This window comes from Pantoea conspicua, assembly GCF_002095315.1.
GTDB classification, from domain to species: domain Bacteria; phylum Pseudomonadota; class Gammaproteobacteria; order Enterobacterales; family Enterobacteriaceae; genus Pantoea; species Pantoea conspicua.
Map to the genome: position 1 here is coordinate 1 of NZ_MLFN01000007.1, position 57,671 is coordinate 57,671.

The window sequence follows — 57,671 nt, forward strand, 5'->3', positions numbered from 1 at the left end:
GGGGATGCGGACGCGGGCGTCACAATCTGTTCAGACATAATGTTCTCTGGCCTCGTTGTTACACGTTATGGCGCTGTTCAGGAATAGGTAAAAAATTGCGCCTTCATTAAGCGGAGTCAATGAAGGCGCAATATTGTACAACATCTGCGGCCTGATAACAGGCGGGAGTCGCCTCCCTCAGGCAGATTTTTGTAAAGTCAGCCGGTGGTTTATCGCCAGGCGATTAACGGGTACGCGGGCAGATTTCGTTTTCGCCGAAGAAGTAAGCGATTTCACGGGCAGCAGATTCTGCAGAATCTGAACCGTGGGTCGCGTTCTCGGTGAAGCTGTCAGCGTAGTCAGCACGCAGCGTGCCAGCCAGCGCGTTTGCCGGGTTAGTAGCACCCATCAGGTCACGGTGACGCTGAACGGCGTTTTCACCTTCCAGCACAGAAACCACAACCGGGCCAGAGGTCATAAATTCAACCAGACCGTCGAAGAATGGCTTGCCCTGATGCTCAGCGTAAAAACCTTCAGCCTGCTCTTTGCTCAGCTGCAGCATTTTTGCGCCAACGATTTTGAAGCCTGCGCTTTCAAAACGGTTGTAGATGGCACCGATCACGTTTTTAGCGACGGCGTTTGGCTTGATGATAGAAAAAGTACGTTCGATTGCCATGATGACCTCTGTCTTGACGTCCTGAAGAAACCGGAGGCGCACGCCCCGGCTAAGAAACGGCGCCGATTATAGGGGCAGAGTCTGGCGTTGCCTATCAGAGATCCGCAATTTATTGAAAAATCTTGATCTGAATCGGAGCAAAGCGGCCGCAACTCTGATTTAGCGCAGAAAAGCATCACAGCCGGCTGAAGGTGACGGAGGCGAGCTGGCCCGCTTCATCCATCACCACCAGCTGATACTCCCCCGGATGATCAAGATGCAGCGACAGATTATCCGCGGCGTTTTGCGTCATCAGAGGCTCACCATTCAGGAACCACCAGCGCTGTGCGCCCTGCCCTCCCTGAACCGCCACCGGGATGACCAGCGAGCCATTGCCTGGCAGCAGTTTGACGATTTGTCCCTCAATCACGCCGGTGACGATCAGCGGTGCGCTACTGCCCTGCTGTAACGGCGGACAATGCGTATCGGCAGGCGGTAAGCGTTGCGCCCGCCGTTCGTGAGGCGGCAGCCAGGCTTCCAGCGGCAGCGGCCAGACCAGCCGCTCGTGACGAGTGGCGTTGGGGCAATCTGCTGCCACGCGCAACCCCTGTGCATTCTGCCAGTAGCCGATGTGCAACCCGCTGAGGCTCTCCTGGCCGGGAGCCAGCAGGGTTGGCGGCAGCGTGTTCGCGGCGACCCAGCTTTGCCGTCGCTGACGGCAATTCTCGTCTCCGGCGGGTAACGGCTGACCGCCAGGCCAGCAAATGGTCGCCACCGTCACCGAGGCCGGGCGTGGGTCGACCGGCACGTCACGTCTGCCGAGGCGACTCATCAGCACGCTGTTAATCTGATTCATGACTGGCACGGCAGAGGCAAAACCGAACTGCCCGGCAACCGGGGTGGCATCCGGTCGCCCGACCCAGACGCCAATCAGATAACGGGGATTGATGCCCACCGACCAGGCATCGCGATAACCGTAACTGGTGCCGGTTTTCCAGGCCAGAGGCACCACATCGGGCACACCGCCATTACCGGCAGGCTGCGCTTCGCCAGCCAGGATACGCCGGATGATCCACGCCGACTCAGGCGACAGCAGCCGCCGCTGCTGCAAAGGCTGATCGGGCATCCAGCGCAGCTGACCGGCATTGCCGTGACGGGCAAAGGCGCTGTAGGCTGCCACGATCTCATCCATGCGCGCCCCGGTGCCGCCAAGAATTAACGAAAGATTAGGTTCCGCGCCGGGCGGAAAACGTAAGTTCAGGCCCACATTGCGCAGACGTGCCGCAACATTTTTTGGCCCCAGCGCCTCCAGTAGCTGTACGGCAGGCAGATTCAGGGATCGCACCAGCGCCTCGCTGGCGCTGACCGGCCCGTGAAACCCGGTGTCAAAATTGCCTGGCCGGTAATCGCCAAAACGACGCGGCACATCCTGCAGCAGTGATTCGGCATGAATCAGACCCTCATCCAGCGCCATGCCGTAAATAAAGGGTTTTAACACCGAGCCTGGCGAGCGCACGCTGGCGATCATATCTACATGACCAAAACGGCTGTCATCGGTAAAGTCAGCCGAGCCGACATAACCCCGAACCGCCATGGTGGTGTGATCCACCACCAGCATCGCCAGCGAGGTGCGCGGCGGGAGCTGGTTTTTAACATTCAGCGCCAGACTTTCCAGATCGCGCTGCAGAGAAGGGTCCAGCGTGGAGACAATCTTATCGCTGCGGCTGAGCGACAGCAGCCGCCGGGCCAGCAATGGTGCCATCTGCGGCATCTGCCGCGGCGGCAGCCACACCGGCTCCTGACGAATCTCAGCCACCTGTTCAGCTGACCAGATGCGGTATTCGGCCAGCCGATCCAGCACTTTATTGCGTGCGGCTTCCGCCCGCTCCGGCCAGCGATCAGGCCGCAGACGGCTGGGTGCCTGCGGTAAAACGGCCAGTAACGCCGCCTCACCCGGCGTCAGCTGCGAGGGTGCTTTTCCCAGCCAGCTCCAGCTGGCCGCCCCTACGCCTTCCAGCGTGCCGCCAAAGGGAGCACGGTTAAGGTAGAGCGTCAGGATGTCACGTTTAGAAAGATGCCACTCCAGTTGCAGCGCGCGCCACGCCTGAATCAGCTTGCCCCGTAGCGTTCGGGTCGCGGGTCAATAAGGCGTGCCACCTGCATGGTCAGGGTGCTGCCGCCGGAAATCACGCTCTGATGGCGCAGATCCTGCCAGGCGGCGCGCAGCAGAGCCAGCGGATTGATGCCGGGGTGATACCAGAACCAGCGATCTTCATAGGTCAGCAGCGCCTGCAAATAGGCCGGAGCCACCTCCTCTGGCGTCACCGGATAGCGCCAGATCCCTTTGCTGTCAGCAAAGCGCCACAATGGTGTACCGTCGCTGGCAACAATCACCCGCGCAGGCTGCACCTGTTTAAGCGGCAGCGGGAAAAGCCGATCCAGCCCCCATATCGCCAGCCACAGCGCCAGAAAAAAAAGCGGCAGCGCGAGCCACCGCTTTTTGATGCTGCTGACATTAACCACGCGTCGCGTCACTTACTGAATTTGCAACTGTGACGGCGTGCTGCCGGTGGCGCGCCACTCCGGCACATACATCGACTCGACCTGCGGTGGTGGCATCAGATAGCGACCCGGAGTGACCGCCCGCGCCAGGTAGACCAGCGTCGCGGGACGATAAGTATCCACCGCCAGTGCCGCCACAAAGCGATCGTCACGGAACTCAATGTGTCTGATGTCTGCCTGCTGCATGTCACCCATGCTCTCCTTCAGCGCATCCGCACTGTCGCCGAGGCTGGCGCTGCTATCCGCCAGGTTCTGGTTTTCCAGTTCCAGACCGGCAGGCAGCAGATCCACCACCAGCGCATCGGTGATGCTGCGCGTCGACGAAACGGTCAGACGCACCACCAGCAACTCGCCGCTGCGCAGATTGCTGAGATCGGCGGCTTTGCCATCCAGCGTAAAGTATTCACGTTTTATCCCGAGCACATTGCTCTCCGGCTGTGGCGCGGCCAGCGGATAACCGGTGACATCCAGACGACCATACAGCGGCGCACTGCCCGGATTACTGATGGCTAAGCCCTGCAACAGTCGTTCAGCCGCCAGCCCTTTATTCAGTGGCGCATCGCCCTGCAGAGGCTGTGCATAGCCCGACAGCTGCGCCTGCCAGCTTCCGGCCTGCGCACGCTGCAGAGTATGAGCCGCTAAATAGAGCGCGTTATTCTCCTGAGTAGAGAACCAGCGTTTGCCCTTGACCTCTTTTGACAGCGACAGCAGCAGACTATTCTGCAGATCAGGCTGCAGCTTATTTTCTGCTAACAAGGCAATTATCATCCCCTGATCGCGCACCGTGCTGCCATAGTCGCCATACCACTCTTTATCTGAGCGCGTCAGACTGGCACCCTGCATAATCGCCTGCTGTGACCGCTGCCCGTCACCCATCAGCTTCAGTGCCACGCCAAGCTGCATCAGCGCCAGGCCGGAGCGGGATTTGTCACGCTTTTCATACAATGCGCGTAGCGCACCCAGCGGCGCACGCTGCTGACGCGCCAGCACCAGTCCGGCGTAAGCCTGAACGCTGAACTGCAGGGCTGCGTTATTATCACTGCTGCCACCGCTGATCTGCGTCGGATCCTGCAGATAGCGCAGCAGTCGGGCGTTAGCGCGATCAACCACGTTATCCGGCAGCGCATAGCCCGCCTCGCTGGCACGCAGCAGGAAGTCCGTCACGTAAGGCGTCAGCCAGAACTCCTCTTCACTCTGTTTGTCCCACAGTCCGAAGCTGCCGTTGGCCCGCTGCATGCCCGCCAGACGGGCAATGCCGGTGTCGACGGTGGCCCGACGCGCCTCATCACTGCTGGTTTTATCCCCATCGCGGTCAGCTCAGCATGGCTGGTGTAGAGCGACGGCCAGAGGCCGCTGGTGGTCTGTTCCAGACAGCCGTAGGGATAGGCATAAAGCGCACTGATATAGCTGGCGATGTTCAGCGGCGGACGATTGCTCAGCGTCAGCTGTCCACTCAGGGTCTGAGCATCCAGACCAGTAAACGCCGCTGCCGCGACCTGCCAGGGCTGATCGGGATTGATGACGGCATCAAAGTTCAGCGTCCGGGCCGGATAAGGTGGCCGGACGCCGATTTTCCACTGCTGTTTGCTGGGCTTCACCTGCTCACCCGGCAGATTAAGACCGGAAATCTGCACGGTGACCTCGCCATCACCAAAGCCGGTTTTCGCCGTGACCGGAATCTGCACTGTGGTCCGTGCGCCTTTGGCCAGCGTCACGCTCTGGCTGGCAGCACCGGCCAGCTCCACTAAACCACTGCTGCTCAGATCCACTTTCAGAGTTTGCGGCAACTCCGTCAGGTTAGTGATATCCAGCGCCAGTGACGCCGTATCGCCGCTGGCCAGGAAGCGCGGGGTGGCCAGTTCGCTGATCAGCGGCGCCGCGACCATCAGTTTGCGTTCGGCTGCGCCGAAGCTGTCGTCGCTCCAGGCCTGGGTCATCAGCCGGAGTTCGCCGTTAAAGGCCGGGACTGGCAGCGTGATTGTGCCGTTGCCCTCTTTATCCAGCGTCACCGCCTGTAACTGCTGTGCCACAATATTGACGTGCGTTACCGGCTTTTTACCGCCGCGCGTCATCGATTCATCTTCGCCATCGCCACCAAAACGCAGTGCCGCCAGACGGCCACCGCCTTCGATCAGCTGACCAAAGACGTCGTACTGATCAACGTTGTAGCGTTTACGGCCAAAGAACGCCTGCCACGGATCGGGCGTTTTAAATCCGTCACGCTCAATACGCCGCTGTCTACCGCTGACAGCAGCACATTAATTTTTCAGGCAGCGGGCCACCGTCACGACTGGCGTGAACCCTGACCGTCAGGTTCTGCTCGGGACGGATTTTATCGGGTGCATCCAGCGTCAGGTTCAGGCGGCGCGCCTCTGTCGCCATCGGAAGATGCAACAGCCCCACCGCGCGTTTTGGCGTTGCGCCACTGACCTTATCGCCGTCACGCACCACAATGGCGCTGAAGTAGAGATCGTGACGCCGCCAGCTCTCAGCAACAGGAACATCCACCGTGGTGCCGCCCTGCGGAACGGTCAGTGGCTGCCACCAGAGGGTACCGCTGCTCGACTCCACCATCAGGTAGCCCTTACCGGCAGCCGGTGACTCAACCTGCAGATGCACGGTATCGCCCGGCTGGTAAGCGGCTTTGTCCAGCTTCAGTCTGACCTGATCCGGGCGCAATGCACCCGTGCCATTGGTATTATCCTGCCAGTCATAACCCGCCTGGAACCGCACGCTGCTGACGATCTTCTCGCCCGCCTGCACTTCGAGCCGGTAGTGGCCCCACTCGACCGGGAAGCTGACTTTAGTGCTGCCATCAGCCGGGACAGAGATGGCGCGTTCATCTTCCTGCAGATCCTTGTCGCTATACTGCGACTGCCAGCCTTCGCTGTCAGAGAAGCTCCAGTAATAATCATGACGTTCACGGATCAGGCGAACATCCAGCTTCTCTGCCGCCAGTTTTTGCCCTGACTGTTGGCATAGACAATGTCGAATTCGGCCAGGCTCTGTTCCGGCACGGTCGGCTCATCGTGATAGCTGTCACTGCGGTAGTCATAAACCGCCTTGTTACCAAACAGCGGCCGGATACCCGGCAGCGCTTCAGCGGGCCAGATGGCCTGGGTGGCACGACGGGTGACCGGACGTCCGCCGGTCTCCAGCAGGCTGGCCTGCAGGATCAGGTTGAGCGGGGAGTGCAGCTGATCCCACTGATTCTCTACCGTGAGCTGCGCTTTACCGCTGGCATCGAGCTTGAGATCCACCTCATCCAGCGTGCGCTTTAACCCCTCTTCGGTGATATCACCAAACTGGTAGCCCGGCAAGGCAGTCACCGCCTCGCGTGCCGGTCGCAGATAGAGTTGACCCTGTAGCGTGTTACCCGCGGCAGGTGCGCCATAGAGATAGCGCCCCTCAATACCGAACTCAACACTGGCATCAGCGGCCTGTGGCTGAGGGTCGTTTTTCAGGGTTAACGCCATGCGCTCCGGCAGAAAATCTTCGACGTGGAAATGCCACTGGCGCTTGAGGTTATCGCCGGTATTGAGCCGCAGCATCCAGTCACCGGTCATGGCGGTGGCGGGCAGCGGCAGTCGCTGCTGGTAGAATCCGGCGTCAGGCTGCCAGACAAAAGTCTGCATCACCTGACCGTCGGGCTGCACCAGCTCCGCTTTGATCGGCTGCGCGGGTAACGGGCGTCCGTCAGCATCACGAAGTAGCGCATTCACGATCACTGTTTCGCCGGGACGATAGATATCGCGCGGACCAAAAACAAACAGCTGTTTGTCATAGCCCTGCGGCCCGGCGACCGGGAACTCAGCCAGATCCAGCGCCGGACGCGCCAGGTCGATCATCGAGGTTTGCTCACCCTGCACTGCCAGCAGAAGCTTGCCTTTTTCATCCGCTTTCAGGCGCAGATGACCGCTACTGTCACTGGTGCCGCTTTGCAGCACCTGCCCTTTCTCATCCAGTAACCTGACGCTGACACCGGAAAGCGGCTGACCGTTTGCCAGACTTTGGGCGAACAGTTCGAATTGGGTCGGGAAGCTATGCAGTGACAGGCCAATATCGCTCAGAGTAAAAAGCGTGGCGGGCTGGCTGTAGCGATAAGTACCCGCTTGCTTCATCACCGCCAGATAGACACCCGGCTGCTGAAGAGCGGTAATGTCGCGCATCGGCAGTTGCACTTTTTCACGCGTGTTACGCGCCGGGTTGAGTTCAAAACGTCCGGTATAGACCAGCTGGCTGCTTTTCAGCAGCTCCTGGGACTGCCAGCTGGAGAGGTTGTTGCCGTAGTTCCACTGCGAGAGGAATTCCGCCAGACCCGCATTTTTTATCCGGAAAAAATCCACATCAACCTGATCGACATTCAGGGCCAGTACCGGTAACCCCTGGGTGAGGCGCAACGGCAGCAGTGAGCCACGGCTGGCAAAGCCCACCATCGGTTCAATATCTCGGGTGGTCACTTTTTTGCTGATGCCGGCGGGCAGCGTCTCACCGCTGGCGGCGCGTAATCCCGGTTCCACCGTCACGGTAAACTGACGTGACGGCTCCGGATGGCGAAAGCGCAGCGCTTTGCGGTTCTCTGACAGCTCCCAGGCGCCGTCAACCTGGCCCCGTTTATCGTCGATCAGCCTGACTTTTTGTGTCAGATCCTGCTTATCATCCAGCGGCTGATTGAAGGTTAATACCAGCGCGGCTGCGCCATCGAGCTGAAGCTCAGAGAGGTCGAGCAGCGCAAGCGGTTTGCTGACCTGATGGGTGGCCGCGGTTTCCGCCGCGCTGACCGATAAAACCGGAATAGCCGCAGGTGCCAGCAGCGAGCCGCCGATCAGCAAGCTGAACAGCAATGGGTTAATGCGTTTTTTCATGGTAAATCCTTCACCGTGTCCCAGAGGAAGTGTTTTGTAACGCTGCGCAATTTCATATCAATGCTCGCATTTAATCAACGCTTCTCTTGAGATGGCGCCCGCATTGCCCGACACTAACAGCACAGATTACTGAGATGAGGTTGTTATGACGACGCCACTGTTTGTGTCCGCCGACTGGTTACAGGAACATTACAACGATGAGACGCTGCAGGTGCTGGACACCCGTATGCTGCCGGTCGGTCAGGAAACGCTCCGGGATGTGAATGGCGAATATCTGGCGGGCCATCTGCCCGATGCGCCTTTCTTCAATATTGAAGAACTGTCGGATCACACCAGCCCTTATCCACACATGCTGCCGCGCGCCGAGCGTTTTGCCGTGGCGATGCGTGAGCTGGGTATCAGTAACGACAAGCATCTGGTGGTGTACGACGAAGGTAATCTGTTCTCAGCGCCACGCGCCTGGTGGATGCTGCGCCTCTTTGGCGTGGCGCAGGTCTCGATTCTGGCAGGCGGTCTGCAGGGCTGGAAAGCGGCCGGTTATCCGGTTGCAACCGGTCCGGTCTCGCTGCCCGAAGGCGAATTTGAAGCCAGTGCGGATGAAAGCCAGATCCGCCGGCTAAACGATGTCCTGCTGATCAGCCATGAAGGCGGCGCACAGATTGTCGATGCACGTGCGGCCAATCGTTTCAACGCCGAAGTGGATGAGCCACGCCCGGGTCTGCTACGCGGTCACATTCCGAATAGCCTGAATGTGCCGTGGAACAGCCTGGTGGTCAATGGCGAACTGAAACCGCTGGCTGAGCTGCGCGATCTGTTCACCCGCGCCGGGGTTGATCCGGAAAAACCGGTGGTGGCGAGCTGTGGTTCGGGCGTGACGGCGGCGGTGGTGATTCTGGCGCTGACCGCGCTGGGCGCACGTCAGACGGCGATTTACGACGGTTCCTGGAGTGAATGGGGCAGCCGCGACGACCTGCCGATTGCGAAGTAAAAAAAGAGCGGCCATTGCGCCGCTCTTTTTTCATCAGAGTATCCGTTCGCTGCCTTTAAAGTCACGCAGGAAACTGCCCCAGCGGCGCTCATAGAACGGCGTAATGTGGGCGGTAAAGAAGTGGCTGATGCCGCGATCCTCCACCGTCACTTCGCACAGATCCACCGGCGCATCGTCCGGCAGCGTATCCATCGCTACGCTGCCCGCCGCCTGAATGATCGCCTCAATATCGCTGTCCGCTTCAATACCAATCAGCAGGTTCGGCGCTTCATCGGCCCGCTCACGGATGCTGGCGATAAACGCACGACGCACCTGTTTATATTTGCTGAACAGCTGGGTCAGCGAGTCAACCATCTGCGCGGGCGGTTCAGCTACTTCAGACAACAGCAGCGACTGCCCGCCTTCCAGCACCGTTTGCTGACTCAGGGCGCTGCCCTCTTCCGCCAGCAGATGGGTGATTTCGGCAGGCGAGAACTCTTTGCCGGTCGGTAATTTAGGATTGAGAAACAGCGTTTCGCCGCGGGTCATTTCAAATAGCGTGCGCACCGGCAGACGCAGATAAGCCTGCTCAGTGCTGACCGCGTCGCTCATCGCCTGTTCTGAACTGAAAAACGGAATGATGCTGCTGCCATCCTCTTTTTCCCAGTGCTGCAGATCCACCGGCGTGCTGGCATCAAGTTGCTGCGCCGTGCTTTCGCCCGGCACCCAGACGTCCGATTCCAGCAGCAGTTGAAAAAATTCGGGCCGGTGAGCAGGCTCGGTAGCCGCCAGCTTCAGCACCTCTTCAAGACGGTTCATATTCACTCTCTAAAAATGCGGCGGCATACGCCACCGCGGAATAACGCTTATTTCAGTAACAGGTTGGCAAGGGTACGTACGCCGAGGCCGGTGGCACCTGCCGCCCACTGATCGACCGCACTTTTGCGGTAGGTCGCTGAACAATCGATGTGCAGCCAGCCCTGCTGGTAGTTGCTGACGAAATAAGAGAGGAACGCCGCCGCGCTGCTGGCACCGGCCGCATGTGCCGGGCTGGCGATATTATTGAGATCGGCAAAGTTAGACGGCAGATGGCTGCGATGGAACTCAGCCAGCGGCAGACGCCAGAACGGCTCGTTCTCACTGACCGCGCTGCCCATCAGCGACTGCGCCAGTACCTCATCAAAGGTAAACAGCGCGTGGTAATCATTGCCCAGTGCGGTTTTGGCGGCACCGGTCAGGGTAGCGGCATCGATCAGCAGCGTCGGTTGTTGCTCGCTGGCGTCGATTAAGCCGTCAGCCAGTACCAGACGGCCCTCGGCATCGGTGTTCATGACTTCCACCGATTTGCCGTTGCGATAGCGAATGATATCGCCCAGTTTGAAGGCGTTGCTGCTGACCATATTATCGGCGCAGCAGAGGTAAAGTTTGACGCGTTTGTTCAGACCGCGCGAGATGGCCATCGCCAGCGCACCGGTCACGGTGGCTGCGCCGCCCATATCGGACTTCATCGAATCCATGAAGCTGCTCTGCTTCATGCTGTAGCCACCGGTGTCGAAGGTAATACCTTTACCAACCAGGCAGGCGTAAACCGGCGCGCTGTCGTCACCGGTTGGATTGAAGTCCAGCGCCAGCAGCACCGGCGGACGGCTGGAGCCGCGTCCCACCGTATGCAGGCCCATATACCCCTGTACCCGCAGATCCTCACCTTTGGTGATGCGATAGCTGACGGCACTGCCGCCCACTTCGCTGATCAGATCGATAGCGGTGTGCGCCAGCTGTTCCGGCCCCAGCTCTTCGGCCGGCAGGTTGATGGTGTTGCGTACCCAGTCGATAATTTTCAGACGACGATCAAACTCCGCCTGCTCATGCTCGCCCAGCGTCGGCCACTCAACCTGACGCTGCCCTTTCGGACCGCGGTAGCCTTGCCAGAACGCCCAGCACTGCTCAAGATGCCAGCCTTCACCGGCCAGCGCCACGTGGCGGATGCCCTGGCTATCCAGTTTGCGGCCGGCACGCTGAATGGTCATCAGCGCATCGGCGCCGGTCAGGTGCAGCGTCATCCCGCTGTCGTTGCTGCTCAGGATGGCTTTTTCGCCCCAGCGCGCATCGGCGGGCTGGCTGCTAAGAGTGATGTTCATCGGTTGTGTGGTCATCGCGAAGCTCCATAGACGTTATTCGTTTCATCCAGCCCGATTGTTAAAGCGGATTTAATAAGATGTTACATGCAAGATGCAGACAGTCCTGATAACAGATTCCGTCAGAGGATGCCAGCGTAGCGCAAATAATGGCGCCGTTTCCAGAATCAGCCCGGTAAGATGCCGGTTACATCAGGGCGCGCAGACGCGTTACTGATTTCTGCACCAGCGCAATGGCGTAATCGATCTCTTCTTCGGTGGTAAAACGGCCGAGCGAAAACCGCAGCGAACTGTGCGCCAGCTCTTCACTGACACCCAGCGCCCGCAGCACATAAGAGGGCTCCAGGCTGGCCGACGTACAGGCCGAACCGGAGGAGAGCGCCAGATCTTTCAGCGCCATGATCAGCGATTCACCCTCAACATCGGCGAAACTGAGGTTAAGGATATTGGCCGCGCTGCGTTGCAGGTCGCCGTTAAGCGTCACGCCCGGCAGCGTACTGATACCCTGCCACAGCCGGTCGCGCAGGCTGTGCAGGCGCGCCATCTCAGTTTCACGCTCTTGTGCCGCAATCTGGTAGGCCTCGCCCATCCCGACAATCTGGTGTACCGGCAGCGTACCCGAACGCATGCCCCGCTCATGCCCACCGCCGTGGATCTGGGCGGCAATCTGCACGCGCGGTTTGCGACGTACATAGAGCGCACCGATCCCTTTCGGACCATAAAGTTTGTGGGCAGAAAAGGACATTAAATCGACCGGTAACAGGCTGAGATTGATCGGCAGTTTGCCGACGCTTTGGGTGGCATCCACATGAAACAGAATGTCGCGTTCGCGGCACAACTCACCAAACGCGGCGATATCCTGAATCACCCCGATTTCATTATTGACGTGCATGATCGAGACTAAAATGGTGTCGTCGCGCAGGGCGTCACGCAGCATCTCAGGGCTGATAATGCCACTGGCGGCCGGTTTCAGGTAAGTCACATCAAAGCCTTCCTGCGCCAGCTGCTGGCAGCTGTCGAGCACCGCTTTGTGTTCAGTCTGGCTGGTGATGATATGTTTGCCGCGCGCCTGATGAGCGTGGGCTGCGCCTTTAATCGCAAGATTGTCAGATTCGGTAGCGCCCGAGGTGAAAACGATTTCACGCGGATCGGCATTGACCAGTTCGGCCACCTGATTGCGCGCCACATCGACCGCTTCTTCAGATTGCCAGCCAAAACGGTGAGAACGGGAGGCTGGATTACCGAACGTGCCATCCAGCGTCAGAAACTGCATCATTTTGCTGGCCACACGCGGATCGGCCGGCGTGGTGGCGGCATAATCCAGATAAATCGGTAATTTCATTGCGCTACAGCTCCGTATAAAAAATCATACGTCTTTATAGCAGATTCGGCCCTGCCCGCGTTAGCAGTTAGGGCCGCAACAGCGGGGATTACGAGGCGCGCAGATTGACGTTGATTTCCTGAACGCGTGGGCTCTGGAAGCGACGATTGTCATTGGCGTTCTGACGATCGGCCACGTCAAGGATCTCCTGATTATTCACCAGCTCAGCCAGTGTAATGTTGTTCAGGAAGTCACTGATACGCACACTCAGATCGCGCCACAGGACGTGGGTCAGGCAACGCTCGCCGCCCTGGCAGCCTTCTTTACCCTGGCATTTGGTGGCGTCAACCGACTCATCAACTGCGGTGATCACTTCACCGACCGCGATGGCATTTGACTCTTTACCTAACAGATAACCGCCGCCCGGACCGCGTACGCTGGAGACTAAGCCATTTTTACGCAATCGGGAGAATAACTGCTCGAGATACGACAGCGAAATGCCCTGACGTTCAGAAATATCAGCCAGCGGAACCGGACCTTCATGGGAGTGAAGGGCAACGTCCAGCATAGCAGTTACGGCATAACGTCCTTTAGATGTCAGTCTCATAGCGTACGACCTCAATAGCGTCCGGTTATCGGAGGATTTGCAAAAGATGCTGGCAAGTCTGACATTCCCGAGTAATTTGGTCAACTATTTAACCAGGTAAAACACTCAAGTATTTAACCTGGTATTTTACTCAACTATTATCTTCTTCTTTCTTCTCGTTTTTTCGCTTTTCAAACGACGAAAGCATCCCGCGAAGGATGTTTAGTTCATCGCGTTCCGGGCGGGCACGGGTATAGAGACGACGCAGTTTACTCATCACCTGACCCGGATTGGCTTCGCGGATAAAGCCGCTGTTCAGCATCATTTGCTCCATATGCTGATAGAAGCGCTCAAGGTCATCCACCAGTGGATAGGGCGATTCCGCATACTGCGGTTGCGGGCTGGCCTGTTCCTGCGCCTGCAGCCAGGCCATTCGCACTTCATAGGCGATAATCTGTACCGCCATTGCCAGGTTCAGCGAGCTGTATTCCGGGTTGGCCTGAATGGCAACATGGTAATGGCACTTTTGCAGCTCTTCATTGGTCAGGCCGACGCGCTCACGACCAAACACCAGCGCCACCGGCGCCTGCTGGCCCTCTTCCACACTTTTCACGCCGCATTCGCGCGCATCCAGCATCGGCCACGGCAGCGAACGGGAACGGGCGCTGGTGCCGACCACCAGGCTACAGCCCGCGATAGCTTCGTCCAGCGAATCGACGATTTTAGCGTCGCCAATCACATCGCTGGCACCGGCGGCGAGGGAAATCGCCTGTGAATCGGGTTTCACCAGTGGGTTAACCAGATAAAGGTTGGTCAGGCCCATGGTTTTCATGGCGCGGGCGACGGAGCCCATGTTGCCGGTGTGAGAGGTTTCAACCAGCACGATACGGATATTTTGCAGCATTATTGAGGATACTCAGCAACGGGTCAGTAAAATCAGTGGTGTGAATGCTAACATAAAGCAGGACATTTACCGAACACACTGCTATACTCCGCGCCGTTTTCCCCGTTCTTTAACATCCAGCGAGAGATACCGATGCATCCAATGCTCAACATTGCCGTGCGCGCAGCGCGCAAGGCCGGAAATTTAATTGCCAAGAATTATGAAACCCCGGACGCTGTCGAAGCCAGCCAGAAAGGCAGCAACGACTTCGTAACGAATGTTGACCGTGAAGCAGAACGCCTGATTATCGAAGTGATTCGTAAATCTTACCCGAAACATACCATCATCACCGAAGAAAGCGGTGAACTGGCGGGTGAGGATCAGGACATTCAATGGGTTATCGATCCGCTGGATGGCACCACCAACTTCATCAAACGCCTGCCCCACTTTGCTGTTTCCATCGCCGTGCGCATTAAAGGCCGCACTGAAGTGGCGGTGGTTTACGATCCAATGCGTAATGAACTGTTCAGTGCCGTACGCGGCCAGGGCGCTCAGCTCAACGGATACCGTCTGCGCGGTAGCATCGCTCGCGACCTGGATGGCACCATTCTGGCGACGGGCTTCCCGTTCAAGCTGAAGCAGCATGCGCCTGCCTATATGAACATCCTCACCAAATTGTTTACCCAGTGCGCCGATTTCCGTCGTACCGGTTCAGCCGCGCTGGATCTGGCGTATGTTGCTGCCGGTCGCGTTGATGGCTATTTTGAGATTGGCCTGAAGCCGTGGGATTTTGCGGCCGGTGAACTGCTGGTGCGTGAAGCGGGTGGCCTGGTCACTGACTTCACCGGTAACCACGGTTATCTGCATTCCGGTAACATCGTTGCTGGTAACCCACGAGTGGTGAAAGCGATGCTGTCAAACATGCGTGAAGAGCTGAGCGAAGCGTTAAAGCGCTAAGTGACAGCAGAGAAAAAGGCGGCTTATTAGCCGCCTTTTTTATTGCCTGATGTTAGCGTGAATTAACGACGTTCGTGTGACAACACCTGACGAGGCTGGGTACGACGACCCACCATGCCCATCACGCCGGCCAGCACCGCTTCGATAATCAACAGAATCAGCGCATACCAACTGGCTTTCGCCGTGGCTGCAGCAGCTTTCTCTGCGGCTTCACGTGCTTTCTGCTCTGCCTGCTGCTTCAGTTCCTGATATTTCTGTACCGCCTGCTGATAACTCTGTTCAGTCTGCGCAACGATCTGATCCACTTCCTGATCGCTTTTACCGGTACGCGCTTTAATAATATTTTTCAGCGCATCACGATCGGCAGCCTGCAATGTATCTGAATGACGATCCATCACCCCTTTTAGCCAGTTAGTCAGATCGGTATCCGCCGTCTGAGGATGGTTAACGGTATTGTTAGCCTGGTTCTCGGCATTCTGCGCTTCGTTATTTGCATCCTGTTTTAAATTCTCAGGCTGTAATTCCGGCTTGCCAGTCTGGCGCAGGGTAGTTTCCAGCTCACTCTGCAGATCATTTAAATTAATATTGCTTTCCTGCAATTTATCTTTCGCCATTTGGGTAACCGATGGCGCAGCAGCGGAAATACCGCTACCTAATGCCTGAAAACCGGAACCGACAATATTCATCGCGCCGCCCAATACGCTACTTGCCAGCGCAATCGCCAGATAAATAGTGAAAATTGTACTCAGGCCAAACATCAGTAAGCCGTGCAGTGCGCCTTCGCGCTGTGCCAGACGACCCGCAACGTAGCTACCGGCCGCCATTGCCACCAGCATTTCAATTGCCGTCCAGACCAGTGCGCCGGTACCCAGACCGTCTAATGGATTTTGCTCCTTCATCGGATCAACAGTGGTCGCGCCAATAGCGGTTCCCAGCAGGGTCAATATGATATGAACAATCAACGCGCAAATTACCCCGCAAAAACCGCGCTCCAGGAAATACGTTTTAGCGGTAATCCCGATGGCCCGGTTGCCAGCGTTTCGGTATAGCCATTATTAATACGGGTATCAGCCATGAAATATTCTCCTCGCAACAGACAGAAAGGTGCTTTGGTTTTTTTCATCCCGGCACAGAATGCCGTTTTGGTAATAACAGCGTAGACAGTGAAGAGTCATTTTACCACCGTCGCAGTGCGAGAAAAAAATAAAAATCTGAAATTAAAGAAGTTAGCGAAGATGTGCTAGCAGCGGCAATTTAATTCCCGCTGCGTTTTAACATCATAAAGGCCGAATACCGCCGCTAAAGGCAGGTTGTGCTGATTGCCATAGTGCGATGCCGGCCATAATTAAAATCAGGCTGCCAGCCAGGGCCAGCAAAGGTAACAGCAGATGCGCCTGTCCGCGCTGACGGGATTGTGTCAGCCGCTGTGCCACCATTCGGGCGCGCTGCACCAGCAAACCAATGGCCGAGATCGTCAGCGCGGTACCCAACGCCATCACGGCGGCTGATAACACGCCCCAGGCATACACACCGATCACTTTGGCAAATAGCAGCATCATGATCGCGCCGGAGCAGGGACGGAGCCCCATTGATACCACCACCAGCCACTGGGTTTTCGCGCTTACCGCATCGTTCATTTGCTGTGGCGACGGCAGATGTGCATGACCGCATCCACAGTGCGCATCATGCTGATGCTCAGGATGGAGCGCCCGAATGACGATGGCCGGGCGCGGGCGCAACGCCTGCCACAGCGATCGCAGCGCGCGATAACCGGTCCAGATCCCCAGTCCGATCACCAGCAGATAACTGCCCTTCTCAAGCCAGAAACTACTGAGATGCAGCTGGCGCGATGAGGTCTGCAGCAGCACCAGCATCACCGTGACCAGCGCGATAGCCACCGACCCCTGTAACAGCGAGGCGAGCAGCGTCAGTCTGATGCTGGTTTTCACTCTGGCCGGATGGGTGGCCAGGAAAGTGGTAATCACCACTTTGCCGTGACCCGGTCCCAGCGCATGCAGCACGCCATACAACAGACTGAACAGCACCAGCGTCAGTCCCGCCTGCTGTGGCCGTTCAGCGACCTGCTGTAACAGCTGGGTCATCTGTCGATGCAGATCTTTTTGCCACAACACGCTTTGCAGCAGAATTTGCGACCAGTTAAGCCAGATGAGCGTGCCGCCAGCCAGTAACAGCGCCGCCAGCAGCCAGAGCGGCCAGAGACGCGAGGTGCGTTGCGGGGTAGCGATCACTGACATGTGAGTATCACCGTCTGGGCAAACTGCCGTCCTAAATCGAGCTCTTCTGCCGGGGCATCGGCTTTATCCAGCGACAAGGCATACTGTTTCAGTGAGTCGTTGGGCTTTGGCGTGTTAAGCGTAAACTTACAACGTTGCTGTAGCGCGGGTGGCAGCGTCAGGGCGCGGGCATTGTCATAAAACATATCGACGAAATAGGTCGGATCGAACGTGAGGATCTCAAAGCGCTGCCCGGTCAGCACCGGCGGTTCCGCCAGCGGCAGAATAAACTCAAGCACCGCTTTATGACCGTTACGCGACAGATTGTATTCGGTTGGCAGATTCAAAAACTTCACCCGCTGTTGGTTATGCCAGATTTCTGAAAAGTAGTGCTGGCCCAGCACGTTAGCCATCACGCCCGCTGCCAGCTTCTTCCATACCACGCTTCCCGGTTTCGCTTGTCCCGCGTCATACAGCAGGTCGGCCGAGGTGATCTCATCCATGGTCCAGGTCATTTTTAACCCGGTGAAGGTATCCTCTTTTGCCACCAGCTCCGTTTTCATATCGATGAAACTGTGTGGATGCGCCAGCGCAGCCGGACTTAATACCATCAGTAATGCAAAGCGTGTACGTTTCATAATGTTATAAAGTAACGTTCCCGTTGAAAAGAATCTATAAGTAACAAAATTTTGTGACCCGCCTTAAACCTCTGACTAAAAAATCCGCCTGACCCACACCGGGACTGATGAGGTTAGCTATTCTTAGCTCAAAATAGCCTGCTGGAAATCTGATTGATGAGTTCTGCTACCCCTTTGGTACCACTCTTCACCCGTTCACAGCGTCAGTGCCATCTTTTACTACTGCTGTTTCTGCCGACTCCCGTGCTCACGCTTGAAAAAGTCTGTCAGTTAAATGGCGTGGATCCTGCGGTTGCCCGACAGGATATCGCGGAAGTGGGTAACGAGATACAGCGGTACCACCAGCTGGAACTGCACCAGATGGTAGATGGCAGCTTTCGTCTTCATGGTACAGAGTTGGATCGGCGCCTCTGTTTGCTGCACAACCTGCGACGCAGTTTGCGGTTATCGCAGGATTTCGTCTGTGAGCATTTTGCCGCTCCGTTACGTCAGCGCCTGAAAGTAATGAAGATTGAGAAGGCGCTGTATGATGAAACCAATCTGCAGGCATTAATTCAGCATTGTGGCCTGCGGCTGGGCCGCGACTTCAGCGAGCGCGATCGGCTTTTTTTGCAGATCTTTATGAAATATGGTCTTTGCCAGCGCCAGCCGGCACTGTTCAGCGATGCGCAGCGCATCTGGCTGCAGCACAAGGTGGAGCGCCGGGCCGCTGAGGCGGTGATCCATCACTGGCGTAAACGCTGCCATCTGGCACCGCATATCAGCGAAACCGATTTCTGGACGCTGCTGTTCAGCCTGATTCATACCCCGGCTGCCGAGCGCGTCCGTCATCCCTGCGAGCAGCGCTTAATGGCGGCAACGGTGCAGCTGATTGCCGATTTTGAGGAGTGTGCGTCAGTGACCTTCGCCGACCGCGACGATCTGCTGCGCCAGCTCTATACCCATCTGGCCCAGGCGCTGGATCGCACCCACTTCATCATCGGTATCGACAACAGCGTGGCGCTGGATGTCAGCCGCCTCTACCCTCGCCTGTTGCGCACCACCCAGCTGGCGCTGCGTGCCTTTGAGTATGAATACCAGATCGCCTTTACACCGGAAGAGGTGAGCCTGATTACGGTGATATTTGGTGCCTGGCTGATGCAGGAAAATGCGCTGCAGGAGAAGCAGGTACTGATACTGACCGGCGAAGATCCGCAGCTGGAGCAGGATGTCGAGCAGCAGATCCGTGAAATCACTCTGCTGCCGATCAATATCACCTACCAGCAGGTGAGCAGTTTTCAGCGCGATGGCGCGCCGCGCGAGGTTGACCTGATTATTTCCCCTTATGCGACCTCCCTGCCGCTGTTCTCACCGCCGCTGATCCATGCGGAACTGCCGCTGACGGCACATCATCAGCAGCGTATCCGTTATTTGCTTGAGTCGTAACGCGGACGCAGGAACAGCGCAGGCAGCGCCACCAGCGCCATCACCCAGAACAGATGCCCCTGCAGATGGGTAAAGAGTACGCCACAAATCATGGTCATCACCGCAATGCCCCCGCCCATCGCCAGCGCGGAGTAGAGTGATTGCAGCCGGATGACTTCTGCGCCCTGGCGTGCAGCAATAAAACGCATCGCCGCCAGATGGCAGACGGTGAAACTGCCGCAGTGCAGGATCTGCGCCACAATCAGCAGCGGCAGCGCGGTACTGGCACCCAGCAGGCTCCAGCGAATCAGGGCGCAAATGCCCGACAGCAGCAGCAGATCGCGCGCGCTCCAGCGGCGGAACAGCCGGTTACTGAGCGCAAAAACAATAATCTCCGCCACCACTCCCAGCGACCAGAGATAGCCCACCGTCGAGGCGGAATAGCCACTCTCCTGCCACCAGATCGCACTGAAGCCGTAATAGGCCGCATGTGCGCCCTGCAGCAGCGTCACGCACAGCATAAAGCGCCAGACCGCATTCTCGCGCAGCAAATCCCGCCAGACCGCCCAGCCGCCGCCAGTGGCGCCCTGACGTTCATTGCCCTGCGGATGGGTCGCTGGCCTGAGCATCATGCCCGCCAGCATGCTGAGCGCGCCGACTGACAGCAACAGCAATATCGCCTGTGAGGAGTAAACGCTGACCAGCACGCCAGTCAGTGCCGAACTGATGACAAACGCCAGCGATCCCCACAACCGTACCGGCCCGTATGCCAGGCCAATCTGCTGCGTCCAGGTGGCGGCGAGCGCATCACTCAGCGGCACCAGCGGTGAGAAAAACAGGTTGAAGCCAATCATCACCGCCAGCAGCCACATCCACTGCTGCCCGACCCAGTAGCCGATGGCGAACAGACAGGTCATCAGTGCCAGCAGGCGAAGTGCGGTAATTAACTGCGCCGGATTTTTTACCTGCGAGGCGATCAGCAGGCTGCCGACAAAGCGCGCCACCATGCCACAGCCCAGCAGCAGACCAATTTTTTCCGCATCGAGGCCGGTGCCTTTCAGCCATACGCCCCAGAAGGGCAGATAGATGCCATAACAGAAGAAGTAAGTGAAGTAGCCCAATCCGAGCCATCTGGCGGAGCCGATCGCCATATTCCCTCCAGCAAGAGTGCTGCATGGCAGCAAGAGTGGACGCTACTCTGGCAGAGCGCCCTGTTTCAGGCAATAAAAAAGGATGGCATCAGCCATCCTTTTTATGCGCTTTCACAACGGGTTAGCGGTTAAGCATAGACCGGCAGACGGCTGCAGATTTCCAGCACTTTCTGTTTGGTGCGCTCAATGGTCGCTTCGTCGTTGATGTTATCCAGCACATCAGCAATCCAGCCCGCCAGTTCACGGACGTCCGCTTCGTTGAAGCCACGGCGCGTCACGGCTGGGGTACCGATACGAATACCCGAGGTAACAAACGGGCTCTTCGGATCGTTAGGTACGCTGTTTTTGTTTACCGTGATATTGGCACGGCCCAGCGCGGCATCCGCTTCTTTACCGGTCAGGTTTTTGCTCACCAGATCGATCAGGAACAGATGGTTATGGGTGCCGCCAGAAACGATGTTGTAGCCGCGCGCGAGCAGCACCTCGACCATCGCTTTGGCATTTTTCGCTACCTGCTGCTGGTAGGTTTTGAATTCCGGCTCCATCGCCTCTTTGAAGGCGACCGCTTTACCGGCAATCACGTGCATCAGAGGACCGCCCTGGCCGCCAGGGAAGACCGCAGAGTTCAGTTTCTTATAGAAATCTTCGTCACCGTTTTTCGCCAGGATGATGCCGCCACGCGGGCCCGCCAGGGTTTTGTGGGTGGTCGAGGTGACGACGTGCGCATGTGGCACCGGGCTTGGGTAGACATCAGCGGCGATCAGACCGGCGACGTGCGCCATATCAACGAACAGCCAGGCACCGACGCTATCGGCGATTTCACGCATTTTTGCCCAGTCACAGACGCCGGAATAGGCAGAGAAACCGCCAACAATCATTTTTGGCTTATGCGTTCTGGCCAGTTCAGCCAGCTCGTCGTAATCAATCTTACCGGTTTCATCGATACCGTAAGCGACCACATTGTAGAGTTTGCCAGAGAGGTTAACCGGTGAGCCATGCGTCAGGTGACCGCCGTGGGCCAGGTTCATGCCGAGGATGGTGTCACCAGGCTGCAGCAGCGCGGTGTAAACCGCGAAGTTTGCCTGCGAACCGGAGTGCGGCTGCACGTTAGCGTAATCGGCACCAAACAGTTCTTTGGCACGGTCAATCGCTAACTGCTCAACGATATCAACATATTCACAACCGCCGTAGTAGCGTTTGCCCGGATACCTTCGGCGTATTTGTTGGTGAGCTGAGAACCTTGTGCCTGCATAACGCGCGGGCTGGTGTAGTTTTCAGAAGCAATCAGTTCAATGTGCTCTTCCTGACGCACTTTCTCTTGCTCCATCGCCTGCCACAACTCGGCATCATAATCGGCAATGTTCATATCACGCTTTAACATCCGCATCTCCTGACTCAGCTAACTTTTTTAACGGCAGTTTAAGCCCCACCGGGGCGAAGGCCCACAGTGTAAACCGTTTTATCAGGTGAAGGTAGGGTGAATCCCCTCTTTTTACGCAAACGATTGGCCGGGCAGCGGAACGGGATTTTTACGCTTTTTTTGCGGCGAAACCGCCGCACGATTTTTCCTGAAAATGTGACAGCGAGGGAGGCATCCTGCACTGAAAAGTTGCCAGCTGAATGCCCGGAAATGGGGTCCGGTTATTTACAGCGCAGCGTATCGGGCTATAAGATGCATTTAAAATGCAACTTTACCTGTGAGGTTCTTCCTATGCTTGATGCACAAACCATCGCCACCGTTAAATCGACGCTGCCTGCTATTGCGGCCTGCGGCCCAAAACTTACCGCCCACTTTTATGACCGCATGTTGTCGCACCACCCCGAACTGAAAAACGTCTTCAACATGAATAACCAGCGCAACGGCGCTCAGCGGGAAGCGCTGTTTAATGCGATCTGCGCTTACGGGGCTAACCTGGAAAATCTGGCGGTGCTGCTGCCGGCAGTGGAAAAGATTGCGCAGAAGCATACCAGCCTGAATATTCAGCCCGCACAGTACGCTATCGTTGGCGAAAACTTACTGGCGACCATTAAAGAGCTGCTCGATCCGGGTGAAGAGGTATTGGCGGCCTGGGGACGCGCTTACGGTGTACTGGCAGAGGTGTTTATCCAGCGTGAGGAACAGATTTATCAGGCGTCGGAGCAGCAGCCGGGTGGCTGGCGCGGTACCCGAACCTTCCGCATCAGCGCGATTGAACAACAGAGCGCGGTAATCAAAAGTTTCACCTTTACCCCGGTCGATGGCGGCCCGGTTGCAGCGTTTGAGCCCGGTCAGTACCTGACGGTTCACCTGCAGCCAGCCAGCTTTGAACATCATCAGATTCGTCAATACTCCCTGACCAACCTGAGTAATGGCAAAGATTACCGCATTGCAGTGAAGCGTGACGCCCAGGGCACGGTCTCCGGCTGGCTTCATCAGTCTGGTAAAGTGGGCGATGAGTTGCAGCTGGCGGCACCGCACGGAGACTTCTTCCTGCAGACTGACGCTGAGACACCGGTGGCGCTGATCTCAGCCGGTGTCGGGCAGACGCCGATGCTGGCGATGCTGCATGCGCTGGCGGCTCGCCACTCGCGCGCCCCGGTAAGCTGGCTGCACGCCGCGGAAAATGGCGAGCAGCACGCCTTTGCTGACGAAGTGAAAGCGACCGGCGCACAGCTCAGCGATTTCGTTTCGCAGGTCTGGTATCGTCAGCCCGCCCCGCAGGATGCCGGCACGTATGATGCGCAGGGGCTGATGGATGTCACGGCCATGGCGGCACGCCTGCAGTTGCCGCAGACGCAGTTCTATCTGTGCGGCCCGCTGGGTTTTATGCAGCATGTGGTCGCGCAGCTGCGTGATGCCGGCGTAGAGGATGCACGCATCCATTACGAACTGTTCGGTCCGCATAAAGGCATGTGATGCCGCCATAAAAAAAGCCCGCATCGCAGCGGGCTTTTTAATCCGGCGAACTCAGATCGCCTCTTCATCCTCTTCGCCAGTACGGATGCGCACCACGCGCGCCACGTCAAAGACAAAGATTTTACCGTCACCAATTTTGCCGGTCTGCGCGGTGCGCATGATGGTTTCCACACAGGTATCGACGATGTCATCGCCGACCACCATTTCAATTTTTACTTTCGGCAGAAAGTCGACCATATACTCCGCGCCCCGATAGAGCTCGGTGTGGCCTTTCTGACGGCCAAACCCTTTCACTTCACTCACGGTCATGCCGGTGATGCCGACTTCAGCCAGGGCTTCACGTACATCATCGAGTTTGAATGGTTTGATAATCGCATCAATCTTTTTCATGTCTGACCCTTTTCTCACTCCCTCCGTGGTCGGAAGGGTTTATCAAGTATAAATGTTGCTGGCGCTGCCGGGCGCGAATATCCGCAATCCGCATCACTCTTTGCGATCTGCAGCAGCCTCAGTCGTGCGGCGCACGCTACTCTTTAAAATCGCTGGCGTCCAGTTCGTGACGAGACAGCAGCTTATAGAATTCAGTACGGTTGCGTCCAGCCAGACGCGCAGCATGAGTGACATTGCCTTTGGTCATTTGCAGCAGCTTACGCAGATAGTTCAGCTCAAACTGATTACGCGCCTCGGCAAACGTCGGCAGCGCGCTGTTTTCACCACTCAGTGCCTGCGCCACCAGCGCATCACTGATCACTGGCGAGGCGCTGAGTGCTACACACTGTTCAACCACATTGACCAGCTGGCGCACGTTACCCGGCCAGCTGGCCGCCATCAGACGTTTCATTGCATCAACCGAGAAACTGCGGATCTGCGGTTTATGCCGTTCCGCTGCCTGACGCAGCAGATGATTCGCCAGCAGCGGGATATCTTCCGTTCGCTGATGCAGCGCCGGAATTTTCAGGTTGACCACATTGAGGCGATAGAACAGGTCTTCGCGGAACTCTTTTTTCTCCATCGCCTTAGGCAGATCGCGATGGGTGGCAGAAATGATGCGCACGTCGATATCGATGTTATGATCGCTGCCGACCGGCCGGATTTTACGCTCCTGCAGCACCCGCAGCAGCTTAACCTGCAGCGCCTGCGGCATATCGCCGATTTCATCAAGAAACAGCGTGCCGCCGCCAGCCGCTTTGAACAGCCCATCGCGGGCGCTGACCGCGCCGGTAAACGCCCCTTTGGCGTGACCAAACAGCTCAGACTCCAGCAGTTGCTCGGGCAGCGCACCGCAGTTGATGGCGATGAACGGCTTGCCGTTACGGGGACTGGCGGCATGGATCGCCTGCGCCAGCATCTCTTTGCCGGTGCCGCTCTGCCCGTTAATCAGCACGCTGACGTCCGACTGCGCCACCATATGCGCCTGCTCCAGCAGCCGCAGCATCAGCGGGCTGCGGGTGACAATCGCTTCGCGCCAGCGGTCATCGCTGATCGGCGCCTGCTGCGCCAGCGCTTCATCAATCGCGTTGTAGAGCGCATCACGATCCACCGGCTTGGTCAGAAAGCTGAATACGCCCTGCTGGGTAGCAGAGACCGCATCCGGAATCGAACCGTGCGCGGTCAGGATAATCACCGGCAGCCCCATGTGGCGTTTCTGGATTTCGCCAAACAGCGCCAGTCCATCCATTTCATCCATCCGCAGATCGCTGATCACCAGGTCAATTTTTTCTTTCTGCAACAGGCGCAGCGCTTCCGGACCACTGGCGGCGGTGGTGACCTGGTAACCTTCGCTGCTGAGGCGCATTCCCAGCAGTTTCAGCAGGCTGGGATCGTCATCGACCAGCAGCAGCCGGGCGGCTTGTTTAACCATTATTGCTCCTCTTCCTGCGGCAGTGCGGTGCCGTGACTGCTGTCAGAGACATCCGGCGCTTTGCGGGATGATAGCTGGCGCTCAATGTCGGTCAGGCGCTCCAGCTTACGCTGCGTATCACTCAGCTGCTGTTGCTGCCTGACCATCTGCTGCCTGATAGCCTCCAGCTGGGCATCACTGCTTTGTTGCAGATGCGCGTAACGGCTGCGCGCTTCGCTGAGGTCAAGCTGCGCGGCCTGGTTGCTGCGCCACAGCTGAATAAGCGGACGCACCGGGGCAGGAAAGCCACTGCTGTAGCTGTCGAGCGTGGTGACATACTGACGTCGCTCCATCGGCGTCACGTTGCCGTTAGCCATTAACACGCCCTGCTTAAAGGCGCGTGACCAGCCCTCCGCCGGCCAGCGATGCGCTTCTGCCCGGGCTTCAGCCGGTGACAGGCGTTCCGCACAGTCAATGGCGCGCATCCAGTAGAGCGGATTATCGAGCGCCGCCGGACTCTCAATCTGCCACACATCACTGCAGCGGGTCGCCAGATAATCAGCGATTTTGACCTCCGGTTCCGCCACCGGATGATCAGATGGCCGCGATGACGTGGCCGGAGAAGCGGTACAGCCGCTGAGCAGCAGGGTAGTCAGCGTGCTCAGCAGCAAAGCGGGTAAATATTTCATCGGTCAGACATTCCCGGCTGTGGTGTTCAGTTCAATGCGAAAACAGACGGCGGAGTGATCGCTGGTGACCAGCGTCAGGTCACCCTGCATCCGGCGCAAACAATCTTTGGCAATACTCAGTCCCAGCCCGCTGCCCTTCACGGGACCTTTACGTTGCTGGCTGCCCTGGAAGAACGGCTCGAAAATCATCTTCTGCTCCTCCGGCGGAATCGGCGTGCCGCTGTTGGCAACCTCAATCCAGATGCGATCGCCCTGCTGCTGACTGCGCAGCCAGATGGTACCGGATTCGCTGCCGTAGTTCACGGCGTTCGAATAGAGGTTGTCGATCACCCGCATCAGCAACGTTGGCTCGGCCAGACAGTGCGTCGCCCTGAGATCCACCACTGTCTGCATCAGTTTGGTTCGGGCCGACAGCGCATGGGCGCTCACCACCCGCCCGATAATCTCATCCAGCCTGACCGTTTCCAGCCGGGTCGGGCCATCGGCCAGTTTACGGTTGTAATCCAGCAGTTGCTCAATCAATCGCTGCAGATGGCGGCTGCTGCTGTCGAGAATCGAAACCACCTCTTTCTGCTCGCTGTTCAGCGATCCCGCCACTTCATCCGCCAGCAGTTCAGTGCCTTCGCGCAGGCTGGCTAGCGGCGTTTTCAGTTCATGGGAGAGATGACGCAGAAACTCATGCCGCTGGGTTTCCAGCCAGGCCAGCCGCTCGCTTAGCCACAAGATACGCTGGCCGAGCGAACGCAGCTCACGCGGACCGCGAAGCACTACGCTGCTGCCCAGTTCCCGTCCTTCCCCCAGCCGGTTGATCATCCGCTCAATCCGCTTAACCGGTCCGATAATCATGCCGGTAAACAGCAGCATTAACGCCAGGCTGATGATAAACAGAATCAGCGCCTGCCAGCCAAAAAACTGGCCGCGTTCGGCAATCTCACGCTGGAGCTGTAAGCCGCGGGAAAACACCACTTCACGCGTAGCCTGCACCATCCGGGCATTGGTGGCAGAGAAACGATCCAGCGCTTCAGCGGCGCGCGGTACCGGGGTGCCATTATCGCATTGCAGCTGCGTCAGCAACGGCAGCGTAGCTTGTAATGTCTGGAAAGCGGGCAGTTCCGGCAGGCTGTCGCTGTGGGCGCTCAGCATCTGACTGTAGCGGGTACGTTGCGTCTGATAGAGCCGCGCCAGTGAGGCGTCATCCAGCACGCAATACTGGCGATAGCTGCGCTCCAGCTCAACCGCGGTGCGGGCCATCGCCTCGCTGCGGCGTACGTCGGTAAAGGTATTGCGGTTGGTATCGGCCGCCTGTTCGCTCAGGGCGGAGAGGCTCTCCCACGCCTGCCAGGCCAGTACCAGCAGCGGTAACAGCACCAGCACAAAGGCCATCAGCACCAGCTGGCGCAGAGAACGGGGAAATAAACGCCATCTTTTCACGCGGCCGCTTCCTTAGAAAATTGCTGACTGGATGCTAGCGGACTCTGATGCAGGAAGAAAGAGGCAGACAAGAAAACGGCAGGCGCACTGGCCTGCCGTAGCGGCGACGCCAGCGGCATCGCTCAGGAAAGGGTGGAGCCTTACTCAACGTGACGTCCGGCGTTTGATAACGTTGCAAAGCAAACGATTATCGATGAGGTGGACGGCAGGCTCCGTTTGGTGCGTCATTCGGTTTTTATGAGCTCTTTTCCGCCAGGCGGGGCAATCATAAACAGGTGAATGAGCAGCTGAAACAGTATAGCAAGTTTCATGCCAGTTAATAAATAGTGATATTTTTCAGAGAATTGCCAAAACCCTGCACCTACCTGCGACATTTATCAGCCGCTACAACAGGCAAAACTGTCGTCTGAAAGCAACACTCAGGCACTGCGAATCATTAATTGATAAAAATCAGCAGGATAAATGTCGCCTGATAGCGACACCCGAAAGCGACTTCTGTCGTCATTTGCCAACAACCGCCGGAAAATAAAACAGGAGGCACGGTGGCCTCCTGTTGTTATCAGTAATGCTATCAGCGAATATTTTAACCCAGCTGTTTGCGCGCGTTGCGGAAGATACGCATCCACGGGCTGTCTTCGCCCCACTCGGCCGGATGCCAGGAATGGCTGACGGTGCGGAACACCCGCTCCGGATGCGGCATCATAATGGTGACGCGACCGCTCTCATTGGTCACGGCGGTAATGCCGTTAGGAGAACCATTCGGGTTAGCCGGGTAGGTTTCTGTCACTTTGCCGAAGTTATCGATAAAGCGCAGCGCCACCAGGCCTTTCGACTCCAGCGCAGCCAGGTGTGCCGGGTCGCGGACTTCAACGAAGCCTTCACCGTGGGAAACCGCGATCGGCATATGCGATCCAACCATGCCCTCCAGCAACAGCGACGGGCTGGCGGCCACTTCGACCAGGCTGAAACGGGCTTCAAACCGCTCAGACTGATTACGCACAAAGCGTGGCCACAGGTCACTGCCAGGGATCAGTTCACGCAGATTGGACATCATCTGGCAACCGTTGCAGACACCCAGCGCCAGAGTCTGCGGACGGTGGAAGAAGGTCTCAAACTCATCACGAACGCGCGGGTTGAACAGAATCGATTTCGCCCAGCCCTCACCGGCACCCAGCACATCGCCGTAAGAGAAGCCGCCACAGGCCACCAGCGCCTGAAACTCTTCCAGACCGCGACGGCCCGCCAGCAGGTCACTCATATGCACATCAACCGCAGTAAAGCCGGCACGATCAAAAGCCGCCGCCATTTCAACATGAGAGTTAACGCCCTGCTCACGCAGCACCGCCACTCGTGGGCGCGCGCCGGTGGCGATCATCGGGGCGGCCACATCCTCCTGCGGGTTGAAAGTCAGCGTGACGTTCAGACCCGGATCGTTGTCGTTCTTCTTCGCTTCGTGTTCCTGATCGGCACAGGCCGGGTTGTCACGCAGGCGCTGCATCTGCCAGGTGGTTTCAGCCCACCAGGTGCGCAGCGTGGTCCGGCTTTCGCTGTAGACCGCGCTATCACCCGAACGAATCACAAAACGGTCGCCCGGCTGCGCGTGGCCCAGCAGATGACTGCACTCAGCCAGACCGTGATCGGCCAGCACCTGCTCAACCACCGCGTGATCGGCGGCGTTGATCTGAATCACCGCACCCAGCTCTTCGGTAAATAAAGCGGCCAGCGGGTCGTTGCCCAGCGCCGCGATATCCACCTCAACGCCACAGTGTCCGGCAAAAGCCATCTCAGCCAGCGTCACTAACAGGCCACCGTCGGAACGGTCGTGATAGGCCAGCAGTTTCTGCTCCGCCACCAGCGCCTGCATGGCGTTGAAGAAGCCCGCCAGCTGAGTCGCATCACGCACATCGGCAGGCTTGTCGCCCAGCTGACGATAAACCTGCGACAGCGCCGTGGCGCCCAGGGTATTGGCCCCGTTGCCGAGGTCGATCAGCAGCAGCAGGTTTTCCTGATCGGGCTGCAGCTGTGGCGTAACGGTACGGCGCACATCTTCAACCCGCGCAAACGCGGTGATCACCAGCGACAGCGGCGAGGTCATTTCACGCTGTTCATTGCCTTCCTGCCAGCGGGTCTTCATCGACATCGAATCTTTACCGACCGGAATGGTGATACCCAGCGCCGGACAAAGCTCTTCGCCAACCGCTTTGACCGCCGCATACAGACCGGCATCTTCACCCGGATGACCGGCAGCCGACATCCAGTTAGCTGACAGCTTGACGCGTTTCAGCGAGCCGATTGCAGTCGCCGCCAGGTTGGTCAGCGCTTCACCCACCGCCAGACGGCCGGAGGCAGCGAAATCGAGCAGCGCAACCGGCGCGCGCTCGCCCAGTGCAAAGGCTTCACCGTGATAGCTGTCGAGGCTGGCGGTGGTCACAGCGCAGTTGGCAATCGGGATCTGCCACGGACCGATCATCTGGTCGCGCGCGACCATGCCGGTCACGCTGCGGTCACCAATGGTGATCAGAAAGGTTTTCTCCGCCACGGCAGGCAGATGCAGCACGCGATTCACCGCATCCACCAGGGTAATGCCATCACGCTGCAGTTCACTGCCCTGCGCCTGCTGCGTCACCACGTCACGTGTCATCTTCGGCGTTTTGCCCAGCAGCACGTCGAGCGGCATGTCGATCGGTTTATTGTCGAAATGGCTGTCACTCAGGCTCAGGTGCAGCTCTTCGGTGGCTTCACCAATTACCGCAAACGGCGCGCGTTCACGCTGGCAAATCGCTTCGAACTCTGCCAGCTTCTCGGGTGCCACCGCCATCACATAACGTTCCTGTGATTCGTTACACCACACTTCCAGCGGACTCATGCCTGGCTCATCGTTCAGGATATCGCGCAGGTTAAACTGCCCGCCACGGCCGCCATCGCTGACCAGCTCAGGCATCGCATTCGACAGACCGCCAGCGCCCACGTCGTGGATAAACAGAATCGGGTTGTCATCGCCCAGCTGCCAGCAGCGATCGATCACTTCCTGACAGCGGCGCTCCATCTCCGGGTTGTCACGCTGTACCGACGCGAAGTCAAGATCGGCGTCTGACTGGCCGGAAGCCATTGAGGATGCCGCACCGCCGCCGAGGCCGATGTTCATTGCCGGACCGCCCAGCACCACCAGCTTCGCGCCCACGGTGATTTCACCTTTCTGCACGTGGTCAGCACGGATATTGCCAATGCCGCCTGCCAGCATGATCGGCTTGTGGTAGCCACGCAGCTCGGTGCCATTGTGGCTGGTGACCTGCTCTTCATAGGTACGGAAGTAGCCGTTCAGCGCCGGACGGCCAAATTCGTTGTTAAACGCCGCGCCACCCAGTGGCCCGTCGGTCATGATTTCCAGCGCGCTGACGATGCGGTCCGGCTTGCCGAAATCCTCTTCCCACGGCTGTTCAAAGCCAGGAATACGCAGGTTCGATACCGAGAAGCCAACCAGCCCCGCTTTTGGCTTGGCACCGCGACCGGTTGCGCCTTCATCACGGATTTCACCGCCGGAACCGGTGGCCGCGCCTGGCCACGGTGAGATCGCCGTCGGGTGGTTGTGCGTCTCAACTTTCATCAGAATATGCGCCGCTTCCTGATGCCAGCGGTATTCACTTTCTGCGGCGTCGGCGAAGAACCGGCCCACTTCGGACCCTTCCATCACCGCGGCGTTATCTTTGTAAGCTGACAGCACGTAATCTGGCGTCTGCTCCATGGTATTTTTGATCATCTTAAACAGCGACTTCGGCTGTTGCTCACCATCAATAATCCAGTCGGCGTTGAAGATTTTATGACGACAGTGCTCCGAGTTGGCCTGCGCAAACATATAGAGTTCGATATCGTTCGGATTGCGGCCCAGACGGGTGAACGCCGCCAGCAGGTAGTCAATTTCATCGTCGGCCAGCGCCAGACCCAGCGTAAGATTGGCCTGAACCAGCGCCTGACGACCCTCGCCCAGCACATCGATACTTTTCACCGGCTGCGGTGAATGATGAGCAAACAGCTGCTCAGCCTGCGTCAGGTCGCTGTAAACCGTCTCCATCATGCGGTCATGCAGCAGTGCGCCAAGCGACTGCCACTGCGCTTCGGTTAACTGCGGTGCCTGCACATAAAACGCCAGACCGCGCTCCAGGCGACGCACCTGCGGCAGATCGCAGTTGTGGGCAATGTCAGTGGCCTTCGATGACCAGGGTGAAATAGTGCCGGGACGCGGTGTCACCAGCAGCAGACGCCCTTGTGGCGCATGTTCAGCGAGAGAAGGACCATATTTCAGCAGACGCTGTAAACGGGTCTGTTGGTCGGCGCTCAGTGGCGCGCTGACATCGGCAAAATGGACGTACTCAGCGTAAATATCACTCACCGGCAGGTGAGCGTCCTGAAAGCGGGTCAGCAGTTTGTTTACACGAAATGCCGACAGGGCGGGCGAACCACGCAGAATTTCCATCATAAGATCTCTCGTCTTCGAAACGCCGGGCGACGCTTCATTGGGCGCAACAGGGGAAAACGGGGCGTATTATAGAGAAAGCGACCTCGCGACGAAACCGTTTGCGCAAAATTTATGGCCCACCGGATTTGCCTGAAATTTGCGCAAAACCTGCTATATGAGTTGCTCAGCTTCGCTTTGTTGCGCAAAATGCCCCTCGCTCTGGGAGTTCAAAGAAGACAAATACTGCCTTTAAAAGACAGAGGCCTTAGAGCCAGAGAGAGATAACTATTTGAAACGCCTAAAATTTAATTATCTGTTTATCGGTCTGGTCGCCGTGCTGTTAGCCATGGCACTGTGGCCCTCCATCCCGTGGTATGGCGGTGGGCAGGACACGATTTCACAGATTAAATCACGGGGAGTGTTGCGTGTCAGCACCATCAATTCCCCGCTGACTTACTACACCGTAAATCAATCTCCGGCCGGTATGGACTACGAGCTGGCAAAACGCTTCGCCGATTATCTGGGCGTGAAACTGAAGGTAACGGTTCGCCCGAACCTGAGTGACCTGTTTGACGACCTTGATGAAGGTAAAGCGGATGTGCTGGCGGCTGGCCTGAATTACAACAGCGAACGTCTGGCACGGTATCGCACCGGGCCCGGCTACTACAACGTTTCGCAACAGCTGGTGTATCGCGTGAATAAGCCACGCCCGAAAAACCTCGGCGACCTCAAGGGGCGGCTGACGGTCGCCTCAGGATCGGCCTATCTCTCGACTCTGAAAAGCGCTCGCTCTAATCAGTTCCCCGATCTGGACTGGGCGATCGCCACTGACCAGAGTCCGAAAGCGCTGCTGGAAGCGGTGGCGGATGGCAAACTCGATTACACCATTGGCGACTCGGTGACCATTGCCCTGCTGCAGCGCATCTATCCTCAGCTGGCGGTGGCGTTTGACGTCACCGATGAGGAGCCGGTCACCTGGTACGTTAAGCATAGCGACGATGACAGTCTCAATGCGGCAATGCTCGACTTCTTTAACGGCATGGGCGAAGAAGGCGCGATGGCGCGGCTGGAGGAGAAGTATCTCGGTCACGTTGGCACCTTTGATTATGTGGATACCCGCACCTTCCTGCGCGCCATCGACAACACGCTGCCCGACATTAAACCGCTGTTCGAGAAGTACGCCACCAGCATCGACTGGCGTCTGCTGGCCGCTATCTCTTATCAGGAGTCGCACTGGAACCCGCAGGCCACCTCGCCGACCGGCGTGCGCGGCATGATGATGCTCACCCGTAATACCGCTGAAAGCCTGGATGTGGGTGACCGCACCGATCCGGAACAGAGTATTCGCGGCGGCAGCCAGTATCTGCAAAACATGATGGAGAAGGTGCCGCAAACCATCCCGGAAGATGAGCGTATCTGGTTTGCGCTGGCCGCCTATAACATGGGCTATGCCCACATGCTGGACGTGCGGAAACTCACGGCCCGCCAGGGCGGCAATCCGGATAGCTGGGCTGACGTCAAGCTGCGGCTACCGATGCTGAGCCAGAAGCGTTACTACGCGCAGACTACCTACGGCTACGCGCGCGGGCACGAAGCCTATAACTACGTTGAGAACATCCGCAAGTATCAAATCAGTCTGGTGGGGTATCTGCAGGAGCAGGAGAAGCGCCTGGCACAGCAGATGGCGGCACAAGCGGAACTGGCAAAAGGCTATCCGGCGGTCGAACCGAAAATCGCCATGAATTAACCCTGGCGCTGCGCCTGACGCAGCGCTTTTTTCTGCTCGCGCCGCATCTGGAAGAAATCACTCAGCATCGCGGCACACTCGTCTGCCAATACGCCACTGTGTAATTCAACCTGATGATTCATGCCGGGATGACCCAGCACATCGAGCAGCGATCCCGCCGCCCCGGTTTTGACATCATGCGCGCCATACACCAGCCGGGTAATACGGCTGTGAACCATCGCACCGGCACACATGACGCACGGCTCCAGCGTCACGTAGAGTGTGGTATTCAGCAGACGATAATTTTCCAGCACCTTGCCGCCCTGACGCAGCGCCATCATCTCCGCATGGGCGGTAGGATCGTGCTGACCAATCGGGCGATTCCAGCCTTCGCCAATCACCCGATCCGCCTGCACCAGCACCGCCCCGACCGGCACCTCGCCCTGCTCCCAGGCCAGGCGTGCCAGACCGAGCGCGTGGCGCATCCAGTATTCATCGTGTTGTTGATTCATGCAGGCCACTCCCGGCGACAGAAAAGCGGCGCATTATAGCGGTCTCCCGCGCTGTGTTAAAACTTATTCCAGCTGTTGCAGCTCGCCTGCCGGCGTCACCCGCCAGCGATGCTGGCAGAAAAACAGCAGCGGGTTGTCCTGCTTGCTGTCGCTGTAGCCACTGTGGAGCTGTAGCGGCGTGCCGATTTGCTCCTCCAGCTGCGCCACTTTCTCATGCCCGAGGCAGCGCATCGCCAGCACCCGGCCACCCCAGCCGCGCTCCATCTGGCTGGCGATCAGTTTCACCCGGGGCAGAAACGCAGAGTCGTAATAGACCTGCTCCACCAGCGACTGCGGCGAACCGGTAATCAGCCAGACATCGGCATCATCACTGCCAAGATAGTCAGTCAGACGCTGCTGCACCACCGGAAAAGCCCTGACCCGCAGACGAAACCATTGGGCAAATTCCGCTTCAAGACGCAGCAGCGTGCGCTCTGAATGACCAAAAGTGATTGACCAGAGCAGCAGGCTCATCGGCCAGCGTGCCGCCCGGCCTTTGAACAGCAATCCCAGACCGACGACCGGCAGCAGCGGCCCCACCAGCAACAGATTAAGCGGCCGGCGTCGCAGCAGATAACGCATGAAAGTGCCAAACATATCCTGCTGGTGCAGCGTGCCGTCCAGGTCAAAAAATACGATGCGACGTTGTGTACCCTTGGTCAAACAACTCTCCTATACGCCGATTTTGCGCCAATAGAGACTATTGTAGCCATCATCAGGCGGCACGGCGATGGCTGTCATTTTTAATTCCGATGACTACAATGCCAGATGAATAGTTTATTCTTCGGAAATTACTCCTGAATCATGAGGATTGGGCATGAGTTCATTGCTGCGCATTCGCCAGCTTTATCCCCGTCTGGCGTTGAACGAACGCCGGCTGGCTGATTTTTTGCTGTCACAACCCGATCGGGCACGTCATCTGAGTTCGCAAAAACTGGCGGAAGAGTCAGGCGTCAGTCAGTCAAGCGTGGTGAAATTTGCCCAGAAGCTGGGCTACAAAGGTTTTCCAGCGCTGAAACTGGCCCTGAGCGAGTCACTGGCCGACAAGGATGCGATTACCGTGCACAACCATATTCTCAGCGATGACCCACTCAAGATGGTGGGAGAAAAATTGCTGACCGAAAAGCTGTCGGCCATTCGCGCCACGCTGGATATCAACAGCGAAGAGAAGCTCAACGACGTTTTGCAGTTGCTGAAAAATGCCCGGCGAATTTTGCTGGTGGGAATTGGTGCCTCCGGACTGGTGGCGAAAGATTTTTCATGGAAGCTGATGAAAATCGGGATTAACGCAGTGGCCGAGCAGGATATGCATGCCCTGCTGGCCAGCGTACAGGCGATGGGGCCCGGCGACGTGCTGCTGGCCATCTCTTATACCGGTGAGCGACGTGAGATCAATCTGGCGGCGCAGGAAGCGGCCCAGGTCGGCGCAGCCGTGCTGGCCTTTACCGGCTTTACACCGAATACCCTGCAACAGAGCGCCAGCCACTGTCTCTACACCGTGGCGGAAGAGCAGAGTACCCGCAGCGCGGCGATCTCCTCGACCACCGCGCAGCTGGCGCTGACCGATCTGCTGTTTATGGCGCTGGTGCAGAACGATCCGGAACGCGCCTCCAGCCATATCCGGCACAGCGAAGCGCTGGTGAAAAAGCTGGTCTGATCAGCGTCAGGGCGTATAATAGCCGCGCTTTTTCTGTTGGTATCAGGTGGGGAAGATGGCGCTGTTGATCACGGCCAAATGCATTAACTGCGATATGTGCGAACCGGAATGCCCGAACCAGGCCATTTCGCTGGGTGATGCGATTTATGAAATTGATGTCAGCCGCTGCACCGAGTGCATCGGTCATTATGATGAGCCAACCTGCCAGCGGGTCTGCCCTATCGATAACACGATCATCGTTGACCCACAGCACACCGAATCACGCGATGCGCTGTGGGATAAGTTTGTGCTGCTGCACGGCTAGCTTTCGATGATCACCGTGGCGCAGGCGTAATGACGTTCGTCAGCCAGCGTGACGTGAACATTTGCCACGCCCAGCCGCTGTGCTACTTCTGCGGCGTGCTGGAAAAAACGTAATCCCGGTTTCCCCAGCGCATCGTTGTAGACCTCAAACTGATTGAACGCCAGACCGCCGCGAATGCCGGTGCCAAACGCCTTGGCTGCCGCCTCTTTGACCGCAAAACGCTTGGCAAGAAAGCGCACCGGCTGCTGGTGCGCCTGATATTGCTGCCACTCCGCTTCGCTCAGTACCCGACGCGCCAGCCGATCGCCGGATCGCTCAATCACCCCGGCGATACGCTCGATCTCAACGATGTCGGTACCCAGTCCGAGAATCGCCATCAGCGACGCGCTTCACGCAGCAGCTGCTTCATCTCCCGGACTGCATCAGGCAATCCGCTCATCACCGCACGGCCAATGATCGCATGACCGATGTTCAGCTCATGCATTTCCGGCAGTGCCGCAATCGGCAGCACGTTGTGATAGGTCAGACCGTGACCGGCGTTGACCTTCAGACCGAGGCTGGCAGCAAAGGTGGCTGCCTGACGGATGCGCGCCAGTTCTGCGTCGCGCGCCAGACCTTCCGCTGCCTCGGCATAAGCACCGGTATGAATTTCGATATAGGGGGCACCGCTGGTCACTGCCGCCTCGATCTGGCGGTGATCGGCATCAATGAACAGCGACACCAGGATACCAGCTTCGCTCAGCAGCTTGACCGCTGCATTCAGCTTATCCTGTTGCCCGGCCACATCCAGTCCGCCCTCTGTGGTCACTTCCTGTCGCTTTTCCGGTACCAGGCAGCAGAAGTGCGGCTTGATTTCACAGGCGATGCCAATCATCTCATCGGTCACCGCCATCTCCAGATTCATTCGCGTCTGGATGGTATCGCGCAGGATACGCACGTCGCGATCGGTGATATGACGGCGATCCTCGCGCAGATGCACGGTAATGCCATCAGCCCCCGCCTGCTCAGCGATAAACGCCGCCTGCACCGGATCGGGATAGTTAGTACCACGCGCGTTACGTACCGTGGCAATGTGATCGATATTGACGCCTAACAGCAACTCAGCCATGACCATCCTCACTTCTTGTTCATCGTAATGTTGAGTGTACCGCGTTGCACCCGGCAAGCGGTACGACCTGCGCTATTCCGCTGCTTCATCAGGCTCTTCACCCGCGACATCCGGTTTTTTCATCGGGGTAAACTGGCGAAACAGCTCCTGACTCTTGAGCGGCTTTCCACCGAGGTAGGGTTTCAGGGCCATGCGGGTAAACCGCTTCGCGGCGCGCAGGCTTTCCGCATCGGGAAATTCGCGCTCACACAGCGCCCGTAGCTGGCGGCCGGTGAAACTGCGCTGATTCAGCACCAGGCTGGCGATAAAGCCGCGCTCTTCGCGGTAACTGTAAGTCATATCATCGCTGACCGGCTCGCCGCTGCCGGCACAGTGCAGGAAATCGACGCCGTAGCCGAGATGACCGAGCAGCGCCAGCTCAAAGCGGCGCAGTGCCGGTTCCGGTGTGCCGTGAGATGAGGCTAAGCTCTGTAAGCAGTTGAGATAGTCGAAGAACAGATCAGAGAAGGGGAATTCCTGCTGCAGTACGCGGGACAACAGTTCGTTGACGTAGAGGCCGCAATAGAGCGTGATGCCGCTGAGCGGTAACGCCAGCGACACCGCTTCGGCGTTGCGCAGGGTTTTGACCTCGCCGCGCCCGCTCCAGCGCACCAGCAGCGGCGTGAAAGGCTGTAGCGCCCCTTTCAGCTGAGAGCGACGTGACCGCGCCCCTTTCGCCAGTACCCGTACCCGCCCTTCGCTTTCGCTGAACAGGTCGAGCAGCAGGCTGGTCTCACTGAAGGGACGACTATGCAGCACAAAGGCGCGTTGCCAGCCTTCCATCGAATCAGAGATCGTCTGTGTAACCCAGGCTGCGCAGCGCACGTTCGTCGTCCGCCCAGCCCGATTTCACCTTAACCCAGAGTTCGAGATGCACTTTCGCTTCGAACATCTCTTCCATGTCCCTGCGCGCTTCTGTTCCGATGACTTTGATTTTGGCGCCTTTGTTGCCAATCACCATCTTCTTCTGGCCTTCGCGTTCCACCAGGATCAGGCCATTGATGTCGTAGCCGCCACGTTCGTTGGTGACGAAGCGCTCGATTTCTACCGTGACCGAGTAAGGCAGCTCAGCGCCGAGGAAACGCATCAGCTTCTCACGGATGATCTCCGACGCCATAAAGCGCTGTGATCGGTCGGTGATGTAATCTTCCGGGAAATGGTGATCGGCCTGACGCAGATGTTTACGGGTGATCGCCGCGATAGTATCGACGTTTTTCCCGCTTTCCGCTGAGATCGGCACGATATCGAGGAAGTTCATCTGCTGGCTCAGGAACTGCAGGTGCGGCAGCAGAATACTCTTGTCCTGGATGTTGTCGACTTTGTTGATCGCCAGCACCACCGGCACTTTGCCGTCGCGCAGTTTACCTAACACCATCTCATCATCTGGCGTCCAGCGGGTACCTTCCACCACGAAGATCACCAGTTCCACGTCGCCAATCGAGCTGCTGGCGGCACGGTTCATCAGACGGTTAATCGCACGCTTCTCTTCCATGTGCAGACCGGGCGTATCGACGTAGATCGCCTGATACTGGCCTTCGGTATGGATGCCCATGATGCGGTGGCGCGTGGTTTGCGGCTTACGCGAGGTGATCGACACCTTCTGCCCCAGCAACTGGTTCAGTAAGGTGGATTTGCCGACGTTAGGTCGGCCGACAATCGCGACAAAGCCGCAATAAGTTACGTTTTCGCTCATTCGAGTCCTGAGTTATTCAGCGCCTGTTCAGGCGCCGGGATAGTGCATATTCGGGTCATGATTGATTCAGCGCCGTGTCAGACGCCAGGGCCGTAAGGCAGTCAGGTCATGATTCATCAGGCACCGCTGCCGGTGCCGGGGTCAGGGATTATTCAAGACCCAGTTTAATCAGCGCCTGTTCCGCGGCTGCCTGCTCTGCTTTACGGCGGCTGGAGCCTACGCCCACCACCGGCTCGGCCATGCCACTCACCTGACAGTGAATGGTGAATTCCTGATCGTGGGCTTCGCCACGCACCTGCACCACCAGATAGCTCGGCAGCGGCAGATGACGCCCCTGCAGATACTCCTGCAGACGCGTTTTCGGATCTTTTTGCTTGTCGCCAGGACTGATTTCGTCGAGGCGGCTCTGATACCAGTCGAGGATCAATTTTTCTACCGTCTGGATACTGCTATCGAGGAAGATACCGCCAATCAGCGCTTCCACCGTATCCGCCAGGATCGATTCGCGACGGAATCCGCCGCTTTTCAGCTCCCCAGGGCCTAAACGCAGGCACTCGCCGAGATCAAATTCGCGTGCCATCTCAGCCAGCGTATTACCCCGCACCAGCGTGGCGCGCATGCGGCTCATGTCACCTTCATCGACCCGCGGGAAGCGGTGATAAAGCGCATTCGCAATCACATAGCTGAGAATAGAATCACCGAGAAATTCAAGACGCTCGTTGTGCTTACTGCTGGCGCTGCGGTGAGTCAGGGCCTGCTGTAACAGTTCCGAATGAGTAAAAGTGTAGCCCAGTTTGCGCTGAAGCTTGTTAATCAGGATGGGGTTCATGCGATTCCAGTTCTTTGTTGCGTCTGTGACTCTGCATACCAAACAGGGCTGAGGATCCAACACTTTCCGTTTGGTGTGCAGTGGCCTCCCGCAGGAGGCCACCCGATTTGCCTGTTCGTCAGGCAATACTTTTAGTGGATGCCGCCGATACGACTGAATCGTACGCCGGTAGGCCACTGTCCTTCTTGTTTCTCAAAGCTCATCCAGATAGCGACCGCTTTACCGACCAGATTACGCTCCGGGACAAAGCCCCAGTAGCGGCTGTCGGCGCTGTTATCACGGTTATCGCCCATCATGAAATATTGCCCTTTCGGCACCACCCAGCTCGCCTGTGACTGACCCGGCTGCTGATAATACATGCCCGCCTGACTCTGCGCTTCGTTCACCAGCAGGATATCGTGGGTCACGTTACCAATCGTCTCTTTACGGGTGCCGAGGCGTAAGCCGCCACGCATCGTATCGCCCTGTGGAACCTGATAAAAACCGTTGCCGGTTTCATTGCCATCGAAGCCGCTGAAGGTCTGAATAAAATTGCTCGGCTGAACGTCGGTGTAGGTCACTGCTAACGCGGTGTCACAAGCTTTACCGTCGGTACAGGCTGGCTTCACCGTCAGGGTTTTGCTGTAAGGATCATAGATCACTTTATCGCCAGGTAAACCGATAACGCGTTTAATGTAGTCCAGGCTCGGATCTTTCGGGTATTTAAACACCGCGATATCACCGCGCTTCGGCTGACCGGTTGGGATCAGCGTGGTCTGGGTGATCGGATCTTTAATTCCGTAGGCGAACTTCTCCACCAGAATAAAATCGCCAATCAGCAGCGTCGGCATCATCGATCCTGAGGGGATCTGGAACGGTTCGTAAATAAACGACCGCACGATAAATACCACCGCCAGCACCGGGAACACCGACGCCGTGGTTTCCACCCAGCCTGGCTGCGACGACACTTTCGCCAGCGTTTTGCTGTCGAGCGTATTGCCGGTTTGTGCCTGAGCCGCTGCCTGTTTCGCCCGACGTTGCGGTGCCCATTTAAAACGATCAATAACCCAGACGATGCCAGTAATCAGCGTCGCTATCGCCAGTATCAGGGCGAACATATTAGCCATTGGAAATCCTTATTTGCTGTCCTTACCGACATGCAGAATCGCGAGGAAGGCTTCCTGCGGCAGCTCAACGTTACCGACCTGCTTCATTCGCTTCTTACCGTCTTTCTGCTTCTGCAACAGTTTCTTCTTACGACTGACGTCACCGCCATAACATTTGGCGAGCACGTTTTTACGCAGCTGTTTAACCGTTGAACGCGCGATAATGTGATTGCCGATTGCCGCCTGAATTGCAATATCGAACTGCTGACGCGGAATGAGCTCTTTCATCTTCTCAACCAGATCACGTCCCCGATACGGTGCGTTTTCACGGTGGGTAATCAGCGCCAGCGCATCGACACGTTCCGAGTTGATCAGAACATCGACGCGCACCATGTCAGAGGTCTGGAAACGTTTAAAGTTATAATCCAGCGAAGCATAGCCGCGTGACGTCGATTTCAGACGGTCAAAGAAGTCGAGTACTACTTCCGCCATCGGGATTTCGTAGGTCAGCGCGACCTGATTGCCGTGGTAAACCATGTTGGTCTGAACGCCACGTTTCTCGATGCATAGCGTAATCACGTTGCCCAGATACTCCTGCGGCAACAGCATGTGACACTCTGCGATCGGCTCGCGCAGCTCTTCGATGTTATTCAGCGCTGGCAGCTTAGACGGGCTGTCAACGTAGACCACATCACCGCTGGTGGTGACCACTTCATACACTACGGTTGGCGCAGTGGTGATGAGATCGAGATCGTATTCGCGCTCCAGACGTTCCTGGATGATCTCCATGTGCAGCAGACCAAGGAAGCCACAACGGAAACCAAAGCCCAGCGCCGTCGAGCTCTCTGGCTCGTAGAACAGCGAGGCATCGTTCAGGCTCAGTTTGCCGAGCGCATCACGGAACGCTTCATAGTCGTCAGAGCTGATTGGGAACAGACCGGCATAGACCTGCGGCTTCACTTTTTTGAAGCCTGGCAGCGCTTTGTCTGCCGGGTTGCGTGCGGTGGTCAGGGTATCCCCGACCGGCGCGCCGAGAATGTCTTTAATCGCGCAGACCAGCCAGCCGACTTCACCGCAGTTAAGTTCGTTACGATCGACCCGCTTCGGGGTGAAGATGCCGAGACGGTCAGCGTTATAGACCTGGCCGGTGCTCAGCACTTTAATTTTATCGCCCTTGCGCATGGTGCCGTTTTTGACGCGCACCAGCGAAACCACACCGAGGTAGTTATCAAACCAGGAGTCGATAATCAGCGCCTGCAGCGGAGCCTCCGGATCGCCTTGTGGCGGCGGGATATCCCGCACTAAACGCTCCAGCACTTCGGGTACGCCCACGCCGGTCTTCGCCGAGCAGCGCACCGCGTCGGTAGCATCAATGCCGACGATATCTTCAATTTCCTGCGCTGCACGATCGGGATCGGCCGCTGGCAGGTCAATTTTGTTCAGAACCGGCACTACTTCCAGATCCATCTCAATCGCGGTGTAGCAGTTCGCCAGGGTCTGCGCTTCTACGCCCTGCCCGGCATCCACCACCAGCAATGCACCTTCGCAGGCCGCCAGGGAGCGGGAAACTTCATAGGAGAAGTCAACGTGACCCGGCGTATCGATGAAATTGAGCTGGTAAGTTTCGCCGTCTTTCGCATGGTAATCGAGCGTCACGCTCTGTGCTTTGATGGTAATGCCGCGTTCGCGCTCCAGATCCATAGAGTCAAGAACCTGGGCAGCCATCTCACGGGCGGTGAGGCCACCGCAAATCTGAATCAGGCGGTCAGAGAGCGTAGATTTACCATGGTCGATGTGGGCGATGATGGAGAAATTTCTTATGTGCTTCATTTATATGAATATCTTCGCATAGAGAATCAGTTGAAAACCTGAGCACAGACACATTCAGGAAGATCGCTCTTTACCCACAATCCTGTCAGCCTCATTAATGACGACGCATATTACACTGTTAACGCCGCGCATAAAAGAATGGAACGTTGTGGAAGCGAAACAGAGTTTTGCACAGGGAAGAACAGACAAAGGCCGCGGAGTGCGCGGCCTGGGCGTGGGTTACGCTTCGCTTTCAACACGCAGCGCGTCAGGAGGTAATGCGATGTTCAGGATCACCGGTTGAAAGGCTTCACGGTCGCCCAGCTTCATTGAGACCCCTTTGGCGATAATAAAGCCGCCGATACCGCCCAGCAGCGCGCCGCTGGCGGCGGCCAGGTCGCTATTGAACAGTGCCTGAAACAGGCCTGCCACCAGAAACAGACCAAACAGCGGCGTCATGTAGACCAGCAACGCCGAGCCCAGCAGGCTGCTCTCGCGGATACCCAGTTCGATCCGCTGACCCGGTTGCAGCGGTTTGCTGCTGGCAATCTGCATCACATGGGCATTTTTCGGGCCGAGTTTGTTCAGCATGTGACTGCCGCAGCCTTTACGCGCCTGACAGCTGTTGCAGGAGGTTTTCGCTTCAGTATGCAGAGTGGCGATGCCATCCTGCCATGCCACCACGGTGGCCCATTCTCTCATCATTTTTGTGACCCCAGGTCGATGCTGTCCGCAATGCGTTTTGCTGTCGCTGGCGGTAATTCGCCGACCACTGCAATCTCGCTATTATTGCGCACAACCGTCTGGACCGTACGACGCCCAGTGCGCAATGTCTGGGTAGTACTGCTTTTATCGGCTGGCGTAATATTGATCGCGAAGCTGAACAGGCCATCGCTGTAGAGACGTGACTCCATATTCTTGTTCAGCGCGGGCAGCGTACGACGGTTCTGAGACACCAGCGTCATACCGGCGGGAATCCAGCCTGGCTGCCAGTTGAGCGTCACCGCATCCCCTTTCGGCACCGAGAGCGATGGCGGCAAATTGGCTTTCTCCAGCCCCTGCATCAGATTACGCACCCCTTCGTCTACCGCGAAGCTGATGACGCGGAACTGCTCCAGCGTTTCACCATCACGATCCAGCAAGTCAATGCGCAGCGGTAGTTTGGTATCCACATCGAGCCAGACTACGTAGCTGTAACGGGTGCCGTCGCGCGACACGATGCGCAACACGTCACACATCTGATCGGCAATACGTGAGCGTCCGACGGTAATAAAGTCGTAAGCACTGCTCAGTTTGGAGAAATCAGCAAAAATAACCGATGGCAAGGCATCGATAATGTGGTTGCCAGGTAGCGAGAACGGTTCAAGGCCCGGTTCGAAGTAGCTGATATCGTTGCCGCGCTGGATCACTTCACGGCGCGGACCGTCCATCTGCAACAGCTGAGCAAAAATGCGCTGATCGATCACCGCATGACGGTAACGCAGCGATTCAATGCCAAGGCGGGAGACGTTGATATAAGCAAATTCGTAGTTGAGGTTCTGACTGGCCTGCTCCATCTGCTGCAATAACGCCCCAGACGCAGAAGTTTGCGCCGGGGCGGCAGATGACCACAACAGGCTGCCTGTCAGCAGGCTAACAGCATACCAAAGCGGCTTCATTACTGCTGCTGGAGTCCTAAGGATTGGTTTCCGGGAACATCAGCCTGTGCCTGTTTCGGTGCGTTGGTTTCAAACTGCAGCTGATCGGCATGTAAGCGGCGTTGCAGTTCATAATCCTGCAGCATCGCGTTAACGCGACGACGCTGATCCTGAACCTGCTGATTGGCGCTGTTGGTATCAAACGCATCTGACGGTACGCCCAGACTGACCGGTGAGGCTTTACCCATCATCGGCAGCGTGTTGAACACCGGTGAGTCAGACGCTTCAGTCGCACCGCCGTTTGGCTGGTTGTAGTGCTGTACGCCAACGATAACGGCCAGTGAGACGCAGGCAGCCACGCCGACCTGAGTCAGCTGCGCGGCCCACGGACGCACTTTCTGCCAGAACGGCATTTTTTCCCAGCGGGAAGGTTCTGGCTGCGCTTCAGGGATCAGCGGTGTAACAGTACGCAGCGGTTCTTTTTCGATGGCAGCGGCAACGCGCGCAGAGATATCAAAATGCAGGAACTCACCAACATCGCCGCGCATCGTATCGCGAATGAGATGGTAGCTTTCCCAGCTTTTCTGTAAATCCGCATCCTTAGATAACGTGGAGAACAGCTCGTTATCTAAGGTCTCACCATCCATTAAAGCGGAAAGTTTTTCTTTCTGCATGCCTATGTACCCTTCCAGTAGCCGTTATCACTGACGTTGGATAAGCGGTTGAACTTTATTATCAATGGCCTCTCGTGCACGGAAGATACGTGACCGAACAGTGCCTACCGGGCAATCCATAATGACGGCGATCTCTTCATAGCTCAGGCCGTCCAGTTCCCTGAGGGTGATTGCCATACGCAAATCCTCAGGTAGCGCCTCGATGGTACGAAAGACAATTTGTTTCAGTTCTTCTGACAACATTAAGTTCTCAGGGTTCGAAATTTCTTTTAATGCACCCGCACTTTCGAAATTTTCTGCATCAATCGCATCCACATCGCTGGATGGAGGACGACGTCCCTGAGCAACCAGGTAATTTTTCGCTGTATTGACCGCGATGCGGTACAGCCAGGTATAAAACGCGCTATCGCCCCGGAAAGAGTCCAGTGCGCGATACGCTTTAATAAACGATTCCTGTACTACATCAGGCACATCGCCCGACGGAACATAGCGTGAAACCAGGCTCGCCACTTTATGCTGGTAACGAATCACCAGTAAGTTGAAAGCTTTTTGATCTCCCTTCTGTACCCGTTCAACGAGGATCTGATCCGTTAACTGCTCGCTCATCCGAGGTAATGTCTCCCCAAATTTTTTATACGCGTAAAGTAACTGCCAGCACATCTCAATGTTTCTGAGCAAGCATGCGCTTAGAGTTGTGATGTGGTGCGAAGTTCACTTATCGCCCTAATATTTACCGCTCCGCTGGAGACTCTCCGGCTTGTTCATTTTCGTTCAGTGCAAGGAGCGCAAATCGCAGGCAGAGTAACCTATGACAACGGCTTTTTCATCTTTAAATCCCTGCGCTTAATTAAGTTTGGTATAAAAAACAGTTTTTAAACCCGCCTGGCTTTAACTTGCTGATTGCTGGTGACATTTAACCCACCCGCCGCCAGCGAGCTGAAAAGTTGTTCAAAATACTTCACAGCAACCGGCTTAACGCTTATGCTCAGCCCTATTCTTGTTTAGTAAATTAAACACCATGACAAATGCAAATCCGGATTATCAATGTGATGTATTGATTGTGGGCAGCGGCGCAGCCGGTCTGTCGCTGGCGCTACGTCTGGCCAGACACTATCAGGTGACGGTGCTCAGCAAAGCACAAGTCAATGAGGGTTCCACCCTGTATGCGCAGGGCGGTATCGCGGCAGTGTTTGATGAAACTGACAGCATTGAGTCGCACGTGGAAGATACGCTGATTGCCGGCGCCGGGCTGTGCGACCGTGATGCCGTCTCGTTTATCGCCAGCAATGCCCGTCACTGCGTGCAGTGGCTGATTGATAACGGCGTCGCCTTTGATATCGATCCGCAGGCGGCGGGCGAGATGCGCTATCACCTGACCCGTGAAGGCGGTCATAGTCATCGCCGTATTCTGCACAGCGCCGATGCCACCGGCCGCGCGGTAGAAACCACGCTGGTCAGCCAGGCGCTCAGCCATCCCAACATCCGGATTCTGGAACGGACTAACGCCGTCGATCTGATTCTTTCAGACAAACTCGGGCTGCCCGGACCACGCCGGGTCGTGGGTGCGTGGATCTGGAACCGCAATCGCGAGCAGGTTGAAATCTGTTCTGCCCGCGCGGTGGTGGTGGCGACCGGCGGCGCAGCAAAAGTCTATCAATACACCACTAATCCCGATATCGCCTCCGGCGATGGCATCGCAATGGCGTGGCGGGCCGGTTGTCGGGTCGCCAACCTCGAATTTAACCAGTTTCATCCGACCTGCCTGTTTCATCCCCAGGCGCGTAATTTTCTGTTAACCGAAGCGTTACGCGGCGAAGGGGCCTGGCTGCTGCGTCCTGACGGCAGCCGCTTTATGCCCGATTTTGATGAGCGAGCTGAACTGGCGCCGCGCGACATTGTTGCCAGAGCCATTGATCATGAGATGAAACGGCTGGGTGTTGACTGCATGTATCTTGATATCAGTCATCAGCCGGAAGCCTTTGTCCGCGCTCACTTCCCGATGATTTACGACAAGCTGCTGACTTTTGGCTTTGATCTGACCAAAGAGCCGATTCCAATTGTGCCTGCCGCGCACTATACCTGCGGCGGCGTGATGGTCGATCAGCAGGGCCGCACCGACGTTAATGGCCTGTATGCGATTGGTGAAGTGAGTTATACCGGCCTGCACGGTGCCAACCGGATGGCCTCCAATTCGTTGCTGGAGTGCCTGGTCTATGGCTGGTCAGCCGCAGAAGATTTGATTCGCACCCTGCCCGAGGTCGAGCCCGTTACCGCACTGCCTGGCTGGGATGAAAGTCAGGTTGATGATGCCGATGAACGGGTGATTATCCAGCATAACTGGCATGAGCTACGGCTGTTTATGTGGGATTACGTCGGCATCGTGCGCACCACCAAGCGCCTGGAGCGGGCGTTGCGCCGCATCACCCTGCTCCAGCAGGAGATCGATGAGTATTACCATCATTTTCGCCTCTCCAACAATTTGCTGGAACTGAGGAATCTGGTGCAGGTCGCCGAGCTCATGGTGCGCTGCGCGCTTGTGCGAAAAGAGAGCCGCGGACTGCACTACATCCGCGACTACCCCGATCTGTTACCGGAAGCGCTGCCAACCATTCTGACGCCGTCCGGCTACAGGAACAGATAGAACGCCCGCGTCAGACAACACCAGTCATCAGAATAGTGCGTGTCAGGCGCGCGAATGGCGAGGCGCTCCAGCAGCGTTTCGCCCGCCTGGGGGGAAAAGGCCAGCAGCACGCGATGCGGTGGACGATGGGCATATTCCGCCACGTCCAGCCGGAAACGTAAATGCCAGCCATCGGCCAGCGCCAGACTGATAAACGTCTCACCGGTGGCGGTGGGCAGCACCACGCAGAACATTCCCTCTTCTTCAATCAGCAACGCTGCGCTGCGTAACAGGGTCTGATGATCGAGCGTGCTGGTTGCCCGGGCGCTGTCGCGCGCCGCGCTTGAGCAGGCCACGCCGGGCGCGAAGTACGGGGGATTACTGACGATCAGCGAGTAGCGCTGATCGCAACGCTCTGCCCAGCGGGCAATATCCTGCTGATGGACCTGGATACGGGCCGGCCACGGCGACTGCCGGACATTCTCCTGCGCCTGCTGCGCGGCCTCACTCTCCAGCTCAACCGCATCAATTTCCACCGGTGACGGCGTACGTTGCGCCAGCATCAGCGCGATCAGCCCACTGCCACTGCCAATGTCCAGAATTCGTCTGACGCCTGCCACTGGCGCCCAGGCGCCAAGCAGAATGGCATCAGTTCCGACTTTCATCGCACAGCGATCGTGCGCGACAAAAAATTGTTTAAAGGTAAATCCGTTCTTGTTTAACTGGGGCCGCTCACGCGGCTTGTCGTGCATCATCGGTCGCTACCATTTACTTTTTTTCTGCCGTACGGCAGCGCATAAGTGTAACGTGACAGGTAACGGAATTCACGCAGCAGACCATACCTGGCGGATTAACAGATGAAGATTATGTCTGATCTGTCTATAATCAGCGCCCCAAACTGAGGTAGACCATGACAGTAACCACATTTTCCGAACTCGAACTCGACGAAAGCCTGCTGCAAGCGCTGCAGGAAAAAGGCTTTACGCGCCCAACAGTGATTCAGGCTGCTGCAATTCCGCCCGCGCTTGAGGGCCGCGACGTTCTGGGTTCGGCACCTACCGGGACCGGGAAAACTGCCGCCTATCTGCTACCGGCGCTGCAGCACCTGCTTGATTTTCCCCGTAAAAAATCTGGCCCGCCCCGCATTCTGATCGTCACACCAACCCGCGAACTGGCGATGCAGGTCGCAGACCAGGCGCGTGAACTGGCGAAGCATACTCATCTGGATATCGCCACCATCACCGGCGGCGTGGCCTATATGAACCACGCGGAAGTCTTCAGCGAAAACCAGGATATCGTGGTCGCCACCACCGGTCGTCTGCTGCAATACATCAAAGAAGAGAACTTTGACTGCCGCGCCGTTGAGACGCTGGTGCTCGATGAAGCGGACCGTATGCTGGACATGGGGTTCGCCCAGGATATCGAAACCATTGCGGCGGAAACCCGCTGGCGCAAGCAAACGATGCTGTTTTCCGCCACGCTGGAAGGCGAAAACATTAAAGACTTCGCCGAGCGTCTGCTGAACGATCCGGTTGAACTGGAAGCCGATCCAAGCCGCCGTGAACGTAAAAAGATCCAGCAATGGTATTACCGTGCTGACGATCTGGAACACAAAACCAAATTACTGGTTCACCTGCTGAAACAGCCGGAAGTGACACGCTGCATCGTGTTTGTGCGTAAACGTGAGCGTCTGCATGAGCTGGTCAGCTGGCTGCACGAAGCGGGGATTCGTAGCAGCTACCTGGAAGGCGAAATGGTGCAGGCTAAGCGTAACGAAGCGATCAAGCGCCTGATTGAAGGCCGGGTGAACGTGCTGGTCGCTACCGACATTGCAGCACGTGGCATTGATGTTGATGACGTCAGTCACGTCTTCAACTTCGATATGCCGCGCACCGCCGACACCTATCTGCACCGTATTGGCCGTACCGGACGCGCGGGCCGTAAAGGGATCGCGATTTCGCTGGTTGAGGCGCACGATTACGTACTGCTGGGCAAAATCAGCCGCTACGTCAACGAGCCACTGAAAGCGCGCGTAATTGATGAGCTGCGCCCTGAGACACGCGCGCCACATGCTAAAACCACCGGTAAACCGTCGAAAAAGGTGCTGGCGAAGCGTGCAGAGAAGAAATCGAGTGAAGCGGAAAAACCGCGGGTGAAAAAACGCCATCGCGATGCCAAAAATATTGGCAAACGCCGTAAGCCGAGCGGCAGCGCACCGGCTAATGAGAATGCGGAATAAATCATCGCATGAATAAAAAAATCGCCTCTGATGAGGCGATTTTTTTTACTTAACAATCAATAACAGGCGGTTGGTGCCATTTTCAGAGCCTGAGGGCAATCTTTCGTTATTCAGCGCCACTCAGGTTTCAGGCCTGGCTTCTATCTTCTTAATAATCCGATAGATAATACTGTGTGTGCTTTGCGTTTTTTTTCAGCGCCTGCTGACTGTTGTGACTCAAAGACTTTCAGTAAAGGTACGGGCAATCACGTCGCGTTGCTGCTCTGGCGTCAGCGAATTAAAACGAACCGCGTAGCCGGAAACACGAATGGTCAGCTGCGGATACTTTTCAGGATGTTTAACCGCATCTTCCAGCGTTTCACGACGCAGAACGTTGACGTTCAGATGCTGTCCGCCTTCGACCCGCACCTGCGGTTTCATCTCAACCGGTACTTCACGGTAGGTGAACTCACCCAGTTCGCTGATAGCAACAACCTGATCTTCTTCATAGCCGCCTTTAGCGCACAGGCAGCGCGCTTCGCCTTTCTCTTCGTCCAGCAGCCAGAAAGAATTAAGAAGTTGGGGTTTATTGGTTTGTGTGATCTGGATTCCAGTAATCATGACAGCGCCTCCAGGGCAATGCGTGAATAAATCAAATTTGAGGCCCCGGTATATCATTCTACCGCTTAGTCAGCCTTGACCTGGGTCAATTTTAGCCAGCCGGTAATCCCCTCTTTTCGCTAACTGTTTGATCTCACAACCCAGCTGGCATTAACTATTTTTGCATTATTAAAAATATTTTTACTCTTCAGCTCAGCAGCAGGAACGGCTAAGCTTACGGCATAAACCTCAAGGGAGTTAACTATGGCTGAAAAGCTGACCTGGCACGATGTGCTGGCTGAAGAGAAACAGAAACCCTATTTTACCGAGACGCTGAAGTTAGTGGCTGATGAGCGCGCAAATGGGGTGACGGTTTATCCGCCGCAAAAGGATGTGTTCAACGCTTTTCGCCTGACAGAATTAGGCGACGTCAAGGTAGTGATTCTCGGTCAGGACCCGTATCACGGGCCTCATCAGGCACATGGCCTGGCCTTTTCGGTCTTGCCTGGCGTACAGGTGCCGCCGTCGCTGCAAAACATCTATAAAGAGCTGTTGCAGGATATTCCAGGCTTTCAGAAGCCGGATCACGGCTTTCTCGAAAGCTGGGCAAAACAGGGTGTGATGCTGCTGAATACGGTATTAACGGTGGAAGCCGGTAAGGCCCATTCCCACGCGCGTTTTGGCTGGGAAACCTTTACCGATAATGTGATTGCTGCGATTAACCAGCATCGTGAAGGGGTGGTGTTCCTGCTGTGGGGCTCGCACGCGCAGAAGAAAGGCAGCATTATTGACCGTCAGCGCCATCATGTATTGCAGGCGCCGCATCCTTCCCCGCTCTCCGCGCACCGGGGCTTTTTTGGCTGTCAGCACTTCTCGAAAACCAACGCCATATTGCATGAAGCCGGTCAGGAACCGATTGACTGGACGCCGGTACTGCCTGCATAAGCCGGAAAGCACACGGCCGCGACAGTGCGCGGCCGTGGAACGGATTCAGGCGTGAATTCAGCCTTTGGCTTTGGCAACCGCCACCATCGCCGGACGCAGTAAGCGACCATTCAGCGTGTAGCCACGTTGCATCACCAGCATTACCTGGTTAGGTTCGAACTCTTCAGACTCCATCATCGACATCGCCTGATGCACTTCCGGATTGAACGGCACGCCGGTTTCGCCGACCACTTCAACGCCGAATTTACGCACTGCACCGAGCAGACCCTTGAGGGTCAGTTCAATCCCTTCGATCATTGGCGCCAGCTGCGCGTCTTCTTTATTCGCCACTTCCAGCGCTCGCTCAAGACTGTCGATCACCGGCAGCAATTCGTTGGCAAATTTCTCCAGAGCGAATTTATGCGCCTTCTCGACGTCCATTTCGGCACGGCGACGGATGTTCTCAATCTCAGCCTGCGCACGCAGCTGCGCATCACGCACGCCGGTTTGCGATTGCGCTAATTCAGCTTCGAGCTGAGCGATACGCTCATCACGCGGATCCACCTCAGATGCTGTCTCCGCTTCCTGAGGTTGCTGCTGATCCTGCTGAATTTCGTCTGAGACTTGCTCGTTTGGGGTGTTCTGTTCTTTACTACTCATGAATTTCTCCGCGTTTTGCACATTCATTTCGCTGGTTGGCTTATTATGGGGATCGGTTTGACGGTTTCAAGGGAACCTATCACATTGCCTTGCCGTTTTGGCTTATAAGGAACACCCACTCGATGAACAAACACTTTAACTGCATTGGTATTGTGGGTCATCCACGCCATCCCACCGCGTTAACCACGCATGAGATGCTCTGGCGCTGGCTGACCGCCAAAGGTTATCAAGTGATCGTAGAGAAGCAAATCGCGCAGGAGCTGGCGCTACACGACGTTCAGACCGGTACACTGGCGGAGATTGGTCAACAGGCCGATCTGGCGGTGGTGGTCGGCGGTGACGGCAATATGCTGGGCGCGGCCCGCGTGCTGGCGCGTTATGACATCAAAGTGATTGGCATCAACCGCGGTAACCTCGGCTTTCTGACCGATCTCGATCCGGACAATGCGCAACAGCAGCTGGATGAAGTGTTACAGGGCAACTACTTCGTTGAAAGCCGCTTTTTACTGGAAGCACAGGTGTGTAAATCTGACTGCTCGCCACGTATTGGCTCGGCCATCAATGAAGTGGTGCTGCATCCGGGTAAAGTGGCGCACATGATCGAGTTTGAAGTCTATATCGATGAAGTGTTTGCTTTTTCCCAGCGCTCCGATGGGCTGATTATCTCTACGCCTACTGGCTCAACCGCCTACTCACTCTCGGCTGGCGGCCCGATACTCACCCCCTCGCTGGAGGCGATTGTGCTGGTGCCGATGTTCCCGCATACGCTGTCGGCCCGTCCGCTGGTGATTAACAGCAGCAGTACCATCCGTCTGCGTTTCTCTTCACGCCGCAGCGACCTGGAGATCAGCTGTGACAGCCAGATTGCGCTGCCGATCCAGGAAGGTGAAGATGTGCTGATTCGACGCAGTGCCAGTCACCTTAATCTGATTCACCCTAAAAACTACAGCTATTTCAATACGCTGAGTTCAAAGCTGGGCTGGTCAAAAAAATTATTCTGAAAAGGCGCGCCGCCTCTTTACTGGATAAAATTCCAGTTTATACTGTATGAAAAACCATATGTGTTTATTCATACAGGTGAACCTATGCTGGCCCAACTGACCATCAGTAATTTCGCTATCGTTCGTGAGCTCGACATTGATTTCCAACGCGGTATGACAGCAATCACGGGTGAGACCGGTGCCGGTAAATCTATCGCGATTGATGCGCTGGGATTATGCCTTGGCGGTCGCGCCGATGCCGATATGGTGCGTCAGGGTGCCAGCCGGGCCGATCTTTGCGCCCGCTTCCAGCTTAAATCCTCCCCTTCTGCTCAGCGCTGGCTGGTGGATAATCATCTGGATGATGGCAATGAGTGTCTGCTGCGCCGGGTGATTAGCGCGGACGGACGTTCACGCGGGTTCATCAACGGCACGGCGGTGCCGCTGTCGCAGCTGCGCGATCTCGGCCAGTTACTGATTCAGATTCACGGTCAGCATGCGCACCAGTTGCTGCTCAAGCCTGAGCACCAGAAACATCTGCTGGATGCCTACGCCGGTCATGACGATCTGCTGCAGCGCATGCGCACCCATTATCAGACCTGGCACCAGAGCTGCCGCACCCTGGCACTGCATCAGCAGCAGGCGCAGGAGCGTGAAGCGCGTCGTGAACTGTTGCAGTATCAGCTGAAAGAGCTGAACGAGTTTGCGCCGCAGGCTGGCGAATATGAGCAGATTGACGAAGAGTACAAGCGGCTCGCCAATAGCGGACAGCTGCTGTCGACCAGCCAACAGGCGCTGCAGCTACTTGCGGACAGTGACGACAACAATCTCTGCAGCCTGCTCTACAGCGCCCGTGAGATGCTCTCTGAGCTGACCTCGCTGGATGAGAAACTGAACGGTGTCTACAACCTGCTGGAAGAAGCGGCCATTCAGCTGAGTGAAGCCAGCGACGAATTACGTCACTACTGCGACAGCCTCGATCTCGATCCTAATCGCCTGTATGAACTGGAGCTGCGCATTTCGCGCCAGATCGCCCTGGCGCGTAAGCATCACGTTACGCCGGAAAATCTGCCTGAACTGCATCAGCAGTTGCTGGCTGAAGCAGAACTGCTGTCACAGCACGAAAGCGATCAGGAGAGCCTGCAGTCACTGGTTGGCGAGCACTATCAGGCTGCCCTGTTAAGCGCTGAGCAGCTTCATCAGCAGCGCACACAGTACGCTGAAGAGTTGCAGCAGCTGATTACCCAGAGTATGCATCTGCTCTCTATGCCGCACGGCCAGTTTAAGATTGCGCTGACCTTTAACCCGTGTCAGCTGACGGCAGAAGGCGCCAGCCGCATCGACTTCCAGGTGACCACGAATCCCGGCCAGCCGCTGCAGCCGCTGGGCAAAGTCGCTTCGGGTGGTGAGCTCTCCCGTATCGCGCTGGCGATTCAGGTGATCACCGCGAAGAAAATGGAAACGCCAGCGATGATTTTCGATGAAGTTGATGTCGGGATCAGCGGTCCGACTGCCGCCGTGGTGGGTAAACTGCTGCGTCAGCTGGGTGAGTCAACGCAGGTGATGTGTGTCACCCACCTGCCACAGGTGGCGGGCTGCGGACATCAGCACTTTTTTGTCAGCAAAGAGACCGATGGCGCAATGACCGAAACCCATATGCAGCCGCTGGACAAGCGTGCGCGCCTGCAGGAACTGGCGCGACTGCTGGGAGGTAGCGAGGTCACACGCAACACCCTGGCGAATGCCAAAGAACTTTTAGCCGCCTGATAGCGCACTTTTTTTAACCTGCCGTGGTCATATGCATGCTCTGTAGAGGTTCCCAATAGCGAAAAGGTTTATTATCATCGGCACTTATGTCGCCAAAGTAATAAAGCCTGCCGCAGGCAGAGTTCAGATTTTGTTGGCAAAAAAACAGCCTGTAAAAGGCGTTTGGCCCCGGAAAAGGAATGTATAGATGCGCTGTAAAACGCTGACTGCCGCGGCAGTGGTAATGTTGATGATGACCGCCGGATGTTCCACCTTAGAGCGCGTGGTATATCGTCCTGATATCAACCAGGGTAACTATCTGGTTGCCAATGATGTGGCCAAGATTCACACCGGTATGACACAGCAGCAGGTGGCTTACACGCTCGGTACGCCAATGATGAAAGATCCGTTCGGCAGCAACGTCTGGTATTACGTTTTCCGTCAGGAACCAGGCCATGAGCGCGTACAGCAGCAGACGCTGACGCTCAACTTTGATGGCAACGGCGTTCTGACCAATATCGACAACAAGCCGAATCTGGCGCAAAAAAGCGACTAACCCAACGGCAGACAGTAAAAAAGGCGCACTGAGCGCCTTTTTTTATGCTGTTGATTATCAGGACAGAGTACCTGCTGCTTACTTTTTTCCAGACGCTGAGCGCTCTGCGCGTTGACGACGCAGCTCTTTAGGATCGGCGATCAGCGGTCGATAGATTTCAATCCGATCGCCTTCATCAACCACATCACTGAGCTTTACTGCCCGGCTGTAGATACCCACTTTGTTGCTGCTGAGGTCGATTTCGCGGCGCAGCTCCAGTATTCCGGATTGCTCTATCGCCTGCTCCACCGTGCTGCCCTGCTCCACGTCAACATAGAGCAGGTATTGCTTTTCAGGCAGTGCGTAGACCACCTCAACCGCGATATCAGGCACTGTAGACCTCTTTGGCGCGCTGCGTGAACGCCTGCACCATGCTGTTGGCCAGCTCTTTGAAGATTCGACCAAAGGCCATCTCGACCAGCATATTGGTGAATTCAAACTCCAGGCTTAACTCCACCTTGCAGGCATCATCGCCCAGCGAGATAAATTTCCAGCCGCCAGTCAGCTTGCGGAACGGCCCGTCAACCAGTTGCATATGAATGCTCTGGTTATCCGTCAGGGTATTGCGGGTAGTAAATGTTTTGCTGATGCCAGCTTTCGACACATCCACAGACGCGGTCATCTGATTTTCTGACGCATCCAGCACGCGGCTTCCGGTGCAACCCGGCAGGAATTGCGGATAAGCATCCACATCATTTACAAGTTTGTACATCTGCCCGGCACTAAACGGGACCAGCGCCGAACGACTAATCTGAGCCATAATGGTTCCTGTTCATCACGAAACCGCTGAATAATAGCATTTTCAGCGATTAAACAAAAATGCCCCCGAGTAAGGGTGTGCTAGAATATCCCGTTTCCTGCCGCCCCGCTGGACTGGGGATGCGATAACCGACTAAGTGATGTAAAATACGCCGCACTATGACAAAGAAAAAATCACACAAACCCGGTTCTGCCACTGTTGCCATGAACAAACGCGCCCGCCACGAATACTTCATTGAAGAGGAGTATGAAGCGGGATTATCGTTGCAAGGATGGGAAGTTAAATCACTTCGTGCCGGCAAAGCCAACATCAGCGACAGCTATATTTTGCTGCGCGATGGCGAAGCGTTCCTGTTTGGTTCAACCTTTCAACCCTTAGCCGTTGCTTCCAGCCATGTGGTGTGCGATCCCACGCGCAGCCGTAAGCTTCTGCTGAAGCAACGTGAGCTGGATTCACTGTATGGCCGCGTCAATCGCGAAGGTTATACCATCGTGGCGCTCTCGCTCTACTGGAAGAACGCCTGGTGTAAACTGAAGATTGGTGTTGCACGCGGTAAGAAAGAGCATGATAAACGTGACGACGTCAAAGACCGTGAATGGCAACTGGATAAAGCCCGTATCATGAAGAATTCAAAGCGTTAAGCGCTGGATTCTTACACGATTTTTTGCTAGTATTTAAAGTTCTGGGGCTGATTCTGGATTCGACGGGATTGTGAAGCCTTAGGAGCATGCCGAGGGGCGGTTTGCCTCGTAAAAAGCCGCAAAAAAATAGTCGCAAACGACGAAAACTACGCACTAGCAGCTTAATAACCTGCTTAGAGCCTTCTCTCCCTAGCTTCCGCTCTTAAGACGGGGATCAAGAGAAGTCAAACCCAAAAGAGATCGCGTGGATGCCTTGCCTGGGGTTGAAGCGTTAAATCCAATCAGGCTAGTCTGTTAGTGGCGTGTCTGTTCGCAGCTAACCGGCGAATGTAAAAACTGACTAAGCATGTAGTGCCGACGGTGTAGTAATTTCGGACGCGGGTTCAACTCCCGCCAGCTCCACCAAAATTCTTCAAAGATGGTTCCAGAGCCATCCGCAGAAGTCCTGAAAGCCCGCACGGCACAAGCCCTGCGGGCTTTTTTGTATCCGTAATCTTCCGTGACGATCCGGCTGAATCCAGTGATAATTGGTACACGTTTAGGTACACGCTATAATGGGGGCCAAAAACGTGTACCAATTATGGACGGAAATCAGTCATGGCGCGGATTACACGCCCCCTTACCAATAATGAAATCCTCAAAGCTAAGCCTCAAGAGAAAGACTTCACGCTGCATGATGGTGACGGACTTTTCCTGCTCGTCAAAACATCCGGTAAAAAGCTATGGCGTTTTCGTTACCAGCGGCCGAATAGCAGCAGTCGCACAAATCTTAGCCTTGGCTCTTACCCTGCTCTAACGCTTGCAGTTGCACGCCAAATGCGTGACCAATATCTGTCTCTGCTTGCGCAGGGGATTGACCCGCAGAAGCAACAAGTGGAGGTATCAGAGCAACGGCAAATTGAACTTGATAGTGTTTTTTCAGTTGTTGCCGGAAAGTGGTTTCAGCTTAAGAGCAAAAGCGTTACCGAGGATTATGCGAAGGATATTTGGCGATCGCTGGAGAAAGACATTTTCCCTTCCATTGGTGAGATTTCTGTTCAAGCGCTCAAGGCCAGAACGATCGTTGAGGCATTGGAGCCGATAAAAGCTCGCGGGGCGCTTGAAACAGTCCGTCGCTTGGTTCAGCGTATCAATGAAATCATGATTTATGCGGTAAACACTGGCCTGAT

47 protein-coding genes, 1 other RNA gene and 4 pseudogenes (1 of these 52 running past the window's edge) are annotated in these 57,671 nt (G+C 56.6%); 16 read left to right on the top strand and 36 right to left on the bottom strand.

Going from position 1 to position 57,671, the window contains the following annotated elements; translation table 11 throughout:
• Nucleotides 1-223 precede the first annotated feature (223 nt).
• From ndk to HA41_RS04395, 3 genes and pseudogenes are all read right to left on the bottom strand, one after another.
• A complete protein-coding gene (gene ndk, locus HA41_RS04385) occupies nt 224-655 on the bottom strand; it encodes a nucleoside-diphosphate kinase (RefSeq protein WP_003848684.1) in 432 nt (143 codons plus the stop codon).
• Between the two features lie 175 nt (nt 656-830).
• A pseudogene (gene pbpC / locus HA41_RS04390) lies at nt 831-3,169 on the bottom strand (peptidoglycan glycosyltransferase PbpC).
• Nucleotides 3,170-8,061 (bottom strand): annotated as a pseudogene (locus HA41_RS04395) (alpha-2-macroglobulin family protein).
• Nucleotides 8,062-8,206: 145 nt separating this feature from the next.
• Between HA41_RS04395 and sseA the strand changes: the two are divergent.
• Entirely contained in the window at nt 8,207-9,049 is an 843-nt protein-coding gene (sseA, locus tag HA41_RS04400; RefSeq protein WP_094119747.1) for a 3-mercaptopyruvate sulfurtransferase, read from the top strand.
• A gap of 33 nt (nt 9,050-9,082) precedes the next feature.
• On the opposite strand, the gene sseB is transcribed toward sseA, so the two are convergent.
• The 5 genes from sseB to trmJ form a co-directional block, all read right to left on the bottom strand.
• Nucleotides 9,083-9,847: an enhanced serine sensitivity protein SseB gene (gene sseB / locus HA41_RS04405; protein ID WP_094119748.1), complete on the bottom strand. Its 765-nt coding sequence runs from the start codon at nt 9,845-9,847 to the stop codon at nt 9,083-9,085.
• Between the two features lie 47 nt (nt 9,848-9,894).
• Nucleotides 9,895-11,181: an aminopeptidase PepB gene (gene pepB / locus HA41_RS04410; RefSeq protein ID WP_094119749.1), complete on the bottom strand. Its 1,287-nt coding sequence runs from the start codon at nt 11,179-11,181 to the stop codon at nt 9,895-9,897.
• A gap of 169 nt (nt 11,182-11,350) precedes the next feature.
• Complete coding sequence (locus tag HA41_RS04415; protein WP_094119750.1) at nt 11,351-12,505, bottom strand: IscS subfamily cysteine desulfurase; 1,155 nt, start codon at nt 12,503-12,505, stop codon at nt 11,351-11,353.
• A gap of 88 nt (nt 12,506-12,593) precedes the next feature.
• Nucleotides 12,594-13,091, bottom strand: a complete 498-nt coding sequence (gene iscR, locus HA41_RS04420) for a Fe-S cluster assembly transcriptional regulator IscR (protein WP_094119751.1) — start codon at nt 13,089-13,091, stop codon at nt 12,594-12,596.
• A 130-nt stretch (nt 13,092-13,221) separates the two neighbouring features.
• Nucleotides 13,222-13,974: a tRNA (cytosine(32)/uridine(32)-2'-O)-methyltransferase TrmJ gene (trmJ, locus tag HA41_RS04425; RefSeq protein WP_094119752.1), complete on the bottom strand. Its 753-nt coding sequence runs from the start codon at nt 13,972-13,974 to the stop codon at nt 13,222-13,224.
• A gap of 132 nt (nt 13,975-14,106) precedes the next feature.
• Between trmJ and suhB the strand changes: the two genes are divergently transcribed.
• Nucleotides 14,107-14,910 carry an inositol-1-monophosphatase gene (suhB, locus tag HA41_RS04430; RefSeq protein ID WP_031376258.1) on the top strand — a complete coding sequence of 268 codons (804 nt, stop codon included), beginning with the start codon at nt 14,107-14,109 and terminating at the stop codon, nt 14,908-14,910.
• A gap of 62 nt (nt 14,911-14,972) precedes the next feature.
• Here the strand turns inward: suhB and HA41_RS04435 are convergent.
• From HA41_RS04435 to HA41_RS04445, 3 genes and pseudogenes are all read right to left on the bottom strand, one after another.
• Nucleotides 14,973-15,985, bottom strand: a pseudogene (locus HA41_RS04435) (hypothetical protein).
• A gap of 202 nt (nt 15,986-16,187) precedes the next feature.
• Nucleotides 16,188-17,165 carry a nickel/cobalt transporter gene (locus HA41_RS04440; RefSeq protein ID WP_094119753.1) on the bottom strand — a complete coding sequence of 326 codons (978 nt, stop codon included), beginning with the start codon at nt 17,163-17,165 and terminating at the stop codon, nt 16,188-16,190.
• A complete protein-coding gene (locus tag HA41_RS04445) occupies nt 17,156-17,782 on the bottom strand; it encodes a DUF1007 family protein (protein WP_094119754.1) in 627 nt (208 codons plus the stop codon). Before HA41_RS04445 ends, HA41_RS04440 begins: the two co-directional genes overlap by 10 nt.
• A 156-nt stretch (nt 17,783-17,938) precedes the next feature.
• Here HA41_RS04445 and csiE point away from each other — a divergent pair, with 156 nt between their 5' ends.
• Nucleotides 17,939-19,207 (top strand): stationary phase inducible protein CsiE, encoded by a 1,269-nt coding sequence (csiE, locus tag HA41_RS04450; RefSeq protein ID WP_094119755.1) that lies wholly within the window; start codon nt 17,939-17,941, stop codon nt 19,205-19,207.
• On the opposite strand, the gene HA41_RS04455 is transcribed toward csiE, so the two are convergent.
• Together HA41_RS04455 and glyA are read right to left on the bottom strand one after the other, a co-directional pair.
• Entirely contained in the window at nt 19,189-20,337 is a 1,149-nt protein-coding gene (locus HA41_RS04455) for a 3-phenylpropionate MFS transporter (protein WP_094119756.1), read from the bottom strand. The genes csiE and HA41_RS04455 overlap by 19 nt on opposite strands.
• Nucleotides 20,338-20,465: 128 nt before the next feature.
• A pseudogene (gene glyA, locus HA41_RS04460) lies at nt 20,466-21,718 on the bottom strand (serine hydroxymethyltransferase).
• Between the two features lie 330 nt (nt 21,719-22,048).
• Between glyA and hmpA the strand changes: the two are divergent.
• Entirely contained in the window at nt 22,049-23,233 is a 1,185-nt protein-coding gene (gene hmpA / locus HA41_RS04465) for an NO-inducible flavohemoprotein (protein ID WP_094119809.1), read from the top strand.
• 51 nt (nt 23,234-23,284) lie between these two features.
• Here the strand turns inward: hmpA and glnB are convergent, their stop codons facing one another.
• The 5 genes from glnB to purL all read right to left on the bottom strand — a co-directional run bounded on the left by glnB (nt 23,285) and on the right by purL (nt 31,667).
• Nucleotides 23,285-23,623: a nitrogen regulatory protein P-II gene (glnB, locus tag HA41_RS04470; protein ID WP_003848647.1), complete on the bottom strand. Its 339-nt coding sequence runs from the start codon at nt 23,621-23,623 to the stop codon at nt 23,285-23,287.
• Nucleotides 23,624-23,759: 136 nt separating this feature from the next.
• On the bottom strand, nt 23,760-25,094 hold the full coding sequence (gene glrR / locus HA41_RS04475; protein WP_094119757.1) for a two-component system response regulator GlrR: 1,335 nt from the start codon (nt 25,092-25,094) through the stop codon (nt 23,760-23,762).
• Entirely contained in the window at nt 25,094-25,762 is a 669-nt protein-coding gene (qseG, locus tag HA41_RS04480) for a two-component system QseEF-associated lipoprotein QseG (protein ID WP_094119758.1), read from the bottom strand. The genes glrR and qseG overlap by 1 nt, the downstream gene beginning before the upstream one ends.
• Before the next feature lie 3 nt (nt 25,763-25,765).
• A complete protein-coding gene (locus HA41_RS04485) occupies nt 25,766-27,145 on the bottom strand; it encodes a sensor histidine kinase (protein ID WP_279627057.1) in 1,380 nt (459 codons plus the stop codon).
• Between the two features lie 631 nt (nt 27,146-27,776).
• Complete coding sequence (gene purL, locus HA41_RS04490) at nt 27,777-31,667, bottom strand: phosphoribosylformylglycinamidine synthase (RefSeq protein WP_094119760.1); 3,891 nt, start codon at nt 31,665-31,667, stop codon at nt 27,777-27,779.
• 268 nt (nt 31,668-31,935) lie between these two features.
• Here purL and mltF point away from each other — a divergent pair, with 268 nt between their 5' ends.
• A complete protein-coding gene (gene mltF, locus HA41_RS04495) occupies nt 31,936-33,393 on the top strand; it encodes a membrane-bound lytic murein transglycosylase MltF (RefSeq protein ID WP_094119761.1) in 1,458 nt (485 codons plus the stop codon).
• Here mltF and tadA read toward each other — a convergent pair.
• Nucleotides 33,390-33,884, bottom strand: a complete 495-nt coding sequence (gene tadA, locus HA41_RS04500; protein WP_094119762.1) for a tRNA adenosine(34) deaminase TadA — start codon at nt 33,882-33,884, stop codon at nt 33,390-33,392. The two genes, mltF and tadA, sit on opposite strands and share 4 nt — an antisense overlap.
• A 63-nt stretch (nt 33,885-33,947) precedes the next feature.
• Complete coding sequence (gene yfhb, locus HA41_RS04505; protein ID WP_094119763.1) at nt 33,948-34,586, bottom strand: phosphatidylglycerophosphatase C; 639 nt, start codon at nt 34,584-34,586, stop codon at nt 33,948-33,950.
• Nucleotides 34,587-34,740: 154 nt separating this feature from the next.
• On the opposite strand from yfhb, the gene HA41_RS04510 reads away from it, so the two are divergent.
• Together HA41_RS04510 and HA41_RS04515 are read left to right on the top strand one after the other, a co-directional pair.
• Nucleotides 34,741-35,580: a MurR/RpiR family transcriptional regulator gene (locus HA41_RS04510; RefSeq protein ID WP_094119764.1), complete on the top strand. Its 840-nt coding sequence runs from the start codon at nt 34,741-34,743 to the stop codon at nt 35,578-35,580.
• Between the two features lie 55 nt (nt 35,581-35,635).
• Nucleotides 35,636-35,884 carry a YfhL family 4Fe-4S dicluster ferredoxin gene (locus tag HA41_RS04515; protein ID WP_094119765.1) on the top strand — a complete coding sequence of 83 codons (249 nt, stop codon included), beginning with the start codon at nt 35,636-35,638 and terminating at the stop codon, nt 35,882-35,884.
• Here HA41_RS04515 and acpS read toward each other — a convergent pair.
• From acpS to rpoE, 11 genes are all read right to left on the bottom strand, one after another.
• Nucleotides 35,881-36,261, bottom strand: a complete 381-nt coding sequence (gene acpS / locus HA41_RS04520; protein WP_094119766.1) for a holo-ACP synthase — start codon at nt 36,259-36,261, stop codon at nt 35,881-35,883. The genes HA41_RS04515 and acpS overlap by 4 nt on opposite strands.
• A complete protein-coding gene (gene pdxJ / locus HA41_RS04525) occupies nt 36,261-36,992 on the bottom strand; it encodes a pyridoxine 5'-phosphate synthase (protein ID WP_094119810.1) in 732 nt (243 codons plus the stop codon). Before pdxJ ends, acpS begins: the two co-directional genes overlap by 1 nt.
• A gap of 72 nt (nt 36,993-37,064) precedes the next feature.
• A complete protein-coding gene (recO, locus tag HA41_RS04530) occupies nt 37,065-37,814 on the bottom strand; it encodes a DNA repair protein RecO (protein WP_094119767.1) in 750 nt (249 codons plus the stop codon).
• Between the two features lie 4 nt (nt 37,815-37,818).
• On the bottom strand, nt 37,819-38,724 hold the full coding sequence (gene era / locus HA41_RS04535; RefSeq protein WP_094119768.1) for a GTPase Era: 906 nt from the start codon (nt 38,722-38,724) through the stop codon (nt 37,819-37,821).
• Between the two features lie 148 nt (nt 38,725-38,872).
• Nucleotides 38,873-39,553, bottom strand: coding sequence for a ribonuclease III (gene rnc / locus HA41_RS04540; protein ID WP_069728695.1), 681 nt, complete (start codon nt 39,551-39,553; stop codon nt 38,873-38,875).
• Between the two features lie 131 nt (nt 39,554-39,684).
• The gene (gene lepB / locus HA41_RS04545) at nt 39,685-40,659 is read right to left on the bottom strand and encodes a signal peptidase I (RefSeq protein WP_094119769.1); all 975 of its coding nucleotides are present in this window, start codon (nt 40,657-40,659) and stop codon (nt 39,685-39,687) included.
• A gap of 9 nt (nt 40,660-40,668) precedes the next feature.
• Nucleotides 40,669-42,468, bottom strand: coding sequence for a translation elongation factor 4 (gene lepA / locus HA41_RS04550; protein WP_094119770.1), 1,800 nt, complete (start codon nt 42,466-42,468; stop codon nt 40,669-40,671).
• Between the two features lie 219 nt (nt 42,469-42,687).
• On the bottom strand, nt 42,688-43,152 hold the full coding sequence (rseC, locus tag HA41_RS04555) for a SoxR-reducing system protein RseC (RefSeq protein WP_094119771.1): 465 nt from the start codon (nt 43,150-43,152) through the stop codon (nt 42,688-42,690).
• Nucleotides 43,149-44,105 (bottom strand): sigma-E factor regulatory protein RseB, encoded by a 957-nt coding sequence (gene rseB / locus HA41_RS04560; RefSeq protein WP_094119772.1) that lies wholly within the window; start codon nt 44,103-44,105, stop codon nt 43,149-43,151. Before rseB ends, rseC begins: the two co-directional genes overlap by 4 nt.
• Entirely contained in the window at nt 44,105-44,758 is a 654-nt protein-coding gene (rseA, locus tag HA41_RS04565) for an anti-sigma-E factor RseA (protein WP_094119773.1), read from the bottom strand. Before rseA ends, rseB begins: the two co-directional genes overlap by 1 nt.
• A 27-nt stretch (nt 44,759-44,785) precedes the next feature.
• Complete coding sequence (gene rpoE, locus HA41_RS04570; protein WP_094119811.1) at nt 44,786-45,364, bottom strand: RNA polymerase sigma factor RpoE; 579 nt, start codon at nt 45,362-45,364, stop codon at nt 44,786-44,788.
• Nucleotides 45,365-45,776: 412 nt separating this feature from the next.
• Between rpoE and nadB the strand changes: the two genes are divergently transcribed.
• On the top strand, nt 45,777-47,399 hold the full coding sequence (nadB, locus tag HA41_RS04575; protein WP_094119812.1) for an L-aspartate oxidase: 1,623 nt from the start codon (nt 45,777-45,779) through the stop codon (nt 47,397-47,399).
• Here the strand turns inward: nadB and trmN are convergent.
• Nucleotides 47,384-48,133 (bottom strand): tRNA(1)(Val) (adenine(37)-N(6))-methyltransferase TrmN, encoded by a 750-nt coding sequence (trmN, locus tag HA41_RS04580; protein WP_094119774.1) that lies wholly within the window; start codon nt 48,131-48,133, stop codon nt 47,384-47,386. The two genes, nadB and trmN, sit on opposite strands and share 16 nt — an antisense overlap.
• Nucleotides 48,134-48,288: 155 nt before the next feature.
• Between trmN and srmB the strand changes: the two genes are divergently transcribed.
• Complete coding sequence (gene srmB, locus HA41_RS04585) at nt 48,289-49,617, top strand: ATP-dependent RNA helicase SrmB (RefSeq protein ID WP_094119775.1); 1,329 nt, start codon at nt 48,289-48,291, stop codon at nt 49,615-49,617.
• 216 nt (nt 49,618-49,833) lie between these two features.
• Here srmB and grcA read toward each other — a convergent pair whose 3' ends face one another.
• Entirely contained in the window at nt 49,834-50,217 is a 384-nt protein-coding gene (grcA, locus tag HA41_RS04590; RefSeq protein ID WP_094119776.1) for an autonomous glycyl radical cofactor GrcA, read from the bottom strand.
• Between the two features lie 243 nt (nt 50,218-50,460).
• Between grcA and ung the strand changes: the two genes are divergently transcribed.
• On the top strand, nt 50,461-51,141 hold the full coding sequence (gene ung, locus HA41_RS04595) for a uracil-DNA glycosylase (RefSeq protein ID WP_094119777.1): 681 nt from the start codon (nt 50,461-50,463) through the stop codon (nt 51,139-51,141).
• A gap of 57 nt (nt 51,142-51,198) precedes the next feature.
• On the opposite strand, the gene grpE is transcribed toward ung, so the two are convergent.
• On the bottom strand, nt 51,199-51,780 hold the full coding sequence (gene grpE / locus HA41_RS04600) for a nucleotide exchange factor GrpE (protein ID WP_094119778.1): 582 nt from the start codon (nt 51,778-51,780) through the stop codon (nt 51,199-51,201).
• A gap of 122 nt (nt 51,781-51,902) precedes the next feature.
• Between grpE and nadK the strand changes: the two genes are divergently transcribed.
• From nadK to bamE, 3 genes are all read left to right on the top strand, one after another.
• Entirely contained in the window at nt 51,903-52,781 is an 879-nt protein-coding gene (gene nadK, locus HA41_RS04605; protein WP_031376292.1) for an NAD(+) kinase, read from the top strand.
• 84 nt (nt 52,782-52,865) lie between these two features.
• The gene (gene recN, locus HA41_RS04610; protein WP_094119779.1) at nt 52,866-54,527 is read left to right on the top strand and encodes a DNA repair protein RecN; all 1,662 of its coding nucleotides are present in this window, start codon (nt 52,866-52,868) and stop codon (nt 54,525-54,527) included.
• Between the two features lie 187 nt (nt 54,528-54,714).
• The gene (gene bamE, locus HA41_RS04615) at nt 54,715-55,062 is read left to right on the top strand and encodes an outer membrane protein assembly factor BamE (RefSeq protein ID WP_031376294.1); all 348 of its coding nucleotides are present in this window, start codon (nt 54,715-54,717) and stop codon (nt 55,060-55,062) included.
• Between the two features lie 78 nt (nt 55,063-55,140).
• On the opposite strand, the gene HA41_RS04620 is transcribed toward bamE, so the two are convergent.
• Nucleotides 55,141-55,434, bottom strand: coding sequence for an RnfH family protein (locus HA41_RS04620; protein WP_094119780.1), 294 nt, complete (start codon nt 55,432-55,434; stop codon nt 55,141-55,143).
• Nucleotides 55,427-55,861 carry a type II toxin-antitoxin system RatA family toxin gene (locus tag HA41_RS04625; protein WP_031376296.1) on the bottom strand — a complete coding sequence of 145 codons (435 nt, stop codon included), beginning with the start codon at nt 55,859-55,861 and terminating at the stop codon, nt 55,427-55,429. Before HA41_RS04625 ends, HA41_RS04620 begins: the two co-directional genes overlap by 8 nt.
• Before the next feature lie 158 nt (nt 55,862-56,019).
• On the opposite strand from HA41_RS04625, the gene smpB reads away from it, so the two are divergent.
• From smpB to HA41_RS04640, 3 genes are all read left to right on the top strand, one after another.
• Nucleotides 56,020-56,502: an SsrA-binding protein SmpB gene (gene smpB, locus HA41_RS04630; protein ID WP_094119781.1), complete on the top strand. Its 483-nt coding sequence runs from the start codon at nt 56,020-56,022 to the stop codon at nt 56,500-56,502.
• Between the two features lie 43 nt (nt 56,503-56,545).
• Nucleotides 56,546-56,907, top strand: a transfer-messenger RNA (tmRNA) gene (gene ssrA, locus HA41_RS04635).
• A 192-nt stretch (nt 56,908-57,099) separates the two neighbouring features.
• A protein-coding gene (locus HA41_RS04640) for an integrase domain-containing protein (protein WP_094119782.1) crosses the window boundary here: on the top strand, nt 57,100-57,671 show its 5' end (the start). 634 nt of this gene lie beyond the right edge of the window; the window shows 572 of its 1,206 coding nt (coding positions 1-572); its start codon is at nt 57,100-57,102; its stop codon lies beyond the right edge, outside the window.

What these genes read in the sequence shown, in the direction of transcription:
- lepA (WP_094119770.1), bottom strand. Translation starts at nt 42,468, where the DNA reads ATGAAGCACATAAGAAATTTCTCCATCATCGCCCACATCGACCATGGT.
- ung (WP_094119777.1), top strand. Translation starts at nt 50,461, where the DNA reads ATGGCTGAAAAGCTGACCTGGCACGATGTGCTGGCTGAAGAGAAACAG.
- pdxJ (WP_094119810.1), bottom strand. Translation starts at nt 36,992, where the DNA reads ATGGCTGAGTTGCTGTTAGGCGTCAATATCGATCACATTGCCACGGTA.
- HA41_RS04445 (WP_094119754.1), bottom strand. Translation starts at nt 17,782, where the DNA reads ATGAAACGTACACGCTTTGCATTACTGATGGTATTAAGTCCGGCTGCG.
- rseC (WP_094119771.1), bottom strand. Translation starts at nt 43,152, where the DNA reads ATGATGAGAGAATGGGCCACCGTGGTGGCATGGCAGGATGGCATCGCC.
- grcA (WP_094119776.1), bottom strand. Translation starts at nt 50,217, where the DNA reads ATGATTACTGGAATCCAGATCACACAAACCAATAAACCCCAACTTCTT.
- rseA (WP_094119773.1), bottom strand. Translation starts at nt 44,758, where the DNA reads ATGCAGAAAGAAAAACTTTCCGCTTTAATGGATGGTGAGACCTTAGAT.
- rpoE (WP_094119811.1), bottom strand. Translation starts at nt 45,364, where the DNA reads ATGAGCGAGCAGTTAACGGATCAGATCCTCGTTGAACGGGTACAGAAG.
- HA41_RS04485 (WP_279627057.1), bottom strand. Translation starts at nt 27,145, where the DNA reads ATGGCCTTTGTGCTGGTGCTGTTACCGCTGCTGGTACTGGCCTGGCAG.
- HA41_RS04625 (WP_031376296.1), bottom strand. Translation starts at nt 55,861, where the DNA reads ATGGCTCAGATTAGTCGTTCGGCGCTGGTCCCGTTTAGTGCCGGGCAG.
- grpE (WP_094119778.1), bottom strand. Translation starts at nt 51,780, where the DNA reads ATGAGTAGTAAAGAACAGAACACCCCAAACGAGCAAGTCTCAGACGAA.
- trmN (WP_094119774.1), bottom strand. Translation starts at nt 48,133, where the DNA reads ATGATGCACGACAAGCCGCGTGAGCGGCCCCAGTTAAACAAGAACGGA.
- trmJ (WP_094119752.1), bottom strand. Translation starts at nt 13,974, where the DNA reads ATGCTGCAAAATATCCGTATCGTGCTGGTTGAAACCTCTCACACCGGC.
- HA41_RS04440 (WP_094119753.1), bottom strand. Translation starts at nt 17,165, where the DNA reads ATGTCAGTGATCGCTACCCCGCAACGCACCTCGCGTCTCTGGCCGCTC.
- ndk (WP_003848684.1), bottom strand. Translation starts at nt 655, where the DNA reads ATGGCAATCGAACGTACTTTTTCTATCATCAAGCCAAACGCCGTCGCT.
- HA41_RS04515 (WP_094119765.1), top strand. Translation starts at nt 35,636, where the DNA reads ATGGCGCTGTTGATCACGGCCAAATGCATTAACTGCGATATGTGCGAA.
- bamE (WP_031376294.1), top strand. Translation starts at nt 54,715, where the DNA reads ATGCGCTGTAAAACGCTGACTGCCGCGGCAGTGGTAATGTTGATGATG.
- nadB (WP_094119812.1), top strand. Translation starts at nt 45,777, where the DNA reads ATGACAAATGCAAATCCGGATTATCAATGTGATGTATTGATTGTGGGC.
- hmpA (WP_094119809.1), top strand. Translation starts at nt 22,049, where the DNA reads ATGCTTGATGCACAAACCATCGCCACCGTTAAATCGACGCTGCCTGCT.
- HA41_RS04510 (WP_094119764.1), top strand. Translation starts at nt 34,741, where the DNA reads ATGAGTTCATTGCTGCGCATTCGCCAGCTTTATCCCCGTCTGGCGTTG.
- suhB (WP_031376258.1), top strand. Translation starts at nt 14,107, where the DNA reads ATGCATCCAATGCTCAACATTGCCGTGCGCGCAGCGCGCAAGGCCGGA.
- HA41_RS04455 (WP_094119756.1), bottom strand. Translation starts at nt 20,337, where the DNA reads ATGGCGATCGGCTCCGCCAGATGGCTCGGATTGGGCTACTTCACTTAC.
- nadK (WP_031376292.1), top strand. Translation starts at nt 51,903, where the DNA reads ATGAACAAACACTTTAACTGCATTGGTATTGTGGGTCATCCACGCCAT.
- iscR (WP_094119751.1), bottom strand. Translation starts at nt 13,091, where the DNA reads ATGAGACTGACATCTAAAGGACGTTATGCCGTAACTGCTATGCTGGAC.
- purL (WP_094119760.1), bottom strand. Translation starts at nt 31,667, where the DNA reads ATGATGGAAATTCTGCGTGGTTCGCCCGCCCTGTCGGCATTTCGTGTA.
- lepB (WP_094119769.1), bottom strand. Translation starts at nt 40,659, where the DNA reads ATGGCTAATATGTTCGCCCTGATACTGGCGATAGCGACGCTGATTACT.
- smpB (WP_094119781.1), top strand. Translation starts at nt 56,020, where the DNA reads ATGACAAAGAAAAAATCACACAAACCCGGTTCTGCCACTGTTGCCATG.
- acpS (WP_094119766.1), bottom strand. Translation starts at nt 36,261, where the DNA reads ATGGCGATTCTCGGACTGGGTACCGACATCGTTGAGATCGAGCGTATC.
- sseA (WP_094119747.1), top strand. Translation starts at nt 8,207, where the DNA reads ATGACGACGCCACTGTTTGTGTCCGCCGACTGGTTACAGGAACATTAC.
- recN (WP_094119779.1), top strand. Translation starts at nt 52,866, where the DNA reads ATGCTGGCCCAACTGACCATCAGTAATTTCGCTATCGTTCGTGAGCTC.
- srmB (WP_094119775.1), top strand. Translation starts at nt 48,289, where the DNA reads ATGACAGTAACCACATTTTCCGAACTCGAACTCGACGAAAGCCTGCTG.
- rseB (WP_094119772.1), bottom strand. Translation starts at nt 44,105, where the DNA reads ATGAAGCCGCTTTGGTATGCTGTTAGCCTGCTGACAGGCAGCCTGTTG.
- sseB (WP_094119748.1), bottom strand. Translation starts at nt 9,847, where the DNA reads ATGAACCGTCTTGAAGAGGTGCTGAAGCTGGCGGCTACCGAGCCTGCT.
- pepB (WP_094119749.1), bottom strand. Translation starts at nt 11,181, where the DNA reads ATGACCACACAACCGATGAACATCACTCTTAGCAGCCAGCCCGCCGAT.
- tadA (WP_094119762.1), bottom strand. Translation starts at nt 33,884, where the DNA reads ATGAATCAACAACACGATGAATACTGGATGCGCCACGCGCTCGGTCTG.
- rnc (WP_069728695.1), bottom strand. Translation starts at nt 39,553, where the DNA reads ATGAACCCCATCCTGATTAACAAGCTTCAGCGCAAACTGGGCTACACT.
- glnB (WP_003848647.1), bottom strand. Translation starts at nt 23,623, where the DNA reads ATGAAAAAGATTGATGCGATTATCAAACCATTCAAACTCGATGATGTA.
- HA41_RS04415 (WP_094119750.1), bottom strand. Translation starts at nt 12,505, where the DNA reads ATGAAATTACCGATTTATCTGGATTATGCCGCCACCACGCCGGCCGAT.
- era (WP_094119768.1), bottom strand. Translation starts at nt 38,724, where the DNA reads ATGAGCGAAAACGTAACTTATTGCGGCTTTGTCGCGATTGTCGGCCGA.
- qseG (WP_094119758.1), bottom strand. Translation starts at nt 25,762, where the DNA reads ATGAAATATTTACCCGCTTTGCTGCTGAGCACGCTGACTACCCTGCTG.
- csiE (WP_094119755.1), top strand. Translation starts at nt 17,939, where the DNA reads ATGAGTTCTGCTACCCCTTTGGTACCACTCTTCACCCGTTCACAGCGT.
- recO (WP_094119767.1), bottom strand. Translation starts at nt 37,814, where the DNA reads ATGGAAGGCTGGCAACGCGCCTTTGTGCTGCATAGTCGTCCCTTCAGT.
- glrR (WP_094119757.1), bottom strand. Translation starts at nt 25,094, where the DNA reads ATGGTTAAACAAGCCGCCCGGCTGCTGCTGGTCGATGACGATCCCAGC.